This is a genomic window from Pandoraea pneumonica (genome assembly GCF_902459645.1).
In the GTDB taxonomy this organism is placed as follows: domain Bacteria; phylum Pseudomonadota; class Gammaproteobacteria; order Burkholderiales; family Burkholderiaceae; genus Pandoraea; species Pandoraea pneumonica.
The window spans coordinates 171,798-229,468 of the sequence record NZ_CABPSK010000002.1 but is presented as its reverse complement, the minus strand read 5'-3'; the positions used below and the strand labels follow the sequence as shown (position 1 = coordinate 229,468).

Sequence of the window (57,671 nt, the reverse complement as noted above, 5' to 3'; positions counted from 1 at the left end):
GTACGAAATTATTGCCGGCGAACGGCGCTTCCGTGCCGCGCGCATTGCCGGGTTGTCGGAAGTGCCCGTGCTCGTGCGCGACGTGCCCGATGAAGCCGCCGCCGCGATGGCGCTCATCGAGAATATTCAGCGCGAAGATTTGAATCCGCTGGAAGAGGCGCAGGGCATTCAGCGCTTGCTCGGTGAATTCAATTACACGCATGAACAAGCGGCCGAATCGCTCGGCCGTTCGCGCAGTGCCGTGTCGAACTTGCTGCGTTTGCTCAATCTCGCGCAGCCGGTGCAGACGATGTTGCTCGCGGGCGATCTCGATATGGGACACGCGCGTGCGCTGCTCTCCGTCGACGCCGCCACGCAAATCACGCTGGCCAATCAGGTGGTGAATAAGCGCCTGTCGGTGCGCGATACCGAGCGCATCGTGAACGCGTCGCTCAAGCCGCAAGGCGATGGCATTCGCCGCCGTTCGGCAGAAGAGGGCGGGCGCGATGTGACGCGTCTCGAAGAGGAGTTGTCGGATCTGCTCGCGTCGAACGTGAAGATCAAAGTCGGTCGCAAAGGCGCAGGCGCACTCACGATCGAATTCGGCAGCCTCGACGCACTCGACGGCATTCTTGCGCGCATTCGTGCTGAATAATATCGGTGTCCTGATTGTTCTCACATGACCAATGAGGCGCAGCATTCGTCCGAAGTGTCGCACGTGACGCGTGTGACGCGCTCATTGGCCAAGTTGTTCGAGCGAGTGCGCAGCGATCGCGTACTCGTCATTCTGCTGATTGCGTTCGTCGCGTTGCAGATAATGCGTCCGGCGAGTGTCGGCGCATTGTTCGCGCGAATCGATCAGCACACCATCCTCACGCTCGCCGGCCTGCTCATGCTCACGCGGGCCATCGATCAGAGCGGCTTTCTCGACTGGCTCGCGCAACGCTTGTTGCGATGGTTTCGCACCGAGCGGCGTCTTGCCTTGTTGATGGTCGCATTTGCAGCGGCACTCTCGACGCTGCTCACCAACGACGTGGCGTTGTTCGCCGTGGTGCCGCTTGCGCAATCGCTCGCACGCATTGCGCCGGTGCGCATCGAGCGCCTGATTATCTTTCTCGCGCTGGCGGTGAATGCCGGGTCGAGTCTGACGCCACTCGGCAACCCTCAGAACCTCTTTCTCTGGCAGCACAGCGGGCTGGGCTTCGGCGGCTATGTCGCGATGATGACGCCGATCACCGTGGCGCTCATGGCGCTGCTGCTGGCCGTGTGCGCCTTTGCATTCGATTCGCGCCCGCTGCATTTTCAACGACGGGGGCCGTCGCACGATGTGCGCTGGCCGTTGCTATGGATAGCCCTCGCGTTGTTCGTCGGTTTCGTGGCGCTGGCCGATCACGGGCTTGCGACGTGGGCCTGCGCTGGGGTGGTCGCGGTCTTGCTTGTTGCGCGCCGGAACGCCGTGCTCGGCATCGACTGGCTGCTGCTCGCCATCTTCGTGTTGATGTTTGTGGTGTTGCGCGGCGTGGCGGAAATGCCGGAAGTGCGCACCGCGCTCGGGCATGTGGACTTCTCCAGCACACTCGGCGCCTATCTCGGCGCGGCGGTGTTGTCACAATTCATCAGTAATGTGCCCGCAGCGATTCTGCTCGCGGAATACAGCCAGAACTGGCCTGCACTCGCGCACGGTGTGGCAGTCGGAGGCTTCGGCCTGGCGGTGGGGTCGTTGGCCAACCTGATTGCATTGCGCATGGCGAAATCGCGCAAGATCTGGTGGCACTTTCATTGGGTTTCGATTCCGTTTTACCTGGTGGCACTGGGACTGGGGTTCGCTGCACTGAAATGGGTCTGAACGCCCCCCGAACGACACGTAGATGTCGTGATTGCGCGGCCTTCCGGACGAATGCCGCGCTGCACCATGAGGAAATACGCACTCCGTGAGAGTTGGCGCCAAATCGAAGCATGCACTGCACAGTTTCGGCGAATTTGTTGCGTGTTTCAATTGACTGGCGTTCGTAATCTCCCGTAAAATCTCGCGGGTTTAACTGCTTGAAGAGCCCATTCGTTTTGCACGAGTCGGGCGGGGAGGTACGAGATGGCCGATGAAATACGGTCGAACTTGGAACCGAAACCGCAAGCGCCGGCGCATGCAACAGATGATGTTTGGGACGACGAGCAGGAGCAAGAAACAATCGTTCCGCTCACGCGTGCGCAGGCCGAGCGCCTGTTCGGTCCCGATGTGGGGCGCGCATCCCGTGTGACTCCATTCAGAGTGGTGGGTGCCCAGGTACTGTTGTCGCTCGCGGCGACACTGGCTTGGTGGGTACTCTCGACATCGCCCCAAGAGGCCGCGGTGTCCGCTTGGCTGGGCGGAATGATGGGTTGGTTGCCGGGCGCCTTGTTTGCGCTGCGGCTAAGAATTTCAGGTGATCGTCTCTCTGTCGGTTCGTTGGTGATGGGAGAGGCGGTCAAGGTAGCAACGACGATTGCGTTGTTGGTGGCCATAGCGTTCGGTTATCCGGGAGTTCACTGGGTAGCGTTGCTGGTCACCTTCGTGCTGACGCTAAAGGCCTATTGGCTGGCGATGGCATTCAAGTAGCGGTCAATTCCGCTCACGCGTCGCGCGCTGCCGTGTGCGGATTTTCATAATTGGGTGTTTGATCGCTATGTCAGTAGAAGCCGGTAGCCACGCTCCGAACCCGTCGGAGTACATTTCGCACCACCTGCAAAACCTCGCGAGCTCGACGCAGACGAATATCGTCGATTTCTCGATCATCAACTGGGACACCATGTTCTGGTCGATCGCGATGGGCGCGCTGGGCTGCTTCCTGCTGTGGATGGCTGCCCGTAAGGCCACCTCGGGTGTGCCGGGCCGTTTCCAAGCTGCGGTCGAAATGCTCGTCGAAATGGTTGAAGACCAGTCGAAGAGCATCGTGCATGGCAACCGTGCCTTCATCGCCCCGCTCGCGCTGACCGTGTTTGTCTGGGTCGCGCTCATGAACTCGCTGGACTTGCTGCCCGTCGACCTGCCGTCGAAGGTGATCGGCTGGGTCGGCCTCGGTTCGATCATTACCCACCATCGTATTGTCCCGACGGCCGATTTGAACGGCACGCTCGGTATCGCCGTTGGCGTGCTCATCCTGATGCTGTACTACAGCTTCAAGATCAAGGGCGCGGGCGGCTTCATGCATGAGCTGTTCACGGCACCGTTCGGCAACCACTTCCTGCTGTGGATCCCGAACCTGCTGCTCAACCTCATCGAATTCTGTGCCAAGACCGTGTCGCTCGGTATGCGACTGTTCGGCAATATGTACGCCGGTGAACTGGTGTTCCTGCTGATCGCGCTGTTGGGTGGTATCTGGAGTTTTGGCGCAGATGCGTCGGTGCTGGGTTTTGTCGGTCATGTCATCGCCGGCACCGCATGGGCGATTTTCCACATCCTGATCGTGTTGCTCCAAGCGTTCATCATGATGATGCTCACGCTGGTGTATATCGGCCAGGCGCACGACCATCACTGATCGGTTGTTGCGGTTGTTACGTGTTTCCCAGTTTTTCGGTTTTTCAAATTTAAAGTTTCAAGTCTCTAACCAATAGGAGTAATCATGCAAGCTTTCATCGCTAACATCCAGGGTCTGACCGCCATCGGTATCGGTATCATCATCGGTCTGGGTGCCATCGGCGCCTGTCTGGGTATCGCGTTGATGGGCGGTAAGTACATCGAAGCATGCGCACGTCAGCCGGAACTGATGAACCCGCTGCAAACGAAGATGTTCCTGCTGGCTGGCCTGATCGACGCCGCATTCCTGATCGGCGTGGGCGTTGCCATGCTGTTCGCATTCGCGAACCCGCTGCTGTCGAAGCTCGCTTAAGTTTCTTTCGGATGGTCGCGCACTGATCCGCGCGACCCACTGGACATGAACGGCGCGCCCAAGCCAGCTGGCACAATGGGGCGCGCTGTTTTGCCAATCGACTCGCAACACCGAAAGGGAACACCGTGAACATCAACGCAACTCTGTTCGCGCAAACCGTCGTGTTTCTGATCCTGGCATGGTTCACGATGAAGTTCGTGTGGCCGCCGCTGATCAAGGCTATCGACGAACGCGCGAAGAAAATCGCTGACGGTCTGGCTGCTGCCGATAAGGGCAAGGCCGAACTCGAAGCCGCCAACAAGCGCTCCACGCAAGCGCTCGCGGATGCCCGCGACGAAGGCGCGAAGCGTATTGCCGACGCCGAGAAGCGCGCGCTGGCCGTGGCCGAAGAGATCAAGCAGCAAGCGCAAGCCGAAGCTGCCCGTATCATCGCCAACGCCAAAGCCGAAGCCGATAACCAGGCCGTCAAGGTCCGTGAATCGCTGCGCGAAGAAGTTGCCGGTCTGGCCGTTAAGGGCGCCGAGCAAATCCTGAAGCGTGAAGTTGACGCTAAGGCCCACGCCGACCTGCTGAACCAACTCAAGGCAGAGCTCTGATCATGGCCGAACTCGCAACCATCGCTCGTCCGTACGCTGAGGCGTTGTTCCGCGTGGCCAAGGCCGGTGACCTGAATCGCTGGTCGGAGCTGGTGCGCGAACTGGCGCAAGTGGCAGCGCTTCCCGAAGTGGCCAATCTGGCCGACGATCCCAAGGTTACGCCGGCGCAAGTCGTCGACGTGCTGACGGCTGCCGTGAAATCGACCGACGCCGAAGTGCGCAACTTCGTCGCCGCTGTGGTCGAAAACGGTCGTCTGGCTGCCATGCCGGAAGTCGCCGAGCAGTTCGAAGCGTTGAAGAACGCTGCCGCCGGTTCGGCGGATGCCACGATCGAAAGCGCCTTCCCGCTCGAAGGTGAGCAACTGACCTCGCTGGTCAAGGGCCTCGAGCACAAGTTCGGCCGCAAGCTCAACCCGAGCGTGACGGTAGATCCGTCGCTGATCGGTGGCGTGCGTGTGGTGGTTGGCGACGAGGTGCTGGACACTTCGGTGCGCGCCCGCCTGGCGGCCATGCGGACGTCGCTGACGGCCTGACGGCCGGCGCGAATCGCCTGCGACGGCAAGAATTGAATATCAGGAGCACATATGCAACTCAATCCCTCTGAAATCAGCGAACTGATCAAGAGCCGGATTCAAGGTCTCGAGAGCGGCGCCGAAGTCCGTAACGAAGGCACCGTGATTTCGGTGACTGACGGTATCTGCCGCATTCATGGCCTGTCGGACGTGATGCAAGGTGAAATGCTCGAATTCCCGGGCAACACCTTCGGTCTGGCACTGAACCTCGAGCGCGACTCTGTCGGCGCCGTGATTCTGGGTGAATACGAGCACATCTCGGAAGGCGACACCGTCAAGTGCACGGGCCGCATTCTGGAAGTGCCGGTCGGTCCGGAACTGAAAGGCCGCGTCGTTGACGCGCTGGGCGTGCCTATCGATGGCAAGGGCCCGATCAATGCCAAGATGACCGACGCAATCGAAAAGATTGCCCCGGGCGTGATTTGGCGTAAGTCGGTGTCGCAGCCGCTGCAAACGGGTACCAAGGCTATCGACGCCATGGTGCCGATCGGCCGTGGCCAGCGTGAGCTGATCATTGGTGACCGTCAGACGGGTAAGACCGCTGTGGCCATCGACACGATCATTTCGCAAAAGGGCAAGGGCGTGACCTGCGTCTACGTCGCGATCGGCCAGAAGGCTTCGTCGATCATGAACGTGGTGCGCAAGCTCGAAGAGATGGGCGCGATGGAATACACCATCATCGTGACCGCCACCGCTTCGGACTCGGCCGCTATGCAGTTCATCGCACCGTACGCCGGTTGCACGATGGGCGAATACTTCCGCGACCGCGGCGAAGACGCGCTGATCATTTATGACGACTTGACCAAGCAAGCTTGGGCCTACCGTCAGATCTCGCTGCTGCTGCGCCGCCCGCCGGGCCGTGAAGCTTACCCGGGTGACGTGTTCTATCTGCACTCGCGTCTGCTCGAGCGTGCCGCTCGCGTCTCGGAAGAGTACGTCGAGAAGTTCACGAACGGCGCGATCAAGGGCCAAAGCGGCTCGCTGACCGCACTGCCGATCATTGAAACGCAAGCCGGTGACGTGACCGCATTCGTTCCGACGAACGTGATTTCGATTACCGACGGCCAGATCTTCCTGGAAACCGACCTCTTCAACGCAGGTATCCGTCCGGCAATTAACGCCGGTATTTCGGTGTCGCGCGTTGGTGGTGCTGCTCAGACGAAGGTTGTCAAGAAGCTGTCGGGCGGTATCCGTACCGACTTGGCTCAGTACCGTGAGCTGGCTGCGTTCGCGCAGTTCGCTTCGGACCTGGACGAAGCCACCCGCAAGCAACTGGAGCGCGGTCGCCGCGTGACGGAACTGCTCAAGCAGCCGCAGTATCAGCCGCTGCAAGTGTGGGAACTGGCCGTGTCGCTGTTCGCCGCCAACAACGGTTATCTGGACGATCTCGAAATCGCTCAGGTCCTGCCGTTCGAAAAGGGTCTGCGCGAAGTTCTGAAGACCAGCCACGGCGCGCTCATCGGCCGTATCGAAGAGACCAAAGATCTCTCGAAGGACGACGAAGCCGCCCTGCACGCTGCGATCAAGGACTTCAAGAAGACCGGCGCTTACTAATCCGGTTGAATCGGTAACTATTCAACGGACCCGGGAAGGCGCGATGTTCAGGCAACAGCGGACGTCGCGCCGAGACAAGGAGTAAGCAATGGCTGGAATGAAGGAAATTCGCGGCAAGATCAAGAGCGTGCAAAACACGCGCAAGATCACCAAGGCCATGGAAATGGTGGCCGCGTCGAAGATGCGCAAGGCGCAGGAACGCATGCGTCATGCCCGGCCGTACGCTGAGAAGGTACGCCAGATCGCCGCGCATATGGGCCAGGCGAATCCGGAATACCACCACCCGTTCATGGTGAAGCATGCGGACGCGAAAGCGGCCGGCATCATCGTGGTGACGACGGACAAGGGCCTGTGCGGCGGCTTGAACACCAACGTGCTGCGTGCCGTGGTGAGCAAGATGAAGGAAATCGAAGCGCAAGGCCTGAAGATCGAAGCGACCGCTATCGGCGGTAAGGGCTTCGGCTTCATGAACCGTATCGGCGCGAAGGTGGTCTCGCATGTCGTGCAACTGGGCGACACCCCGCACCTCGACAAGTTGATCGGCGCCGTGAAGGTGCAGCTCGACGCGTACGCCGAAGGCAAGCTCGATGCCGTGTACCTGGCTTACAACCGCTTCGTGAACACGATGAAGCAGGAAGCCGTGGTCGAACAACTGCTGCCGCTGCCCGAGAAGCTGGAAGGCCAATCGGAAGAAGCGAGCGCAGTGCCGGCTCAGCATTCGTGGGACTACATCTACGAACCGGATGCAAAGACGGTGGTGGATGCCCTGCTGGTGCGCTACGTCGAAGCGGTCGTGTATCAGGCAGTCGCAGAGAACATGGCGTCGGAGCAGTCCGCCCGTATGGTGGCCATGAAGGCCGCATCGGACAACGCGAAGACCGTGATCGGTGAATTGCAGATGGTCTACAACAAGGGCCGTCAAGCTTCGATCACGAAGGAACTGTCCGAAATCGTGGGTGGCGCCGCCGCTGTTTAAGCGATGGCACGGGCCGATGCGCCGCAAGGCGAAATGAATTTGAGTATCTAAAGGAAAAGCGATGAGTACTGCTTTGATTGAAGGCAAAATCGTACAGTGCATCGGCGCCGTGATCGACGTGGAGTTCCCGCGCGATAGCATGCCGAAGATCTACGACGCGCTCATTATGGACGGTTCGGAACTGACGCTCGAAGTTCAGCAGCAGCTGGGCGATGGCGTGGTTCGTACCATCTGTTTGGGTTCCGCCGAAGGCCTGCGCCGCGGCATGATGGTGAAGAACAGCGGTCTGCCGATCACGGTGCCCGTTGGTAAGCCGACGCTGGGCCGCATCATGGACGTGCTTGGCCGTCCGATCGACGAAGCCGGTCCGATTGCACAAGACCACACGCGTTCGATTCACCAGAAGGCTCCGGCATTCGACGAGCTGTCGCCGTCGACGGAACTGCTCGAAACCGGTATCAAGGTTATCGACTTGATCTGCCCGTTCGCCAAGGGCGGTAAGGTGGGTCTGTTCGGTGGCGCCGGTGTGGGCAAGACCGTGAACATGATGGAACTCATCAATAACATCGCCAAGGAACACGGCGGTTATTCGGTGTTTGCCGGCGTGGGCGAGCGTACCCGTGAAGGGAACGACTTCTACCACGAAATGAAGGACTCGAACGTTCTGGACAAGGTCGCGCTGGTGTACGGCCAGATGAACGAGCCGCCGGGCAACCGTCTGCGCGTCGCGCTGACCGGTCTGACGATGGCAGAGCACTTCCGTGACGAAGGTCTCGACGTGCTGTTCTTCGTGGACAACATCTACCGTTTCACGCTGGCCGGTACCGAAGTGTCGGCACTGCTCGGCCGTATGCCGTCGGCCGTGGGCTATCAGCCGACGCTGGCTGAAGAAATGGGTAAGTTGCAAGAGCGTATTACGTCGACCAAGAAGGGCTCGATCACGTCGGTGCAAGCCGTCTACGTGCCTGCCGATGACTTGACCGACCCGTCGCCGGCAACCACCTTCGGTCACTTGGACGCTACCGTCGTGCTGTCGCGTGACATCGCCTCGCTGGGTATCTACCCGGCAGTCGATCCGCTCGACTCGACCTCGCGTCAGATCGACCCGAACGTGATTGGCGAAGAGCACTACACGGTGACCCGCCGCGTGCAATCGACGCTCCAGCGCTACAAGGAATTGCGCGACATTATCGCGATTCTGGGCATGGACGAACTGTCGCCGGACGACAAGCTGGCAGTGGCACGCGCTCGTAAGATTCAGCGTTTCCTGTCGCAGCCGTTCCACGTGGCAGAAGTGTTCACGGGCTCGCCGGGTAAGTACGTTCCGCTCAAGGAAACGATCCGCGGCTTCAAGATGATCGTCGACGGCGAATGCGACCACCTGCCCGAGCAGGCGTTCTACATGGTCGGCACGATCGACGAAGCGTTCGAAAAAGCCAAGAAGATGCAGTAAACGGTTGAGTGCCGGGCGTTGGCGAGGGTCTCTCACGAGGCGCGCGCCACACCGGCAGGTGACTGTCGAACGGCGGGGTAGCGGGGCGAGGGCGGTAACGACCGCGCTCATGCTCCTGCCGCTTCATCACACTCAACGGGAGCGATTATGGCAACCATTCACGTAGACGTCGTCAGCGCAGAAGAGCAGATCTTCTCGGGTCGTGCGCGCTTTGTGGCGCTGCCGGGCGAAGCCGGCGAGCTGGGCATTTTGCCCGGCCACACGCCGCTGATCACGCGCATCAAGCCGGGTGCCGTGCGCATCGAGGACGAAGCAGGCAACGAGGACTTCGTCTTCGTGGCAGGCGGCATTCTCGAAGTGCAACCGGACACGGTGACCGTGCTCGCCGACACCGCTATCCGCGGTAAAGACCTGGACGAGGCGAAAGCCGCCGAAGCCAAGCGTCGCGCGGAAGAAGCACTTGCGAACAAAGACTCGAACATCGAGTACGCGAAAGCCCAAGCCGAACTGGCCGAAGCGATCGCCCAACTCGCTGCGATCAGCAAGCTGCGCAAGGCAAAGCTGTAAATTGGCGTTGTCGTCGTGCCGACCGTAATGTCGGTGTGACGAACGATGCAGAAAGCTCCATGCATGAAAGTGCGTGGAGCTTTTGTTTTTTCAATCCATCGCACTTTCTCAGGGCCATCCCCACTCGTTACGTCACTCGATTTACGTTAACGTAAACGTCAACGCAGCGTGACGCGCTATTGTTGTAAAGACCAGCCAACGGTAGTGCCGGGCGCGACAGCATTTCGCTATTTCAGCATGGCTTCAGTATCAGGAGACAAAAGCATGGAAAGCCGGGAAGTTGCAGGCGTAGTCCCACGTAACGGGTTGTCGTATGTGAAGGGCGACACGACGGTGCCGCTCTCATCGCTCACAGTGTTCGGTCTGCTCGCCGAGACCGCTTCGACGTTTCCTGAGCGTCAGGCGGTGGTGTTCCGCGAGCAGGCAGTCGATTGGACGTGGCGCGAATTCATCGCGCACGTCGACACCTTCGCTGCCGGGCTGATTGCGCTGGGACTGAAGAAGGGCGATCGCGTCGGCATCTGGTCGCCGAATCGCGTCGAATGGCTCGTCACGCAGTTTGCGACCGCGCGCGTGGGTCTCGTGCTCGTGAACATCAACCCGGCCTATCGGCTGGCAGAACTCGAATACGCGATCAACAAAGTCGGCTGCAAAGCGCTGGTCGCCGCCGAGTCGTTCAAGTCGTCGCGTTACCTCGACATGCTGAACGTGCTCGCCCCCGAGCTGGCACACAGCAAACCGGGCCTGCTGAAGTCCGAGAAGTTGCCCACGCTCACCACGATCATTCGCATGGGCACGGGCATCACGCCGGGGATGATGAACTTCAGCGACGTCGTGACGCTTGGTGCCGACGCGAGCCTCGACAAATTGCGCGCCATCTCCGACGCGCTCGATTGCCACGACGCGATCAACATCCAGTTCACCAGCGGCACCACCGGCAACCCGAAGGGCGCGACGCTCACGCACCACAACATCGTGAATAACGCGCGCTTCATCGCGATGGCGATGAAGTTCTCCGAGCACGACAGCCTGTGCATTCCGGTGCCGTTCTATCACTGCTTCGGCATGGTGCTCGCGGTGTTGGCGTGCGTGTCGACGGGCGCGACGATGGTCTTCCCGGGCGAGGCGTTCGATCCGAAGGCGACCATGGCGGCCGTGTCGGAAGAAAGCTGTACGGCGCTGCACGGCGTGCCGACGATGTTCATTGCGCAGCTCGATCACCCAGACTTCGGCAATTACCATTTCGACACGCTGCGCACCGGTATCATGGCGGGCTCGCCGTGTCCGATCGAAACGATGAAGCGCGTGATCAGCCAGATGCACATGGGCCAAGTGACGATCGCTTACGGCATGACGGAAACCAGCCCGGTGTCGTTCCAGACCACGACGACCGACCCGCTGGAAAAGCGCGTGAGCACCGTGGGCCGCGTTCAGCCGCACCTCGAAGTCAAGCTGGTGGATGCCGCAGGCGAGATCGTGCCGGTGGGCGAAAAGGGCGAGTTGTGCACGAAGGGCTACTCCGTGATGCAGGGCTATTGGGATGACGAGCCGCGCACGCGCGACGCGATCCGCGACGGCTGGATGCACACCGGCGATCTCGCCACCATCGACGAGGACGGCTACTGCAACATCGTCGGCCGGGTGAAGGACATGCTCATTCGCGGCGGCGAGAACATTTACCCGCGCGAGATCGAGGAGTTCTTGTTCCGACATCCGAAGATTCAGGCGGTGCAAGTGTTCGGCGTGCCCGATCCGAAGTACGGCGAGGAAGTCTGCGCGTGGATCGTGCTCAAGCCGGGGCAGAGCGCCACGGAAGACGATATCCGCGAGTTCTGCAAGGATCAGATCGCCCACTACAAGGTGCCGCGGTATATCCGTTTCGTCGACGACATGCCGATGACTGTCACGGGCAAGGTGCAAAAATTCATCATGCGCGAACAAATGGTCGAGTCGCTCGGACTTAGCGAGGAAAAAACGGCCTGACAGGCCCACTCCCGACGGGCACCTGGACAATCACGTATGATTCGGGATTACCCTAGGTGCCCGCCATGCCCACCAACTACCTCCGTACCGTCTTCGTTCTCGGCATTCTGTCGGCTATCGGCTCGTTGTCGATCGACATGTATCTGCCGGCGTTGCCTGCCATTGCGCGGGAACTGAACACGACGGACGCGGCGGCACAGTTCACGCTGGCATCGTTCTTCATCGGGCTGGGCCTCGGGCAGTTGCTACACGGGCCGCTGGCTGACCGGTTCGGCCGCAAACGCCCGCTCTACGCTGGGCTCGCGCTCTATACGCTCGCATCGGCGGGCTGTGCTCTCTCTCCCAATATCGAAACGCTGATCGTTTGCCGCTTCATTCAAGCGGTGGGCGGCTGTGCCTGTTTCGTGATCGCCCGTGCGATGGCGCGCGACCTGTTCGACACGAACACCGTCGCCCGTGTGCTATCGCGCATGACGCTCATCATGGGCGCCGCGCCCATCCTCGCGCCGCTCGTCGGCGGTCAGGTACTGATGTTCGTCGGCTGGCGCTGGATTTTCTGGGGCCTGACGGTCTTCGGCGCTATCTGCTTTGCCATGTCCGTGTATTGGTTGCCCGAGACCCGCCACGCGGCCAAACAGGCCCGTCACTGGCTCGCGACGGCTTGGCATAACTACGGCGTGCTCGTCCGTGACCGCGAGTTCATGGGCAACGCGCTGGCCGGTGGCGTGGCACAGGCGGGCATGTTCGCGTACATCACGGGGTCGCCGTTCGTCTTCATCAATCTCTACGGGGTCGACCCGGCGAACTACGGGTGGCTGTTCGGCCTGAACGCCTGCGGCATCATCTTCGGCTCACAGATCAACGCGCACTTGCTGCGCAAACGCCGTCCGGCCGATGTGTTGCGCCGTACCAACAATCTGGTCGCAATCCTTGGGTTGGTGCTGCTGGCCGTCGCGGGTCTGAAGCTCGGTGGGCTGATGGGCTTGATGGTGCCGCTCTTCGCTTATGTGGCCAGCCTTGGCTTCTCGCAGCCGAACGCTGTGGCTGAAGCGCTCAACCGCCAGCACCAACGGGCGGGTGCAGCCTCGGCTTTGTTGGGCGCGTTGCAGTTCCTCGCAGCGGCAAGCGCTGGTGCGGCAGTGGGGATGTTGCATGCCCGCTCGGCAGTGCCGATGGCGGCCGTGATCGCCGTGTGCGGCGTGCTGTCGTGGTGTTTCCACACCGTCTTGATTCGCCGCGCAGGTCCGGCGGCGCTGCCGCCCGCACCGGGCAAGGCATGACTTCGGGCGCGCATGTCGGCGCCTGATCGGTGCTGATTCGCCCACATCGGGCGCGAGCGTTGCCTCGCGTTAGGGAACTTTGCCCGAGCTTTCCTTCCAAACCTGGGATTCGGAAAGTGTTACTACACCTGTAACACTTTGTAATTGCACTGTTCCGGCGTGAAACCGGTCGGCAAAGTACGATCCAGCCGCTTTGCAAAAGCCCCCCAAAATTTTTGCAAAAGATGGCTAAAGTTCGGCGCGCCAGTGCCGAAATACAGATGAGTAGTAGAGCGCAGCTTCGTGACATGCCTGTGAAGCCGCGTCTTTTCACACCCGATCATTCCCCCCGAATGCATCGCAGGGGCAGCTCGCGCCCCGCCTGTAGGAAAAACTCCTACAAAAAACTTCCGCTTTTCTTGCCCCTTCATGTAGTTTTTCTCCGATTTCTTTATCTTTCGCCTTTATCCACAATGCGAGGGAAATTGCAGTAGTACCGCCAGATCATCCATTGCGCCGGGGGGCCGCATGCGAAACAGCGAAACACTGAATGAGATTCGTGAGTTGAATCTCTCCTACCTCGTACTGGCCCAGCGCCTGATTCGCGAGGACCGTGCCGCGGCGATGTTCCGCCTTGGCATCAGCGACCAACTTGCCGACGTGCTCGGCAGTCTCACCTTGGCACAACTCGTCAAATTCGCGGGGTCGAACCAGCTTCTGTGCCGATTTCGCTTTGACGACCACGTAATCCTCTCGACCCTGACGCACGGTGCGAAGGACGTGGGTATGCAGCAGTCGCACGCATCGATTCTGCTCGCGGGGCAACCCGTCGAGCAGATCGGCTAAGTACGCGATGTAATTCGCGCGCTGCCCGGGGGTAGCGCGCCGCGTCACCTGCCAGGAAGCCTGCATATGCGTACCAAAAGCGTCGTCCTCGAGGCCCGTGAAATTCAGCTGGCCATCGAACTGATCGAACTCGGCGCCCGACTCCAGTTGCTGGAGGCGGAAACGAGCCTTAGCCGCGATCGCCTTATCAAGCTCTACAAAGAGCTCAAGGGGGCCTCGCCGCCCAAGGGCATGCTGCCGTTCTCGACCGACTGGTTCGTGACCTGGCTGCCGAACATCCACTCGTCGCTTTTCCACAACATCTACCGGCACCTCGTGCATCACGGCGGCTGCCAGGGCATCGAGGCCATCGTCAAGGCCTACCGTCTCTATCTCGAGCACGTCGAACTGCACGGCTGGGAAGCGGTGCTCGGGTTTACCCGTGCCTGGACGCTGGTCCGTTTCTTCGACAGCAAGATGCTGCAAATGACGCCGTGCACGCGCTGCGGCGGCCATTTCGTCACGCATGCACACGAACCGCACGGTCAGTATGTTTGCGGACTTTGCGCGCCGCCGTCGCGTGCCGGTAAGACACGGAAAGCAAAACACGCACACGCCGCCGATCTGGCACCGGCCGACGCCGTTGCCCCGGCAGCCTTGCCTGGTCCGGATGGCACGGACATTTCGCCGCTCGCTGCATAACCCGCGTCATCGTCACGAGGTCGCACCCCCTACAGTTTCCCTGCGTGTCTGCCGTTAAGCCCTCTGAACAGGAAGGACATTTTTCCGTAGACGTATTTTTGCGAGAGGTATCCGGCAGTGCTTGTCGTCATTGGTTACATCATCGTTCTTGCCTCGGTCTTTGGCGGTTTCGTCATCGGCGGAGGTCACTTGGGCGCGCTGTTTCAGCCGACCGAGCTGCTGATCATCGGTGGCGCGGGCGTCGGCTCGTTTGTGGTGGGCAACAACAGCAAGGCGATCAAGGCGACGATGAAGGCGCTGCCGATGCTGTTCAAAGGCTCGAAATACACCAAAGAGCTCTACATGGAGCTCATGGCGCTGCTGTACGTGCTGCTGGCCAAGGCACGTAAAGACGGCATGCTCGCCATCGAAGGAGATGTGGAAGACCCGGCGTCGAGCCCGGTGTTCTCGCAATACCCGCGCATTCTGGGCGAGCCGCGCATCATGGAATTCCTCACCGACTATCTGCGCCTGATGGTCAGCGGCAACATGAACGCGTTCGAAATCGAGAACCTGATGGATCACGAAATCGAAACGTACCGCCACGAAGGCGAAGTGCCGGCCCACTGCCTGCAAAAGACCGGCGACGCGATGCCGGCCTTCGGCATTGTGGCGGCCGTGATGGGCGTGGTGCACACCATGGCGTCGGCCGACCAGCCACCGGCCGTGCTGGGCGCGCTGATTGCACAGGCCCTCGTGGGCACCTTCCTCGGCATTTTGCTGGCGTACGGCTTCATCTCGCCGCTCGCGCAGCTCATCGAGCACCGCATCAACGAGTCGGTCAAGCTGTACGAGTGCATCAAGGTCACGCTGCTGGCGAGCCTGAATGGTTACGCACCGGCCTTGTCGGTGGAGTTTGGCCGCAAGGTGCTGTACTCCACGGTGCGTCCGTCGTTCGCCGAGCTCGAAGAGCACGTGCGTCAGGTCAAGGCACGTTGACGGGCGGCAGCAATGAGCGAGAAAGAAGAGCGGCCCATTATCGTCAAGCGCCGCAAAGCCGGCGGGCACGGCCACCATGGCGGTGCGTGGAAGATTGCTTACGCCGACTTTATGACGGCCATGATGGCGTTCTTCCTGCTGATGTGGCTGCTCAGTTCCGTGAGCAGCAAGGAATTGACGGGCATCGCCGAGTATTTCCGCACGCCGCTCAAAGTGGCCCTCACGGGCGGGCGTAACGCGGCGGACAACAGCGGCGTAATTCCCGGCGGCGGCACCGACACGACGCGCACCGACGGTCAGAAGTCGCGTGGCGATCAGGTCAAGTCGCGCCAAGCCACGACGACCGAGCTCGCCGAGCGCGCCGATGCACAGCGTTTGCGCGAACTCAAGGCGCGCATCGAGAAGGCGATCGAGAATAACCCGACGCTCAAGCAATTCCGCAAACAGTTGCTGATCGACGTGACGACCGAAGGCCTGCGCATTCAGATCGTCGACGATCAGAACCGGCCGATGTTCGCCAACGCGAGCGCGCAGGTGCAGCCGTATATGCGTGACATCCTGCGCGAGATCGGTAAGTCGCTCAACGACGTACCTAACCGCATCAGCTTGTCGGGTCACACCGACGCGACGTTGTACGCGCAGGGCGACAAGAGCTATAGCAACTGGGAGCTGTCGGCCGACCGTGCGAACGCCTCGCGCCGCGAGTTGATCGCGGGCGGACTTGATGGCGAGAAGGTGTTGCGCGTGGTGGGGCTGTCCTCGACGGTGCCGCTCGATCGCGACGACGCTTACAACCCGATTAACCGCCGCATCAGCATCATCGTGCTCAATCGCCGTGCCGAAGCCAGCGTGAAGCACGAGGCCGATCAGCCGACGGTCGATGCAACGAATGCGCGCGGCGGTGTCGACGCGCTGAACGCTGCGATCAACGGTGGCACGCTGCCCCCGGGCGTTCCGTCCCCGCCGGCACCGCCCGCGGCCCCGGCTGTTCCCGGCGCTGCCGGGACCGCAGCCAGATAACCGATAAGAAGAGGAGACGCATGCAGGCATCACGCAACACGATTCTCGCGGTCGACGATTCCGCGTCGATGCGTCAGATTCTGGCAGCCACGCTCGATGAAGCCGGCTACGCCGTGACCACGGCACGCGATGGGCAAGAGGCGTTGGCCCTGGCATCGAGCGCGACTTTCGATCTGGTGCTGACCGATCAGCACATGCCCGGCATGGACGGGCTGTCGCTCATTCGTGCACTGCGTGAGCTCGATGCGTTTGCACAAACACCGATTCTGGTGCTCACCACAGAAGTCGATGGCGCATACAAGACGGCGGCCCGTGACGCCGGGGCAAGCGGCTGGCTGATCAAGCCGGTCGACCCCGAGGCACTGGTCGACGTGGTGGGCTCGCTCGTCGGCGCGGGCGCATGAAGATGATGGCGTCGACGGCACAACCAAGTTAGGACGAGGCACACCGGTGGATATCACCCAGTTCTACCAGACCTTTTTCGATGAAGCGGAAGAGTTGCTCGCAGAGATGGAGCACCTCCTGCTGGCGCTCGACGTGAGCGCACCGGACAACGAGCAGCTCAACGCGATTTTTCGCGCCGCGCACTCGATCAAGGGCGGCGCCGCGACGTTCGGCTTCACCGCGCTCACCGAGACCACTCACCTGCTGGAAAACCTGCTCGATCGCGCGCGTCGCGGCGAGTTGCAGTTGCGCACCGAGATGGTCGACACCTTCCTGGAAACCAAAGACGTGTTGCATCAACAGTTGAATGCCTACCGCGCCTCCAGTGAACCCGATGTCGAGGCGATGACGCGCATCTGCGCGGTGCTCCAGCGCCTGGCGGCAGAAGAAAGCGGCGAAGCCCCGCCTGCTGCACCGGTAGCGCCCGCTGCATCAGCACCCGTGGCCGCTGCCGCTACGCCGGTCGCCGCACCGGAAGCCGCACCCGATGCCAGCGGCGCGCCGACGAGCCCGGTTGCGCCGGGGCAGACGCGTCTGAAGGTCACGCTCACGGGCGTGAGCGAGAAAGACCAGACGCTGCTCGCCGAAGAGCTAGGCAATCTGGGGCACGTGGCCGGACGCCATTCCGCTGACAACGCCTTGCATCTGTGGCTCGACACGACGTGCGGCGCCGACGACATTCTCGCCGTGTGCTGCTTCGTGATCGAACCGTCGCAGATCGACGTGCAAGATGCCGCCGCTGCCGCCGCGGCCGCGAGTGCACCGGCTCCGGTGGTTGCTGCGCCTGTCGCCCAACCCGCCGCACAGCCTGCCGTCGAACTCTTCGAGCCGATCCCCGTCGCGGCGGCTGCCCCGGCCCAGATCGAAGTCCCGGCTGCGCCTGTCGCCCCGCCTGCCGCCGAACAGATCGTCGTGCCGCCCGCCCCGGTCGCCCATGCAGGCGCTGGCAATGGTGGCAACGGCACGCATCCGCCCGAAAAGCGCGCAGCGGCACCTGCTGCTGGCGGCGCTGCCGGGCACGAAAACAGCTCGATTCGCGTCGGCGTCGAGAAGGTCGACCAGTTGATCAACCTGGTGGGCGAACTGGTGATTACGCAGGCCATGCTTGCGCAAACCGCCAGCAGCCTCGACCCGATGCTGCACGACCGCCTCTTCAACGGCATGGGCCAGTTGGAGCGCAACGCACGCGACCTGCAAGAAGCCGTGATGTCCATCCGCATGATGCCGATGGACTACGTGTTCTCCCGCTTCCCCCGCCTGGTGCGCGACCTTGCGACCAAGCTCGGCAAGCAGATCGAACTGGTCACGTTCGGTCAGGCGACCGAACTCGACAAGAGCCTGATCGAGCGCATCATCGATCCGCTCACGCACTTGGTGCGTAACAGCCTCGACCACGGTATCGAAACGTCGGAAGCGCGTCTTGCTTCGGGCAAAGATCCGGTCGGCCAACTGGTGCTCTCCGCAGCGCATCAGGGCGGCAACATCGTGATCGAAGTGAGCGACGACGGTGCCGGTCTGCGTCGCGAGAAGATTCTCGCCAAGGCGCAGCAGCAGGGCATGAACGTGTCCGATTCGATGCCGGACGAGGAAGTTTGGCAGCTGATTTTCGCGCCGGGCTTCTCGACCGCCGAAGCCGTGACCGACGTGTCGGGCCGTGGCGTGGGCATGGACGTGGTCAAGCGAAACATTCAGCAGATGGGCGGCCACGTGGAGATTCTGTCCACGCGCGGCAAGGGCACCACCATCCGCATCGTGCTGCCGCTCACGCTGGCCATTCTCGACGGCATGTCCGTCAAGGTCGGCACCGAGATCTTCATCCTGCCGCTGAACTTCGTGATGGAGTCGCTGCAACCGCGCCGCGACGACATTCGCGCGGTGACCGGCGAGGGACAAGTCGTGCTGGTGCGCGGCGAGTATCTGCCGCTCGTGGAGTTGTATCGCGCGTTCGACGTGCCTGAGGCGCGCTTCGACCCGACGCAGGGAATCATCGTGATTCTGCAAGCCGAAGGCCGTCGCTTTGCGTTGCTCGTCGACGAGCTGGTGGGCCAGCAGCAGGTCGTGGTGAAGAACCTCGAAACCAATTACCGCCGTATTCACGGTATTTCTGCCGCCACCATCATGGGTGACGGCAGTGTGGCTTTGATCGTGGACGTGGCGGCGCTTCAGCGCGGCCAGCGTTCGGCGTCGGCCACCATCTTCAACTGAAGTCGGAGAGTCGTCAGATGGAAAAGCTTTCGCAAGAGCATGCCATGTCGCGCCAGGGCGGCGCCATGCAGACCGAGGGCGACGGCCAGGAATTTCTGGTCTTCACGCTCGGTGAAGAGGAATACGGCATCGACATCCTGAAGGTGCAGGAAATTCGCGGCTACGACGCCGTCACGCGCATTGCCAACGCGCCCGACTTCATCAAGGGCGTGATCAACCTGCGCGGCATCATCGTGCCGATCGTCGACATGCGCATCAAATTCCGTCTGGGCCGCGTCGAGTACGACACGCAGACGGTGGTGATCATTCTGAACGTTGCTGGCCGCGTGGTCGGCATGGTGGTGGACGGCGTGTCCGACGTGCTGACCCTCGCACGCGGCGAAATCAAGCCGGCCCCCGAGTTCGGCGCTCAACTGGCTACCGAATACATCACGGGTCTGGGCACGGTCGAAGGCCGCATGCTGATCCTGATGGACATCGAGAAGCTGGTGACCAGCGACGACATGGCGCTCATCGAGCGTCTGGCGAGCTAAACGAAAGAACGGCAAGAGACGGGCAGAGACACCCGCGGCGATACCCACAGACATAACCCACTCACCCGAAGTCTACGGAGACCGAGCACGTGCGCGATAACCAGCCCGTCACCCAAAACGAATTCGTCATCGGCGAGCATCAGTACCTGATCTCTCGAACGGATCTGAAGGGGCGGATCACGTATGCGAACCCCGCCTTCGTCGAGGTGAGCGGTTATTCGCGTGACGAATTGCTGGGCGCGCCGCATAACATCGTGCGTCATCCCGACATGCCGCCCGAAGCCTTCGGCGACCTGTGGGAGACGATCAAGCGCGGCGACACGTGGACGGGGCTGGTGAAGAACCGCCGCAAGAACGGCGACTTCTACTGGGTGCTGGCAACGGTCACGCCGACGCTCGAGAACGACGCTGTCGTGGGCTACACGTCGGTGCGCGTGCGCCCGGCGGCCGGTGCGACGGCGCAAGCCGAGGCGATCTACGCGCGCTTCCGTAACGGCCAAGCGGGCAACCTGCGCATTCGCGGCGGCATGGTCGAACGGGGTGGCATTGCTGCACTCGTGCGCAAGGTCCGCATCGACACGCTGCGTGCGCGCCTGACCGGCATCATCGTGCTCGGCGCCATTCTGCTCGCGGCTGTGGGCGGTCTGGGCCTGTGGGGCATGTCGAGCAGCAACGCCAAGCTGCTTCAGGTGTATCAGAACGGCATGGTGCCGGTGGGCACCCTCGGCACGATCGGGCAGAAGCTCGACCGCGACGTGTTGCTCGTGGCCGAAGCCATCGGCAACCCGAACCTCGACGCCATGAAGCGTGCGGGCGACGAGATTGCCGCGAGCCTCGACGACATCAATCGCCAGTGGGCGAGCTACATGAAGTCGGTCGATCCGGCCACGCAGGCGCAGGCCGAACGCTTTAACGTGATTCGCCAGCGCTTCACGACCGACGGTTTGCAACAGACCGTCGAAATGCTCAAGGTCGGCTCGGCGGAAGGTGCGCAGCAAACGTATCTCGAAAAGGTGAAACCGGCCTACGGCCCGATGCGCGACGAACTGAACGTGCTCACGCGTCTGGAACTCACGCAGGCCACCGAGTTGTACCAACAGGGCCAGCGCGAACACACCATCGTGCGCACGCTCACGGCGGTGGCCGTCATCGGCGGCATCATCGTGCTGTTCGTGCTCGGCAGCATTTTGCGCCGCGCGATCAACCATCCGCTGCGCGTGGCGCTGTCGATGTCCAAGCAGATTGCGGCGGGCGACCTGACCGGCAAGGCCGAAGGCACCGGGCGCGACGAGATCGGTCAGTTGCTGTTCGGCCTGACGGTCATGAAGAACAGCTTGCTGTCGATCGTCTCCGACGTGCGCGAAGGCATCGAGTCGATCAACGTGGCGTCGCGCGAGATTGCCGCAGGCAACACTGACTTGTCGGCGCGCACGGAACAACAAGCCGCCTCGCTCGAACAGACGGCGTCGTCGATGGAAGAGCTCACGGCGACGGTGAAACAAAACGCGGACAACGCCAAGCAGGCGAGCGCGCTGGCCGTCAACGCTTCGGAAATTGCCGCGCGCGGCGGTCAGGTGGTCGGCAATGTGGTCGACACGATGCAGGGCATCTCGTCGAGCTCGCACAAGATCGTCGACATCATCAGCGTGATCGAAGGCATCGCTTTCCAAACCAACATCCTTGCGCTGAACGCTGCCGTGGAAGCGGCACGTGCCGGCGAACAGGGCCGTGGGTTTGCGGTGGTCGCGGGCGAAGTGCGCACGCTGGCACAGCGCAGCGCGTCGGCGGCAAAAGAAATCAAAGTGCTTATCGAAGATTCGGTGGGCCGTGTCGAAAACGGTTCGGCGCTGGTCTCCCAAGCCGGTAAGACGATGGATGAGATCGTGCAGGCCGTGCAGCGCGTGACCGACATCATGGGCGAAATTTCGGCGGCGTCCGCCGAACAGTCGAGCGGCATCGAGCAGGTCAATCGCGCGGTGTCGCAGATGGACGAAGTCACGCAACAGAACGCGGCGCTGGTGGAAGAAGCGGCCGCTGCGGCGGGCTCGCTCGAAGAGCAGGCGCATCGTCTGCGCGACGCCGTTTCGGTATTCCGCGTTGGTGACGCCTTCAAGGCGGGCGACGCGCGTAGCGCAGCGCTCACACGCGCCGCCGCGCCCGCCGTTCGCCAAGCCTCAGCGACGGTGGCTGTGGCCACGTCTGCCAGCGCGCCGAAAGCTTCAGCAGGTACCGCAGGCAGCGCCGTGGGTGCCGCAACCGCTCGCGCAAGCGCCGGTGGCGGCGCTGCGCGCACGGCTACGCGCCGTCCGCAAACAGCGGCGGCACCGGCACCTGCTGCCACTAGCGCACAAGAAGACGCGCAGGTCTTGCAACTGGCGGCGCGTCGCGGCAAGGCCGCACCGGGGGCAGCGCCCGCCGGGGGCACGAGCGATGCGGGCGATTGGGAAGAATTTTGAACGTTTCGGTGATTGGGATGGGTACGCCGGCGTCAAGCCGGTCTTCACGGGGTAGAGGTCGTTATGTTTAAAAATGTCACCATCCGGGCGCGGCTGACGCTGGCGCTTGGACTCTTTATGGTGCTGCTGGTCGTCGGCGCCGCTGTGGGGCTGTTGTCCCTGCGGCAAAGCAATGCGTCGTTGCAAGAGGTGTACACGAACGACATGGCGTCGTCGCGTGCCCTTGCGCAGACCACGATCGCCACGCTCTCCGCCCGCGTGACGCTGGCGCGCATCGAGTTCATCGCCGATCCGAGTGAGATCAAGACGGCCATCGACGGCGTGCGCAACAACCTCAAGAAGGCCGACGATGCGTGGGCTGCCTACGCCGCGCTGCCGATGAGCGACGGGGAAAAGCCGCTGGCCGACGCGGCGCTCGCGTCCCGCAGCAAGGTCGTCAACGAAGGCATACTGCCCGCGCTGAAGGCTATCGAATCGGGCGATATTCCCGACTTCCATGCCAAGACCGTGATGGACGTGCCGCGCTTGTTCGGCGACTACACCAAGGCGATGACGACGCTGGCTGACCTTCAAGTCAAAAATGCCGCCGATCGTTACGAATATGCGCAGAACCGCTACACGCTGGTGATGTGGATGGTCGGTATCGGCCTGCTCGTGGGTCTGGTCGTTGGCCTGATTACGCAGATTACGCTCACGCGCGCCATCGTCGGCCCGATCGACGACGCCATCAAGCACTTCGAGAAGATCGCCGGGGGCGACCTCACCCAACGCATCGAAGTGTGGAACGACACCGAAACCGGGCGTCTGTTCAAGGGCGTGAAGCATATGCAGGACAGCCTCGTGCGCACCGTCGCCGAAGTACGTTCAGGCACCGAGTCGATCACCTCGGCCGCGCAGCAGATCGCCGCAGGCAATACCGACCTGTCGGCCCGTACCGAACAGCAAGCCGCTTCGCTGGAAGAAACCGCCTCGTCGATGGAGCAGCTCACCGCCACCGTCAAGCAGAACGCCGATAACGCGCGTCAGGCGAGCCAACTCGCGGTGAACGCGTCGGATATCGCCGCACGCGGCGGCGACGTCGTGGGCAAGGTGGTCGGCACGATGCAGGGCATCTCCACGAGCTCCAGCAAGATCGTCGACATCATTAGCGTGATCGATGGCATTGCGTTCCAGACGAACATCCTTGCACTGAACGCCGCGGTGGAAGCCGCCCGTGCGGGCGAACAAGGCCGCGGCTTCGCCGTGGTCGCAGGCGAAGTGCGCACGCTGGCACAGCGCAGCGCCGCAGCCGCCAAGGAAATCAAGGAACTGATCGAAGACTCGGCCCATAAGGTGCAGGACGGTTCGGCGCTGGTCGAGCAGGCTGGCCAGACGATGGAAGAGATCGTGCAAGCAGTGAAGCGCGTGACCGACATCATGGGCGAGATTTCGGCGGCGTCTGCCGAGCAGTCGGGCGGTATCGAGCAGGTCAACCGCGCCGTCACGCAGATGGACGAAGTCACGCAACAGAACGCGGCGCTCGTGGAAGAAGCAGCTGCGGCGGCTGGCTCGCTCGAAGAGCAGGCCAACCGTCTGAAGTCGGTCGTCTCGGTGTTCCGTCTGGAAGCCGGTCAGTCAGCGGCTCATGCAGCGGTGGCTCACGCCGCCCCGGCATTGGCGGCCATCCCGGTATCGGCCGCAACGGCACCGCGCGCTGCGGCACGTCCGCCGGTCAAGAAGGCAGCGGCTCCGGCCCCGAAGGCTGCACCGGCACCGGCTGCGGCACCGCTGCGCCGTCCGGCGCCCGCCGCTGCTCCGGCAGCACGTACGGGCACCGACGATGCGAACGGCGATTGGGAAACTTTCTGATTGGCGAAGCCGCATCGAAAAAGCAGAGACATCGCAGTACCGCAACATCCGCAACACGTGCAACACGCGCAGCAACTATAGGAACGGTGCACGCGCCGGCCCGGAGACAGCAGTTTTGCCTCTGGGGTGGCGTGTGTCGGTAAGTGGCAACAATGGGTAAGACAAAAGCCGCCAAGCGTGCGGGACACAATGTCCGCGCGACGGTGAGCCGGTAGTGGAGGGTCACATCATGAAGCAGTTGAGTCTCAAGGCAAAACTCTGGTCCGCGCTCGCGCTGATGTGGCTGGGTCTGTTATTTCTCGGCGGCTGGGCCGCCTGGCATGAACGCGGCACCATGTTGGCCGAGCGGCGTGCCGCAGTGCAGGACATCGTGACCACGGCCGACGGCATCGTGCGCGACTACGCGGCGCAGGCCGCCGCAGGCAAGATCACCGATGCCGAAGCCCGGCAGCAGGCGATGGCCCGGCTGAAGGTGATGCGCTACGGCGAAGGCAACAACGGTTACGTCGTCATCTTCGACACCAAGCCGACTGTGCTCATGCATCCGACGCTCGCCGATCTGGTGAACAAGGACGTCTCCACCTATAAGGATTCGAACGGCAAGCTCCTCTACGTCGAAATGGCCAACGTGGCCAAAGGCAAGGGGGCGGGCTTCGTCGATTACTACGGACGGGTCGCTGGCAGCGACAAGCGCATGGCCAAGCTCTCGTTCGTGAAGTATTTCGCGCCGTGGGACTGGGGCATGATGAGCGGCGTGTACGTGCAAGACGTCGACGACGCCTTCTTTGCGACGCTGCTGCGCTTCGGTGTGGCGTTGCTGCTTATCGGCGGCATCGTGACAGCCGCCATGATCGCGATCATCCGCAACGTGCAGCGCAGCCTCGGCGGCGAGCCGGAATATGCGGCGGAGATCGCCCAGCGCATCGCAAGTGGCGATTTGCAAAGCCATGTGCATGTGGCCGCCGGTGACAACACCAGCCTGCTGTTCGCCATGCAGCGCATGCAGCACACGCTGGCCGAGACCATCGGACAAATCCGTCAGGGCACCGAGTCGATCACCACGGCCGCGCAACAGATCGCGGCGGGCAATACCGACTTGTCGGCCCGCACCGAGCAGCAAGCCGCGTCGCTGGAAGAAACCGCTTCGTCGATGGAGCAGCTCACCGCCACCGTTCGTCAGAACGCCGATAACGCACGTCAGGCGAGCCAGCTTGCTGTGAACGCTTCCGAAATCGCCTCGCGCGGCGGGCAGGTGGCCGGGCAGGTCGGCACCACGATGGAAGGCATTTCCGCGAGCTCCAGCAAGATCGTCGACATCATCAGTGTGATCGACGGCATCGCGTTCCAGACCAATATTCTTGCCCTGAACGCCGCAGTGGAAGCCGCCCGCGCCGGTGAACAAGGCCGCGGCTTCGCCGTGGTCGCTGGGGAAGTGCGTACGCTGGCGCAACGCAGCGCCTCGGCCGCTAAGGAAATCAAGGCACTGATCGAAGAGTCGTCGCGCCGTGTGTCGGACGGGACTGCGCTGGTGGCGCAGGCGGGCCAGACGATGGAAGAGATCGTGCAGGCCGTGAAACGCGTGACCGACATCATGGGCGAAATTTCGGCCGCGTCGGCCGAGCAGTCGAGCGGTATCGAACAGGTCAACCGCGCCGTGACGCAGATGGACGAAGTCACGCAACAGAATGCGGCGCTCGTGGAAGAGGCGGCGGCTGCCGCCGGCGCATTGGAATCGCAAGCGCACGAACTGCGCGCGGCGGTTTCGGTGTTCCAGACGAGCGCAACGAGCAGCGCGAGCGTGCACGCGATGAGCGCTACGCGCCGCGACAGCGCGCCGCAACCGTTCGCTCGCGCGGCATAAGGCGAGCCACTGACGCCGGTGACACTCCATGACTGATTCGCGCACCACCTCGCATCTGACGCGTCGCAATGCCCCCGGCAACGAGGGCGGCGATAGCCGCAGCACGGAATTTGCCCGTGCTAGCGGGGCGGCGCTCTCGGGCGAGCGCGACTTCGCGTTCTCGCTGGCCGACTTCAGCCGAATCCGCAATCTGATTTATCAACGCGCGGGCATCGCACTGGCCGAACACAAGCGTGAGATGGTCTACAGCCGCATCGCCCGGCGTTTGCGTGCGCTGGGCATGACGAGCTTCACCGAATACCTCGACATGCTCGAGGCCGACACCGGCGACAGCGAGTGGGAGTCGTTCACCAACGCGCTCACCACCAACCTCACGTCGTTCTTCCGCGAATCGCATCACTTCCCGCTGCTCGCCGACTTCATCCGCAACCGCGCCAAGCCGATCTCGATCTGGTGCTGCGCGGCGTCGACCGGCGAAGAGCCGTATTCGATCGCGATGACGTTGGTCGATACGCTGGGCTCGCGACCGAACGCCAGCGTGCTGGCAACCGACGTCGACACGCAGGTGCTGGCGCGCGCTTCGGCGGCGGTGTACAGCGGCGAGCAAACGGGCAAGCTTTCGCAAGAGCAGTTGCGCCGTCACTTCCTGCGCGGCACCGGGGCCAACTCGGGCAAGATCAAAGTGCGGCCGGAATTGCAGCAACTGGTCACGTTCGCACCGCTCAATCTGCTTGCGCCGTCGTGGCAGATTGGCGGGCCGTTCGACGTCATCTTCTGTCGCAACGTGATGATCTATTTCGACAAGGCGACGCAGGCGCGCATTCTCGAGCGTTTCGTGCCGTTGCTCAAACCGGACGGGCTGCTCTTCGCCGGGCACTCCGAGAACTTCACGTATGTGAGCCGGGCGTTCCGTTTGCGCGGGCAGACGGTGTACGAGCTGGCGGGTACCGGAGCGAAGGGAGCCTGACATGGCGCAGCCGCTGGCCGAAGCCCTCGCGACGAATCACTATTTCGACAACGCGTTCAACACGCGCGCCGTCAAATTGCTGCCGTCGGAATACTTCGTCACGACCGAAGACATCATGCTCGTGACGGTGCTGGGCTCGTGCGTTGCCGCGTGCGTGCGCGACAACGTAACGGGCATCGGCGGCATGAATCACTTCATGCTGCCGGACGACGGCGAGAGCGACCGCGACCGGCTGCTCTCGGCGTCGATGCGCTACGGCGCGTACGCGATGGAAATGCTCATCAACGAGCTGATCAAACTGGGGGCACGCCGCGAGCGGCTCGAAGCCAAAGTGTTTGGCGGCGGCGCTGTGCTCGCGGGCATGACCACATTGAACATCGGGGATCGCAACGCGAACTTTGTGTTGCGCTATCTCGAGACCGAGCAGATTCGCGTGACCGCGCAGGATCTGCTCGGACCGCATCCGCGCAAGGTGTGCTTTTTGCCGCGCACCGGCCGGGTGATGGTCAAGAAGCTGGGCGATCGCGGAGATCCGGCGATTGCGCAGCGTGAACAGGCGTATGCGCAGCGACTGCGCACACGCGAAGTACGGGGCTCCGTAGAACTCTTTGCGCCACCGGCCAGAACCGCCAAGCCTCGGCCGGGGCCTGACAACCGAAAAATGGAGGAGGCTTGAGCGAACCTATCAAAGTCCTGTGCGTGGACGATTCCGCACTCGTGCGCAGCCTGATGACCGAGATCATCAATGCGCAACCGGACATGACTGTCGTGGCGACCGCACCCGACCCGCTGGTCGCGCGCGATCTGATCAAGCAGCACAACCCTGACGTGCTCACGCTCGACGTCGAAATGCCGCGCATGGACGGGCTCGATTTCCTCGAGAAGCTCATGCGTCTGCGTCCGATGCCGGTGCTCATGGTGTCGTCGCTGACCGAGCGCGGCTCGGAAGTCACACTGCGCGCGCTGGAATTGGGCGCGGTCGACTTCGTGACCAAGCCGCGTCTGGGCATTCGCGACGGCATGCTTGAGTACGGCGAGATGATTGCCGACAAGATTCGCGGCGCGGCGCGGGCTCGCGTACGCAGCGCACCGCCCAAGAGCGCCGTGCCGGCACCGGTCGAAGCGGCGCCGTTGCTGCGCAACCCGCTCGTGTCGACCGAAAAGCTGATCATCATCGGCGCGTCGACCGGCGGCACCGAAGCGATTCGCGAAGTGCTCGTGCCGATGCCGCCCGATGCGCCTGCAATTCTGATTACGCAACACATGCCGGCCGGCTTTACCAAGTCGTTCGCGCAGCGCCTGAACGGGCTTTGCCGCATCACGGTGAAGGAAGCCGAACACGGCGAGCGTGTGCTGCCGGGTCACGCGTACATCGCGCCGGGCGGCGACACGCACTTGCAGCTCTCGCGCAGCGGGGCGAACTATGTGGCCGTGCTCGATCCGGCGCCGCCAGTGAATCGACATCGGCCGTCGGTCGATGTATTGTTTCGCTCCGCAGCGGTACACGCCGGGCGCAATGCGATCGGGGTGATCCTCACGGGGATGGGCCGCGACGGTGCGGCGGGCCTGGTGGAGATGCGCCGGGCTGGCGCGCACACGTTTGCGCAGGACGAAGCGAGCTGCATCGTGTTCGGCATGCCGCGTGAAGCCATTGCGATGGGCGGGGCCGAAGAGGTGGTGCCCCTGTCGGAGATGGCACGCAAAGTGCTGCATCAAGTCGCGAAATTTGGCGAACGCACGCAACGAGTATAGTAGGGCGCTTCGCGCAGTATGCTTCGCATGGTTTGCGGGCATTCAGGGCACTGGAATGCTGCGCGCAAGGCCCCATGAAATGGCGCCGGGCCCCTAAGGGGCGCCGGCCGAATTGGAGTGATGATGGTAGACAAGAACATGAAGTTTCTGGTCGTCGACGATTTCCCGACGATGCGCCGGATTGTGCGAAACCTGCTCAAGGAGCTGGGTTTCTCGAACGTCGACGAGGCCGAAGACGGTGCGGCGGCGCTCGCCAAGCTGCGCGGCGGCAGTTTCGAATTCGTGGTCTCGGACTGGAACATGCCGAACATGGACGGCCTGACGATGCTCCAGCAGATTCGCGCCGATCCGAACCTCTCGAAGCTGCCGGTGCTGATGGTGACCGCCGAAGCCAAGAAGGAAAACATTATCGCCGCCGCCCAAGCCGGTGCGAGCGGGTACGTGGTCAAGCCGTTCACGGCCGCGACGCTCGATGAGAAGCTGGGCAAGATCTTCGAGAAAATGGAAAAAACGGGGGCCTGAGCGTGACCCACGAGGCGAGCACTGAATGGCCGGTCGAGCCCAACGGGGCCGCGCCGGCAGGAGACCCGGCCGAGCGCATGCTCATGCGCATCGGGCAATTGACGCGCATGCTGCGCGACAACCTGCGCGAACTCGGCCTGGACAAACAACTCGAGCAAGCCGCCGAGGCGATTCCGGATGCGCGCGACCGTCTGAACTACGTCGCGACCATGACGGAACAAGCCGCCGTGCGCGCGCTCACCGCGATTGAGCTGGCCAAGCCGATTCAAGACCGTCTCGAAGCCGACGCCAACGCGCTCGACGCGCGCTGGGCCAAGTGGTTCGACCAGCCGCTCGAACTCGAAGACGCGCGCAAGCTGGTCACCGAGACGCGCGGCTATCTGCGCCGGGTGCCCGAAGACACCCGCGAGACCAATGCCCATCTGATGGAAATCATGATGGCGCAGGACTTTCAGGATCTGACCGGGCAGGTCATCAAGAAGATCATGGAAGTGGTGCAGGAGATCGAGAAGCATCTGCTCCAGACGCTGCTCGATAACATGCCGCCGGAAAAGCGCAAGGAAGCGGAAGACTCTCTGCTCAACGGTCCGCAGATCAAAAAAGAAGGCCGCACGGACATCGTGTCCGATCAAGGACAGGTCGACGACCTGCTCGCCAGCCTCGGGTTCTGAAATACCGCCCATTCCCGCCTCTATTCCCCCCTTTGTGTCTTGACGGTTACGGACATAATCGGTCGGGATAGGGTGGGTCTGTCCGCCCGACGTGGATAGGGCATGGCTGAGGAAAGCGATCTCGAAAAATCGGAACCCGCGTCTCCCCGGCGTCTTGAAAAGGCGCGCGAGGAGGGGCAGGTTGCGCGTTCGCGCGAGCTATCCACCTTTGCCTTGCTGGCTGCGGGCGTCGCCGGGATGTGGATGACCGCCGACCGCATCTCGCAAGGCTTCGCCCAACTGATGCGCCACGGCATGCAGTTCGAGCCGGGCACCGCGCTCGACACCCATCGCATGCTGGCCAATGCCGCGCACTCGGGCGCCGACGCCCTCATGGTCATCGCCCCGCTGCTCGGCCTGCTCGTGCTGGCCGCACTGGCCGCGCCCATGGCGCTGGGCGGCTGGCTCTTCACCACCAAATCGCTCGCCCCCAATTTCGGCCGTCTCAACCCGCTCAAAGGGCTGGGCCGCATGTTCTCCACCCAAGGGCTGGTCGAACTGATCAAGGCGATCGCCAAAACGCTACTCGTCGGCTCGGTGGCCTACTGGGCCATTGCCCGCGACCGCGACGCCGTGATGGGCCTGATGACCCAGTCGCCGCGCGTGGCGCTGCCGCACGTGGGCGAGATGATCGTGGTGTGCTGCGCGTTTATCGTGATGTCGCTGCTGCTGGTGGCGGCCATCGATATTCCCTTCCAGCTCTGGCAGCACTACAAGAAACTGCGCATGACCAAAGAGGAAGTGCGGCAGGAAAACAAGGAAACCGAGGGCGATCCGCACGTCAAGGCGCAAATCCGCCAGTTGCAGCGCCAGGCGGCGCGCCGGCGCATGATGCAGGACGTGCCCAAGGCCGACGTGATCGTCACCAACCCGACGCACTTTGCCGTCGCGCTGGAATACAAAGACAACATGCGCGCGCCGCGCGTGCTCGCCAAGGGCACCGATCTGGTCGCACAGCGCATCCGTGAAATGGGCGTGGAGCATCGCATCCCGATTCTCGAAGCCCCGCCGTTGGCCCGTGCGCTGCACAAGCACGTGGAAATCGGTCATGAAATCCCGGCCACGCTCTATACGGCAGTGGCCGAAGTGCTCGCGTGGGTCTTCCAGCTTCGCCGCTGGCGTAACGAGGGGGGCGCAGAGCCGCGTACCCCGTCGGATCTGCCGGTCCCGGCTGAACTCGACGCGCCACCGCGCGCCGGAGCATAACGAATGAACCTCAACCCTCGCGCGAACCAGTTTCTGCGCTCGTCGCAAACGTTGCTAGGCGGCAACCTGAAGTCGCTCGCCGCGCCGGTATTGATCGTCATGATTCTGGGCATGATGATCCTTCCGTTGCCGCCGTTCATCCTGGATCTGCTCTTTACGTTCAACATCGCGCTGGCGGTGATGGTGTTGCTGGTCAGCATGTACACCCAGAAGCCGCTCGACTTTGCGGCGTTCCCGAGCGTGCTGCTGTTCTCCACGCTGCTGCGCCTGTCGCTGAACGTGGCGTCCACCCGCGTGGTGCTGCTCGAAGGTCACACCGGGCCCGACGCGGCCGGTAAAGTGATCGAGGCGTTCGGCCACTTCCTGGTGGGCGGCAACTACGCCGTGGGTATCGTGGTGTTCATCATCTTGGTGGTCATCAACTTCATGGTGATTACCAAGGGCGCGGGCCGTATCGCCGAAGTGGGCGCACGTTTTACCTTGGACGCCATGCCGGGTAAGCAGATGGCCATCGACGCCGACCTGAACGCCGGCCTGATCGGGGAAGACGAAGCCCGCAAGCGCCGCACGGTGATCGCGCAAGAAGCCGACTTTTACGGCTCGATGGACGGTGCTTCGAAGTTTGTGCGCGGCGATGCCGTGGCGGGCTTGATGATCATGGTCATCAACATCGTCGGCGGGTTGATCGTGGGTGTGGCCCAGCACGGGCTGGACATCGGCACGGCAGCCAAGAACTACACGCTGCTGACGATCGGTGACGGTCTGGTCGCACAGATTCCGGCGCTGGTGATCTCGACCGCCGCCGGTGTGGTCGTCTCGCGTGTGGCGACTGACGAAGACATCGGTCAGCAGGTCGTCTCGCAGCTGTTCAACAATCCGCGCGTGCTGGGTATTACCGCCGCGATTCTCGGGTTGATGGGCTTGATTCCGGGCATGCCGCACTTCGCCTTCCTGGTGCTGGCGATCGGTCTGGGCGCACTGGCCCGCTGGCAGTTCCAGCGCACCGAGCGCGCCAAGCAAGAGTCGACGCGCCCCACGCCGGTCGCGACCTCCGCACCGGCCGAAGTGGCCGAAGCCTCGTGGGACGACGTGGCACTGGTCGATCCGCTGGGGCTGGAAGTGGGTTACCGCCTGATTCCGCTGGTCGACCGCAATCAGGACGGCGAACTGCTCAAGCGTATCAAGGGCATCCGCAAGAAATTCGCACAGGAAATCGGCTTCCTCGCGCCGGTGGTGCACATTCGCGACAATCTGGAACTGCGCCCCAATCAGTACCGCATTACGCTCAAGGGCGTGATCATCGGCGAAGGCGAAGCGTACCCGGGCCAACTGCTCGCAATCGATCCGGGGCAGGTGAGTGCGCCGCTGCAAGGCACGCCCACGCGCGATCCGGCGTTCGGTTTGCCCGCCACGTGGATCGACGTGGGGCAGCGCGATCAGGCACAGGCTTACGGTTACACGGTGGTCGATGCCGGTACGGTCGTCGCCACGCACTTGAATCACCTGATCAACGGCCATGCGCACGAATTGCTCGGCCGTCAGGAAGTGCAGCAGCTTATCGAGCGCATCGGCAAAGACGCGCCGAAGCTCATCGAAGACCTGGTGCCGAAGACGGTCACGCTCAACGTGCTGCAAAAGGTGTTGCAGAACTTGCTCGAAGAGCAGGTGCCGATTCGCGACATGCGCACCATCATCGATGCCATCTCCGAGCATGGTGCGCGGGTGCAAGACCCGCACGAACTCACGGCGCTGGTGCGCCTGTCGCTGGGCCGGGCGATCACGCAGAGCGTGTTCCCGGGCAACGGCGACCTCGAAGTGGTGGGGCTGGACGCCAATCTCGAACGCATTCTGACGCAGGCGTTGTCTGCTGGCGGCGGCACCGGTCTGGAGCCGGGCCTCGCCGACACGCTGCTGCGCGAAACACAGGCCGCCGTGACGCGTCAGGAGCGTCAGGGGCTGCCACCTGTCTTGCTGGTTCAACATCCGCTGCGTTCGCTGCTCTCGCGCTTCTTGCGCCGCAGCCTGCCGCAGCTCAAGGTTCTGTCGTATGCGGAAGTGCCTGACACACGCAACGTGAAAATGACGGCACTCATCGGAGGTCAAGCGTGAAGATTCGTAAATTCTTTGCGGGCACGTGCCGCGACGCACTGCGCCAGATTCGCGAGGAAATCGGACCCGATGCGGTCGTGTTGTCCAACCGCTCGGTCGCCAACGGCGTAGAAATTGTGGCGCTCGCGGAAGAGGATCTGGACGCACTCGCGGGCGGCGACCTGCCCACCCATCGGCCACGCCCACGTCCGGCGCAGCCCGCACAGCCAGTGGCGGCGACGCCTGCCGCGTCTGCTGCGTCTGTTTCGGCGGCGACTTCCGCACAAGACGCCGCAGCGGCCAGCGCGTTCGCGCAGAGCATGATGGGCGAGCTCCAGTCCATGCGTGGCTTGCTCGAAGAGCAGGTGGCGGGGCTGGTGTGGAACGACAAACAGCGCCGCTCCCCGGCACAGGGCGAGATTCTGCGCACGCTGCTGGCCGCCGGGTTCTCGGCGCAACTGGGCCGCGCGTTGCTCGAACATTTGCCGGAAGGCAGCGACCGCGATGCCGGGCTCGACTGGGTGAAGAATGCGCTCAAGCGCAACTTGCCCGTCATGCCCAACGAAGACGAATTGATGGATCGCGGCGGCGTGTATGCGCTGATGGGCCCGACCGGCGTGGGCAAGACCACGACGACGGCGAAGCTCGCGGCGCGTTGCGTGATGCGTCACGGAGCCGAGAAGCTCGCCCTGCTCACGACCGACAGCTATCGTATCGGCGGCCATGAGCAACTGCGCATCTACGGCAAGATTCTCGGCGTGACGGTGCATGCGGTGAAGGACGCGACCGATCTGCGTCTGGCGCTGACCGAACTGCGCAACAAGCACATGGTGCTGATCGACACGGTGGGGATGAGCCAGCGCGACCGCACGGTGCCGGAGCAGGTGGCGATGTTGTGCGGGGCGGAAACGCCGGTGCAGCGTCTGCTGCTGCTCAACGCGACGAGCCATGGCGATACGCTCAACGAAGTGGTGCACGCGTACCGCAGCGCGAGCGCGGAAGGCGGCGGCGATCTGGCCGGGTGTATTCTGACGAAGCTCGACGAGACGACGAACCTCGGTTCGGTGCTCGATACGGTGATTCGTCACCGTCTGCCGGTGCATTACGTGTCGACGGGGCAGCGCGTGCCGGAGAATCTGCATGTGGCGGATCGGCAGTTCCTGATCGATACGGCGTTGTCGGCACCGGTGACCGGTTCGCCGTTCGTGCCGTCGGAGGAAGATTTGCCGGCGGTGGTGCGCGGTGTCGATCCAAATTACAGCGGGCTGTTCGCGCCCGCCCAACCTTCAGGCGAGGCCTGCTTTGGTTAAACTCGTGCTCGATCAAGCCGAAGGACTGCGCCGGTTGGTGGCGCGCCACACCACGCGCGTCGTCGCCGTGGTGGGCAGTGCGCCTGAAGCCGGTCAGACGAGTGTTGCCCTCAATCTGGCCAGCGCGCTGGCCCATCACGGTCAGGATGTGGTGCTGGCCGACGAGAGCGGTCATGCCGCTCCGGCCATGGGCTTACCGCTGCGTGGCGACATTCACGACGTATTGGCTGGACGCGTTTCGCCCGATGCGGTGCGGGTGAGCACGCGCGATAACTTCGTGCTGGTGCCGGTGGCGCATCGTCATCCCGAGCGAATCGACCCGGTGCGGGCGATGCCGTTGCTGACCGTGGGCGACCCGGATGTGGTGGTGATCGATTGCACGCATGCGGGGGCGTTGTTGAGTCCGTTGGCGGCGCACGCGCATGACGTGTTGGTGGTGCTGGGGTGTGAACCGGCGTCGATCACGGGGGCGTACTCGTGGATCAAGCAGGCGCATTTCGAATATGCATTGGCGCAGTTCCGGGTGTTGGTGAACCGCGCCGAGGATGTGGAAGCGCGAGTGGTGTGCCGTAATCTGGCCACGACCGCGAGCCGGTATCTGGCGGTGTCGCTGGAGCTGGCGGGGCATGTGCCGACGGATCGGCAGGTACTGCGTGCGCGCCAATTGACGCGCACGGTGGTCGATGCGTTCCCGATGGCACCGGCGGCGGTGGCCTATCGTCAATTGGCGGCGCAGGTGATGCATTGGCCGTTGGCTGCGCGCGAGACGGTGGCTGCGGGCATGGCCGATGTGGGCGAGATGGCGCATGGCGTGGGCGTGTTGCCTGCGCACAGCGCCTGAGCCGCACGGCACGCGTCGAGAGGAAGCGGAGGGAAACATGTATACCGCGCGCGGGAAGGTCGACACGAACGACACGCTGACCCAATACGCGCCGTTGGTGCGCCGGCTGGCACTGCAATTGATGGCGAAGCTGCCGGCGAGCGTCGAGCTCGAGGATTTGATTCAGGCTGGCATGCTGGGGCTGCTCGATGCGGCGAACCGGTATCAAGAGACGCAGGGCGCGCAGTTCGAGACCTATGCGAGCCAGCGGATTCGCGGCGCGATGCTCGATGAATTGCGCGAGCTGGATTGGGCGTCACGCGGCATTCGCAAGACGGCGCGTCAGATCGAACAGGCGGTGCAGCGACTGGAGCAGCGGCTGGGGCGGGGTCCGTCCGAGAGCGAGATTGCGGGCGAGATGTCGATCGGGCTGACTGAGTATCAGCAGATGTTGCAGGATGTGCACGGCTGTCAGCTGATCTATTACGAAGATTTCGAGTCGGCGGACGAAGAGCCGTTTATCGACCGCATTTGTGCAGACCCGGGTGCAGATCCGCTCACGATGCTGCTCGACGAGGGTTTGCGTCATGGCGTGGTCGATGCCATCGACCGGCTACCCGATCGCGAGAAGTTGCTGATGAGCCTGTACTACGAGCAGGGACTGAACCTGCGCGAAATCGGTGCGGTGCTCGAAGTCAGCGAGTCGCGCGTGTGCCAACTGCACAGTCAGGCAATTTCACGCTTGCGCGCGACGCTGCGCGATAAGGCTTGGACGTCGGCGGGTTAAGGCGCTTCTTCGTTCGGAATTAGAAAGCCCTCAGGTGCGAGAGCGTCTGAGGGCTTTTTGCTGCCACGCCAGACGGCGCGCTGAGCGGTATTCGGAAGGTAGTGGCCGAAGTGCTGGCCGAGATGCAGATGAGTGGTGAGGCCGTTACGCCGTCACACTCCCACCGCTAGAGCGTGGCGTGGTGCGGCCGTCGGGGCCGTATAGGGGGGCGTTCTGTTCCGGGCCGTACAGCACGTTCAGTGCCTGTTGCGTGTACGTCAGACGGGTGCGGATGAGTACGCCGTTTGTGTCGTTGGCGCGCTTGGCTTCCGCCGCGGCCGCCAGCAGGGCTTGCCACGCAGCGCCCAGATTCGCGTCGCTCGCGGCTGCTGCCGTAGCACCGGATTCATCCGGCGTAAAACCCAAGGCTTGCAACTGCGAATCGCGCTCGCGGCCGAGTGCCGCGAGATCGCTCACCGCGCGCGTCTTGCGCTCGGTCAGCTCGGGCAACGCGTCGAGCGTGCCGCTCACCAATGCCTGCTGTTCCTCGTCGAGCAACGCCGTGAACGCACTGATGGCGTTCGTCTCGGCGGTGAGGGCGTTCAGCAGGGCTTCGGTTGTCATGACTTCGATTGCGTAGAGAGCAGATCGCGTGCGGTCGAAATGAGGCCGTCCGCAATTTTGCTCGGATCGATGGTGAGTCGCCCTTCCGCGATCGCTTGCTTGATCTCGGACACCTTGGCGACGTCGATATCGGCCGAACCCGTCTGCGCGAGCGCGGCTTGCAACGCGCGCATCTCCGACGACAACGGGCTCGTGCTTACGTTCGCATCGCTGCCGGCCACAGGCGTAGCCGCGCCGTCGGCGCTCGCAGTGCCGACGCTCGTCCGATCAGTCGCCGCGCCCTTCGCCGGGCCGACACCGTTCAACGGATTGGCGGGTGGTTCGATTTTCATGTGCTTTCCCCAGAAACCTGCCTGTGTAACGGCATTATCCGCCATAACTTTAGGCAAGTAACATCCTGTTACCAGTTCAAGTGCCCGGGTGAATTCAGCAAATTCTTGGTAAGAGTGAATACTTACTTACAGCGCAACTTCGACCTCGATGTTGCCTTGTTTGTTGCTCTTGACGGTGCCGCTGATGACCTGGCCGGCCCGCGTGCGCACCTGCACCGGGTCGCCCGCGCTGGCGCGCGAGAGCGCCTGGCCCTCGGTACTCACTTCGAAGCCCGCGCCGCGCGTCACCACGCGCACGGTCTGGCCCTGCTGCACGGCAATGGCGCTGCGCAGCAAGTCGGAGCGGATCGGCAGGCCCGACGTAATTCGGTTCACGGCCACGGTGCCGACAATCTGCCCGGCGTCGGTGGCCACGGTGCGCGGCAGCAGGGTCAGGTCGCCCTGACGCGGCGACAGATCGTTCGGGCCGATGGTCTCGCCCGGGTTGATCTGGCGGGCCGCCACGAAATAGGTCGCGGTGATGCTCACGCGTGCTTGCAGATACAGCGTCCACGGACGCTCACCCGCACAACGCACGCCCACGGTCGTCGAGCCCCACAGGCGCGCACCGGGCGGCAGGAACGGTTCGAGCGCACCGCAAGCGGGCATGCGCTCGGAGACAGCGTCCCCGACGGTGATCTTCACTTGCCCGGGCAAGCCGGTCGTTTGCTCGCGCAGGAACCGCTCGGCGGTCTGCCGCACGACTTCGGTGTTCTGGAATTGGGAATTGACGGGTTGCGCCGTCGCTACCGGCTGCGGCGCGGCACCTTGTCCGGAGGCGATGCCAGCGTTGGCGCCGTTCATGCCGTTTGCATTCGCCGGATACCCGGCATTGGCATTGACCGTTGCGACTGGACGCGCATTCGTCGGCACGTTCGTCGCTACACCACCCGCCGCCGCATTGTTGCCGGGGATGACGATAGCGCCGGGGCCAAGGGTGTCGCCGAGATTTTGGGCAGAAGGGTCTGTCGCGATGCCAGGGTTGGCCGCGTAGGCCGAAGGGGCCAGAGCGAAGGCACCGGCGAGCGCCAGCACCGAAGCCAACAGGCCGGAGCGCAGAACGGCCGCGCGCCTGCCACCCCGCAGCGCCACTTGCGCGCGGAAGGCCAAGGCGGAACTGCCGCCGAACTTGCCAGCCATGCTCACTCTCCTTCGCGTCGCGGCACGCTTGCGCGCTCGCCACACGGTTCAACCATCCGGGACATCGCGTCCCTCGTCAGAAGCCGACAGCACCGGGCAGTGTTCCTGTGCCTGGGGGGCGAACCCCGCCCGATGCCGTCAGGAAGCCATTCTAGAGACGTCCGGCGCCGGGCCATGGGCCGAAATGGCGGTCAATACCCTTGCTATTCCTCCGATTGAACATCGGGGGTGAGGCATACGATGCGAAGCATGCCAAAAGGTCCGTACTTTTTTCGGACCCGGCAGGGCATCCCGTCTGCGCGCAGACGACTTAGTCAGCAGTACCGGGCATCAAGGCAAGCATCGAGCGAGGCGAGATCATGGACAAACTGGACGCGGCAATGCGGTTCAATCAGCAGGCATTAGCCATGCGCGCCTATCGTCAGGAAGTCATTTCCTCGAACATCGCCAATGCCGACACCCCGGGCTACAAAGCGCGCGACGTCGATTTCAACAACGCGTTGAATCAGGCAGTTGAGCGCGGCGCCCAGCAGCAACTGGCCACCGAGTCGAGCGTGTCGCTCTCGCGCACCTCCTCGCGCCATATCGCCGCGCGCGCCAGCACGCCGGCCCCGGCCCTGGGCGGCCCCGATTTGCTTTACCGCGTGCCGTATCAGCAAAGCGTGGACGGCAACACCGTCGAGCTCGACGCCGAACGGGTGAACTTCGCCGACAACGCCGTGCATTACCAAACGGGCCTCACGGTCCTCTCCAGCCAGATCAAGACGATGCTGGCGGCCATCACGAGTCAAGGGTAAGCGCCATGCCACTCATGAGCATTTTCGATGTCGCCGGCTCGGCCATGACGGCCCAGTCGCAGCGCATGAACGTCACCGCCAGCAACCTGGCCAACGCCGAGTCGGTGACCGGCCCGGACGGCCAGCCCTACCGCGCCAAGCAGGTGGTGTTTCAGGTCAACCCGGTAACGGGCTCGGAAGTCGGTGGCGTGAAAGTGGCCGGGGTGGTCGAAGACCCGTCGCCGCTCAAGACCGTCTACGACCCGAAGAACCCGGCGGCCAACGCCCAGGGCTACGTCACGATGCCCAACGTCAATCCGGTGGAGGAGATGGTCAACATGATCTCCGCCTCCCGCTCCTATCAGGCCAACGTCGAGGCGCTCAACACCGCCAAGACGCTGATGCTCAAAACCCTCACGGTCGGCCAATAAGCAGCCGCGCGGAGACCAGAAATGGCAAGTATCAATACATCGAACGCGTCGAATTTCTCGCAGAACTTCCTCGATTCGATCAACGGCACCGCCAACAGCAGCAGTTCTAGCTCCAAATCGTCGGCCGGCAGCGCAGACGATTTGCAGAACAGCTTCCTGAAGTTGCTCGTCGCTCAGATGAACAATCAGGATCCGCTCAACCCGATGGACAACTCGCAGGTGACCTCGCAGCTCGCGCAGATCAGCACGGTCTCGGGCATCACCCAGTTGAACACCACGCTCTCGTCGGTGACCTCGCAGCTCAACTCGACGCAGAGCCTGCAAGCCGCCGCGCTGGTCGGCAAGGGCGTGCTGATCCCGGGCACCAACATCGGCGTGGGCAGCACCACGGCAACCGACGGCACCGTGACGAAGACGGCCACGCCGTTCGGCTTCGAGCTGCCGAGCGACGCCGACACCGTCACGATCCAGATCAAGGACAGCACCGGCAAGGTGGTGCGCACGGTCAATGCGGGCGCCCTCGATGCGGGCGTGCAAGCCCTGACGTGGGACGCCAAGGACGACGCGGGCAACGCGGTGGCCGACGGCAAGTACACGCTGGCGGTCACGGCTTCGGCCAACGGCAAGGCGATGACGCCGACGCTGCTCTCGTACGCACAGGTGCAAAGCGTGGTGGCCAGCACCACCGGCGCGCCGCTGCTCAACGTGGGCACGGGCTCGAACATCAAGCTCTCCGACGTGCGCGAGATTTTGTAAGACCCGAATACGTATCAAGCGACATAACAAGCGAAGTCAGTCTTTAACCGTTTTATCGCGACCGATAGCGTCGTCAACCGAATTTCAGGAGTATCACCATGGCCTTTTCGACCGGACTGAGCGGCCTGAACGCCGCCTCCAAGGACCTGGACGTCATCGGCAACAACGTTGCCAACGCGGCGACCGTCGGCTTCAAGCAAGGTCAGGCGCAGTTCGCCGACATCTACGCCAGCTCGCTGTTCGGCGCCGGCAACAACACGGTCGGTATCGGCACGCGCGTGTCGAACATCGCGCAGCAGTTCACGCAGGGCGACATCACCGTCACGAACCGTCAGCTCGACCTGGCGATCTCGGGTAACGGCTTCTTCCGCGTCTCGAACGGCGGCACCATCGCCTACACGCGTAACGGCCAGTTCTCGCTCGATAAGAACGGGTACATCGTCGACGCCAACGGCGATCAGTTGACCGGCTACCTGTCCGGCCCGAACGGCATCATCAACAGCGTCTCGCCGGTCCCGCTGCAAATCCCGACGGGCGATCTGGCCCCGACGGCCACGACCACGATCACCGGTCAGTTCAACCTCGACTCGCGCAGCGCCGTGAACACCACGACGTTCTCGATCACCGATCCGAACTCGTACACGAACGGCACGTCGCTCAAGGTCTACGACTCGCTGGGCAATTCCCACGACGTGAACCTGTACTTCAAGAAGTCGGCCGTCGATCCGGTCACGAACAACGCCACGTGGCAGGTCTACGCCTCGGTCGACGGCACCACGCAAATCGGCACGGGCCCGGTCGCCACGCTCACGTTCAACTCGGCCGGTAGCCTCACGGGGCAAACCGACTCGACGGGCGCCGCTGTCACCGGCCCGATCACGCTGCCGACGATTGCGTACGGCAACGGCGCCTCGGCCGGCAACATCACGATGAACCTGTCGGGCACGACGCAGTACGGCAACACCTACACGCCCAACACGCTCACGCAGAACGGCTACACGTCGGGCCGCCTGACGGGCTTCACGTTCAACGCAGACGGCACGATCGTCGGCACGTACTCGAACACGCAGTCGATGGTGCTCGGTCAAGTGGCGCTGGCCAACTTCAACAACGTGCAAGGCCTGATCCCGATGGGCAACAACCTCTGGCAAGAGTCGGCCGCCTCGGGTATCCCCATCGTCGGCGTGCCGGGCGGTACGAACATGGGCAAGCTGCAAGCCGGTGCCGTCGAAGCCTCGAACGTCGACTTGACCGCCGAACTGGTCCACATGATCACCGCGCAGCGTAACTACCAAGCCAACGCGCAGACGATCAAGACGGAAGACCAGTTGATGCAAACGATGGTCAACCTGTAAGCGGAGCGGCGCGCATGCGTAACTTGCAGAAGGGGCGTCGATGGATCGTCTGATCTATATCGCCATGGCTGGCGCGAAACAGGCGATGGAGCAGCAATCGACCACCGCCAACAATCTGGCCAACGTCTCGACGCCGGGCTTCCGGGCCCAGCTCGCGTCGTTCCGTCAAGTGCCGGTGCGTGCCGAAGACGGCGCAGCCGGTACGCGCACCTTCGTCACGACCTCGACGCCGGGCACCGATTTCACGCCCGGCGCGATGCAGCAAACGGGGCGCGCGCTCGACGTCGCCATTCAGGGGCAAGGCTGGCTGGCCGTGCGCGATGCGCAGGGCCGCGAAGCCTATACCCGTGGCGGCAACCTCGAAATGACGGCCGACGGCCAGCTCACGCTGCACGGTCTGCCGGTCATGACCGATGCCGGTCCGGCCGCCGTGCCGCCGGGTGCTGCGGTGACGATTGGCACCGACGGTACGATTTCGGCGCTGGGGCAGGGCGATCCGCCCAACTCGATCGCCGTGATGGGGCAGTTGAAGCTGGTCAATCCGCCGGAAGGCAATCTGGTGCGTGGCGACGACGGCTTGTTCCGTACGGGCAACAACGCGCCGGTGCAGGTCGACCCGAACGTCGTCGTCGTGGCGGGTTCGATTGAAAACAGCAACGTGAACCCGGTCAGTGGCCTGGTGAACATGATTTCGCAGTCGCGTGCGTTTGAGATGCAGATGAAGATGCTGCAAACGGCCGACACCAACGAACAATCCGCCAACCAGCTGCTGAACTTCAGCTAACGGGCCGACGGCGCGCCGCACAAGGCGTGCCACGACCGACCACGGGGAGAAACACCAAATGATCCGTTCGCTCTACATCGCTGCCACCGGCATGAACGCCCAGCAGACGAACATGGACGTGATTTCGAACAACCTCGCCAACACCAGCACGAACGGCTTCAAGAAGGGCCGCGCGGTGTTCGAGGACTTGCTGTACCAGACCATTCGCCAGCCCGGCGCGCAGTCGTCGCAGCAAACGCTGCTGCCTTCGGGCCTGCAACTGGGTACCGGCGTGCGTCCGGCCGCGACCGAGCGCATCTTCACGCAGGGCAACCTGACCTCGACGAGCAACGCGAAGGACGTGGCCATCAACGGCGACGGCTTCTTCCAGGTGCTGATGCCGGACGGCACGACCGCCTACACGCGCGACGGCTCGTTCCAAGTCGACAACAACGGTCAATTGGTGACGTCGTCGGGCTACCCGATTCAACCGGCGATCACGATTCCGGCCAATGCCCTGTCGCTGACCATCGCGCGCGACGGTACGGTGTCGGTGACGCAGCCGGGCAGCACGGCCAACGTGCAGATCGGGACGTTCCAGCTCGCCACGTTCATCAACAACGCTGGCCTGCAAAGCATGGGCGAGAACCTGTACGCCGAGACGGCCGCCTCGGGCGCGCCGAACGTGGCGCAGCCGGGCACCAACGGCGCGGGCGTGCTCAATCAGAACTACGTCGAAACGTCGAACGTGAACGTGGTGGAAGAACTGGTGAACATGATTCAGGCGCAGCGTGCCTACGAAATCAACTCGAAGGCCGTGACCGCGTCCGATCAGATGCTCCAGCGTCTGACGCAGATGTAAGTGGCGGCTGCCGTTATTGTTGCCGCCAGTTTAGTGTTCAGGAAAGCAGACATGTCAGCTCAATCGACCGTCCCGCAACGTAGCGCAGGCCTCGCGCGGATGCTTGCGCTCGCGGCCGCCGCTACGTTGAGCGGTCTGGCGGGCTGCGCCTACGTGCCGCAAGAGCCGGTGGTGCAAGGCCCGACCACCACGCGCCCGCCGCCCCCGCCGATGGCGGCCGATCCGGAAGGCTCGATCTATCGTCCGATCTATTCGAACCGGCCGCTCTTCGAAGACCGCCGCCCGCGTAACGTGGGCGACATTCTCACGATCACGATCAACGAGAACACGGCCGCGAGCAAGAACTCGGCGGCCAACACCACGCGCGCCGGTAGCGGCTCGCTCACGCTCAACCAGATGCCGGGTGTGGTGGGCGGGGTGTTCAACAACCAGAGTCTCGATGCCACCGGCGCGAACAAGTTCGACGCCAAGGGCGCGGCCAACGCCAACAACGTGTTCTCCGGTCAGATCACCGTGACCGTGATGGAAGTGCTCGGCAACGGCAACCTTGCGGTGGCCGGCGAGAAGCAGATCGCGATCAATCAGGGCACGGAGTACATCAAGTTTTCGGGCGTCGTCAGCCCGCAGACGATTTCGGGCGCGAATACCGTGCCTTCGACGCAGGTGGCCGATGCGCGCATCGAATACCGTGGTAAGGGCTACATCAACGAAGCCGAAACCATGGGCTGGCTCCAGCGCTTCTTCCTTAACGTTTCGCCGTTCTGATGTCGATCATGCCGTCCCTGTCGCGCCACGCGCCCACTTCCCGCCAGTCGCTTCGCCGCCGCCCGAACGCTCGTGCGCTCGCAAGCGCGCTGGTCGTCGCGGGCGCTGCCGGTTTCGCGTTGCTGGCCCCCGGTGCGGCCCATGCCGAACGTCTCAAGGAACTGGCGTCGATTCAGGGCGTGCGCGATAACCAGTTGATCGGTTACGGTCTCGTGGCCGGTCTCGACAACTCGGGCGACCAGACCACGCAGACGCCGTTCACCGTGCAGAGCATGACGAACATGCTCTCGCAGCTCGGTATTACGGTGGCGCCCGGTACCAACATGCAGTTGAAGAACGTCGCGGCGGTGATGGTCACGGCCACGCTCCCGGCGTTCACGCGCCCCGGCCAGCCGATCGACGTCGTCGTCTCGTCGATGGGTAACGCCAAGAGCCTGCGCGGCGGCACGCTGCTCATGACCCCGCTCAAAGGGCCGGACGGTCAGGTCTACGCGCTCGCGCAGGGCAACCTGCTCGTGGGCGGCGCCGGTGCGTCGGCCAATGGGTCGAGCGTGACGGTCAACCAGCTGGCTTCGGGCCGCATTCCGAATGGCGCCATCGTCGAGCGCAGTGTGCCGACCGCCATGGGCGGTCAGCCGGGCACGCTGCAAATGGAATTGAACACCACCGACTTCTCCACCGCCCAGCGGGTCGTCGACGCCGTGAACCGCCGCTTCGGCTACAGCACTGCGCAGGCGCTCGATGGCCGCGTGATTTTGCTGCGCACGCCGACCGATCCGTCGGCCCGCGTGCAGTTTCTCGCGCAGTTGGAGAGCATCGAAGTGAAGCCCGACAACTCGGCAGCGCGCGTGATTATCAACGCCCGCACCGGGTCGGTCGTGATGAACCAGAACGTGACGATCCAGCAGTGCGCCGTGGCCCACGGCAACCTGTCGGTGGTGATCGACACGCAGAACAACGTGAGCCAGCCGGCGCCGTTCTCGGGCGGACAGACGGTGGTGGCCCCGAATTCGCAAATCTCCGTCCAACAGGAGAACAACGCGCTCAAGCTGATCAAGGCGGGCGCCAACCTCGCCGACGTGGTCAAGGCGCTGAACTCGCTTGGCGCGAGCCCGGCGGACCTGATGTCGATTTTGCAGGCCATGAAGGCCTCGGGCGCCCTGCGCGCCGACCTGGAGATCATCTGATATGGCGGACGGCAACCGACTCGCTGGCAAGAACCTGCCCGACCTGACGCAGCGCGCCACGTACGACATGCAGGGCCTCACCGCCCTGCGCGCCGCCGCTCATCAGCAGACGCCGCAGGCTACGCAGCAGGCTGCCAAGCAGTTCGAGACCGTCTTCACGCAGATGATGATGAAGAGCATGCGCGACGCCACGATGTCCGGCGGCCTGCTCGGCAGCGATCAGGAAAAGATGTTCAACGGCATGCTCGACGATCAGCTTGCCCAGCAACTCTCCGCGCACAAGGGCATTGGTCTGGCCGATTTGATGCTAAAGCAATTGGCGCAGACCGGCACGACGCTGCCGCCCGCCGCCATGGGCCGTCAGCAGTCGTTGCAAGGCCGTGCCTATAACGCGGCGGATGCCATCGGCGTGGCCGACGGCGCCCCGGCGGTGGCCGGTGAATTCGTCGACCGCATGGCGAGCGCGGCGCAAAACGCCAGCGCTCAGAGCGGTATCCCGGCGCGGTTCATGCTGAGCCAGGCGGCGCTGGAGTCGGGCTGGGGCAAGCGCGAAATTCGCCGTGCCGACGGCAGCACGAGCCACAACGTGTTCGGCATCAAGGCGGGGAAGAACTGGACCGGCCCGACGGTGGAAGTCGCCACCACGGAGTACGTGAACGGCCAGCCGCGCCGCGTCATGGCCAAGTTCCGGGCCTACGGCTCGTACGACGAGGCGTTTGCCGATTACGCCAAGCTGATCTCGAACAACCCCCGTTACGCCTCGGTCGTGGCCAGCGCCAACGACGCGGCGAGCTTTGCCAACAACCTGCAACGCGCTGGCTACGCCACCGACCCGCAGTACGCCAGCAAGCTGATGAAGATCATGAAGCACTTCGCCTGAGGCGAGGTGTCTGCCTAAAAAGTAGGCAAGAAATCAGGCAAAACCAGCCAGGCCTCAATATTGCCGCCAGGCTGCCGTAAACACATCGGTAACGGTGCGCGAACGGGCTGGACCCGTGGGGCGCGCCTCCAACTCAAGCCGCGAGATCATGAGCCTAATCAATATTGGCATGAGCGGGCTGAACGCCTCACAGTTCGCCCTGAACACCACCGGTAACAACATCTCCAACTCGGGGACGACCGGCTACAACCGTCAGGTGGTCAATTACAACCAGGCGGCCAGCCAGTTCACGGGCGTGGGCTACCTCGGCTCGGGCGTGCTGGTGAGCGACGTCTCGCGGGTGTACGACCAGTTTCTGGCCGGGCAGGTCAATCAGGCCCAGACGCAGTACAGCCAGCTCAATACCTATTACCAGCAGATCTCGCAGATCAACAACGCGCTGGGTAGCTCCACGACCGGCCTGTCGGCCTCGATGTCCACGTTCTTCACGAACTTGCAGACCATCGTGACCGCGCCGAACAACTCGGCCACGCGCGCGACGGTCATCTCGTCGGCGCAGACGCTCACGAGCATGTTCCAGTCGCTCGCGGGTACGCTCTCGTCGCTGCGCACCGCCGTGAACGGCAACCTCACGCAGTCGACCGACCAGATCAACACCTACGCCAAGCAGATCGCCACGCTCAACGACGCGATTCTGCAAGCGCAGGGCAATGGTGGCGGCGCCACGCCGAACGACCTGCTCGACCAGCGCGATCAGGCCGTGGCGAATCTGAACGCCATTGTGCAGACGAGCGTCGTGAAGAACTCCGACGGCTCGTACAACGTGTTCGTGGGTAACGGCCAGTCGCTGGTGATGGGCAATTCGGCTTACCAGATGACCACGGTGCCGTCGGCCAACGACCCGTCGCAACTGACCATCGCCTACGTCTCGCCCAACGGCACCAAGGTGCCGATTCCGGAATCGTCGATCACGGGCGGCTCGCTGGCCGGTCTGCTCTCGTTCCGTAGCGGCGCGCTCACGCAGGCGCAGAACTCGCTGGGCCAGATCGCGATGTCGCTGGCCGGCACGTTCAACGCGCAGAACCAACTCGGTCTGGATCTGTACGGCCAGATGGGCGGCAACTTCTTTACCATGCCGAGCCCGACGGTCATCGCCAATACCAAGAATTCCGGCGGGGCAACGCTCAACGCCGCGATCACCGATGCGTCGAAAATCACGACGAGCGACTACACGGTGAGCTTCGACGGTACGAATTACACGATGACGCGCCTGACCGATGGCGCGAAGTGGACGGCACCGCCCCCGGCAACCCCGGGCACGGCGCTTAGCTTCCAAGACAGCAGCGGTGCTGCCTTTGCTGACGGCTTTAGCGTCACGCCTGGCGGCATGGTCGCGGGCGACAGCTTCACCATTCAGCCGACGCGCAACGCCGCACAGAACATCGGCGTGGCCATCACCGACCCGGGCAAGATCGCGCTCGCAGCGCCTGTCATCGCTTCGGCGGGCAGCAGCAACGGCGGCTCGCTCAAGGTCGATCAGGGCTCGGTCGACGCCAGCTATCTGTCGAACGTGCTGACCGGCCCGGTGAACTTTACGTTTAGCAAGAACGCGACGACCGGCGCACTCACGCTCGTGGCACCGTCGCCGATGACGGTGACGGTCAACGGTGTGACGACCTCGTATGCGGCGGGCGACACCGTCCCTTACGACGCGACCAACGGCGCCAAGATCGTGATGGGCGGCGTGACCGTGAACCTGAGCGGTACCCCGGCCGACGGCGACAAGTTCACCATCGCCCCGAACACCTCGGGCGCAGTGACGGACAACCGTAACGGTCTGGCGCTCTCGGCGCTGCAAAACGACAAGACCAAGGTGGGCGGCTCGCAGAGCTACGCCACGGCCTACGCGAATCTGGTGTCGTACGTCGGTTCGACCACGAACACGTACAAGTCGACCAGCGCCGCGCAACAAACGCTGCTGACGCAGGCGCAGTACGCCCAGCAGTCGAATTCCGGTGTGAGCCTCGACGAAGAGGCGGCGAACCTGATCAAGTATCAACAGCTCTATCAGGCCAACTCCAAGGTCATTCAGACTGCGTCGTCGTTGTTCGACACGATCCTGCAAATGGTCAACTAAGGGCAGGAGACAACATCATGCGAATTAGCACCAACATGATTTACGATCAGGGCCTGCGCTCGATGAGCCAGAACACCTCTGATCTGCTCAATACGCAGCAACAGCTCTCGTCGGGCATGCGCGTGACCACGCCGAGCGACGATCCGATTGCGTCGGCACAGGCCGTGGCCGTGTCGCAAGACAACGACATGAATTCGCAGTATTCGGCGAACCGCGCTGCGGCGACGACGCAACTGCAACTCGAAGACTCGACGTTCGGCAGCATCATCAACACGCTGCAACACGTGATGTCGCAGGTCGTGACGGCCGGTAACCCGTCGCTCAACGACAGCGACCGCGCCACGATCGCGACCGACCTCCAGTCGAGCTTCCAGCAACTGCTCTCGCTTGCGAACACGACCGATGCCAACGGTCAGTATCTGTTCTCGGGCTTTCAGGGCAACTCGGCGGCCTACGTCACGTCGGCCACGGGCGCGTCGTACCAGGGCGACGCGGGTGTGCGCTACGTGCAGGTCAGCCCGAACCGTCAAATCGCGATCAACGACATCGGTTCGAGCATTTTCCAGAGCATTCAGCCGGGCACGGCGAGCGCCCTGATTAGCGGCAATAGCAGCAATCAAGGCTCGGCCGTGTACAAGCCGGTGTCCACGACCGACGTGACCAACCCGGGCGCGACCCACCAGTATCAGATCACCTTCGCGGTCGACAGCACGACCACGCCGCCCACGACGACGTACACCGTCAAGGATCAGACCGATACGACGGCGGCCGACGTGACCGGGACGTACACGGCCGGTCAGCCGATCACATTCGGCGGCAAGTCGGTGACGTTCACGGGCGACCCGGCCAACGGCGACAACTATTCGGTGGCACCGGCGAACAAGGCCAGCACCAACGTGTTCGACAACCTGCAAGCGTTGATCAACACGCTCAAGACGCCGCTCAGCAGCGCCGGTCAGGCCGGGCAGTCCAACCTGTCGAACGCGCTGACCACGTTCAGCGAGATGTTCAGCAACACGTACGACAACGTCACGACGGTGCGCACGACGGTGGGTTCGCGCATGAACGAACTCACCTCGCTGAACAACATCGGCGACAGCAACTCGCTGAACTATCAGTCGCAACTGGCCGACCTGCTGCAAGTCGACTGGAATTCGTCGGCGACCAAGTTTGCGCAGTTGCAAGCCGCGTTGCAGGCGTCGCAGCAAAGCTTCCTGCAAACGCAGAAGCTCTCGCTGTTCAGCTTGCTGTAAGCGACAAGCAGGACCGGCGGCGCGAGCGCGCCGTCGCATGACAAGACGGGCCACCGGCACTGCCGCGCGGCCCGTTTTGCTTTTCGGGGATCGGGAACGAGTTTGCCGGTCAGGCCTTGGGGACGAACGCTGCCGTGGCGCGAATCATCATGTCGATGCCGATCGAGAGGAAGTGATCCATCACCGGCGCGATGCGCGGCATCATCAGTTCGAGCACGAACAAGCCGACGGCCAGCGTGAGCGGAAAACCCACGGCGAAGATGTTCAACTGCGGCGCAGCGCGGTTGAGAATGCCCAGCGCCAGGTTACAGATGAGCAGGGCGGCCACGAGCGGCAGCGAGAGCATCAGCGCCAGCGTGAACAGTTGACCGCCAAGCATGGCGAGATATTGCCAACCGAGCGCGGAGATCGGCGTGCCCGAGATCGGCAGCACCGTGAAACTCTGCACGAGCGTGGCAAACATCACCAGATGGCCGTTGGTGGCGAGAAACACCAGCATTGCCACCACGTTGAGCAACATGCCGAGCACCGCCGTGCTGCCGTCGCTGTTCGGGTTGAGCAGCGTGGCGAACGACAGACCCATCTGCAAGCCGACGAAATCGCCCGCCATGCTGATGGCCGAGAACACGATCTGCATGCACCAGCCGAGCGCCGCGCCGATCATGATCTGCTGCGTCATGATCCACAGCCCTTCCCACGAAAACGGCGAGACGGCGGGCATCGGGCCGATGATCGGCGCTAGCGCCAAGGCGACAATGCCTGCCAACCCGATCTTGACCGTCGACGGCACCGCCGAGTCGCTCAGGAGCGGGGCGCTCATCATGAGCGCGAGCAGGCGCACGAACGGAAACAGGAACGTCGCGATGACGCCCGAGAGCTGTTCGTAGGTAAAGCTGATCAAGGGAGAGGGTGCGGTTGCATCAAGCGGCCCGTCTTAGCTGACGAGGCCGGGGATGCCGGTGAGCAACTGCTTCATGTAGTCGACCATCAAGTTGAGCATCCACGGTCCGGCCACCACCAGCGTGACGAACACGGCGAGCAGCTTCGGGATGAACGACAGCGTCATTTCGTTGATCTGCGTTGCGGCCTGAAACAGGCTCACGAGCAAACCGGAGACGAGGGCGACGAGCAGCAGCGGGCCAGCCAGCAGCAAGGTGACTTGCATGGCCTGGTGGGCCAGTGCCATGACGGTTTCCGGAGTCATTTCGCGTGCCCTCCGCTACATGTTGAAGCTCTGGGCCAGCGAGCCCAGCAGCAGTTGCCAGCCATCGACCACCACGAACAGCATCAGCTTGAACGGCAGCGATACCGTGGAGGGCGAGACCATCATCATCCCCATGGCCATCAGCACGCTCGCGACCACCAAGTCGATGATCAGGAACGGAATGAAGATGGTGAAGCCGATCTGGAACGCCGTCTTCAACTCGCTCGTGGCGAAGGCGGGCACGAGAATGCGCATCGGCACATCTTCCGGGCCGTTCATCGGCGGGGTCTTGGCGAGCTTGGCGAAGAGCGCGAGATCGGCTTCACGCGTTTGCTTGAGCATGAACGCGTGGAACGGCTTGGCCCCGGTGTCGATGGCCTGCTCGAAGCTGATCTTGTTGGCGGCGAAGGGCTGATAGGCGTCGGTGTAGGCTTTGTCGAACACCGGCGACATCACGAAGAACGTCAGGAACAGCGCCAGCCCGATGAGAATCTGGTTGGGCGGCGAGGTAGTCACGCCGATCGCATGGCGCAGCAGCGAGAGCACGATGATGATGCGCGTGAAGGCGGTCATCATCAGCAACATCGCGGGCAGGAAGCCCAGCGACGTGAGCAGCAGCATCGTCTGCACGGACAGCGAATACGTTTGTCCGCCGCCCGGTGCGGGCGTTGTCGTCAGCGCAGGCAGCGTGGCTTGCGCAATGGCCGTACCCGGCACGGCAGTGCAGAGCAATGCCAGCCCGAGCGCCAAGCCCAGTTTCCACTCGGCGGGCAGCCAGGCACGAGACATCAGGAATCCTTTTTCATCGATTCGCGCAGCTTTTGCGCAAAGGCTTGCGCGGCGCGGTTGGCCTGCGCGCCCGCATGCGGGGCGCTCGGCGTGGCGGGCAGATCGGCGACGCGCTGCGCGTCGATCGTGTGCAAGGCGCGAACCTGACCCGGGGCAACCCCCAGCACCACCCAGTCGCCAGCCACTTCCACCACGACCACGCGTTCGCGCTGGCCCACGGCGGCGCTGCCGACGATGCGCACGTTGCCACCGCCCAGCGGACGTTGCAGACCGAAGCGTTTCGCGAGCCACGCCAATCCGAAGAGCAGCGCGAGGACGAAGACGAGGCCCAGCCCGGTTTGCACGATGCCCGCACCGCCCAGACTCGGCACGGCAGCGGCCTGCGAGGCTGCGCCTTCAGCGCGAGCCACGCCCGCCATAAACATTGCCGGGATCGGGAGTAGGGCGAGACGCGTACGCAGCGCGAGTTGGGGGAGCAGGCCAGACCGGCGGATGCGGCCGGCAAGATGTGCCGGCCTCGCGGTCACTGCCTGTGCCATGGCGCGCCACACGGGCATGCCGTGGACTTTCGTTGCAATCATCGGTTGAGCTTACGGATGCGTTCGGATGGCGTGATGATATCAGTCAGGCGAATGCCGAACTTGTCGTTGACCACGACCACTTCGCCTTGGGCGATGAGGCATCCGTTGACGAGCACATCCATCGGCTCACCGGCCATGCCGTCGAGCTCCACCACCGAACCCTGCGCCAGTTGCAGCAGGTTTTTGATGGCGATCTTCGTGCGGCCCAACTCCACGGTCATCTGCACCGGGATGTCGAGAATCAGATCGATGTCGTTGTGCGTGGCACTTGCCGGGTTACCGGCGGTGGCCGCGAGCGGCTGGAACACGGGCGAGGCGGCAGGTGCCGCAGCGGCGGGTGCCGGCTCGGCAGCTGTCTGCTCCGCCATGGCACTGGCCCACTCGTCCGCCATGGCCTGGGCGTCGTCACCGGGCGTTTGAGGGGTATCGCTCATCACTCGTTGTCCTTCGTGTAATCGCTATGCGAATGGTTGATCATCTGGTTCACGCGCAAAGCGTATTGACCGTTGAAGACGCCGTAATTGCAATGCATCACCGGCACGCCGTCGACCTTGGCTTCGAGCAGTTCGGGCACGTCGAGCGGAATCACGTCGCCCACGCGCATGTTGAGCAACTGCGAGAGCGTCATGTCGATGTTCGCGAGGTTTGTCACGATTTCCACATCGGCGGCCTGCACCTGCTGCGAGAGCAAACGCACCCAGCGCTTGTCGACTTCGAGCGTCTCGCCTTGCAGCGGGCTCGAGAGCTGATCGCGCAGCGGCTCGATCATCGAGTACGGCATGCAGATGTGGAATTCGCCGCCGACCGAGCCGAACTCGATGTCGAACGTCGTGGTGACCACCACCTCGTTGGGCGTGGCGACGTTGGCGAACTGCGTGTGCATTTCGGCGCGCACATATTCGAATTCGACCGGATGCACCGGCTTCCACGACGCGCCGTAGTTCTCGAACACCAGATCGAGCAGGCGCGCGATGATGCGCTGTTCGGTCTGCGTGAAGTCGCGCCCTTCGACGCGGGTATGGAAGCGGCCGTCCCCGCCGAACAGGTTGTCCACCACGAGGAACACGAGGTTCGGATCGAACACGAACAGGGCCGTGCCGCGCAGCGGTTTGATGTGGACCAGGTTGAGGTTGGTCGGGACGGGCAGGTTACGGATGAACTCGCTGTACTTCTGCACGCGCACGGGGCTGACCGAAATCTCGGCGCTGCGACGCATGAAGTTGAACAGCGCGATACGGAACAGGCGCGAGAAGCGGTCGTTGATGATCTCGAGCGTGGGCATGCGCCCGCGCACGATGCGCTCTTGCGTCGCGATGTTGTATGGCCGAATGCCGGAATGATCTTCCGACTCCGACCGGTCATCCTGTTCGCCGGTGACACCCTTCAGAAGGGCATCGACTTCTTCCTGCGACAGGAACTCCTCATGCGCCATGAATCACTCACTGAATTACAAACGCGGTGAACAGCACTTCGCCCACGGCCTGTTGCGGCATGTTGGCCGCAAACGGTTGCGCGACCAGCGTCCGAATTTCACTTGCCAAACGGCGCTTGCCGTCGATCGTGGCCAGGTCTTGCGGCTGCTTGGACGACAGCAGCAACAACACGCGGCTACGCACTTCGGGCATGTGCTGCGTGATGCGGGCCTGCGTCTCGGCGTCTGCCACCTTGAGCGAGAGACCGATGTGCAGGTAACGCTCGCCGTCCTCGCCCGACAGGTTCACCGTGAACGGGTCCATGCCCACGAACACGGGCGGCGGGGGCGGCGGCGGCGCTTTTGCCGTTTCGCTGCGTCCGGTCAGCAGATACACCGCAGTCGCCGCGCCTGCGGCGGCCATCAGTGCCACCGCGACGATCAACAGAATCCATTTGCGCATACCTCCCCCCGAGGGAGCGGCCGCTTGCGTGGGTGCGGGATTTGCCATGTATTCGCCTGCTATTGGGTAATGATTGTCGGCCAACCCGCCACCGGGTGATCGGCCGAAAAGAAGGGACAATCGCGTCTAACTCGCGTCTTTGTCTTAACGGCAGAAAAACCCGTGTGCTTTAGGGCGATGCGGCGTTGCGTCGCGCGAAGCTTGCGCCTCGCGCGTGCCGCTTATCCATATCTGGTGCGGGTTGCAGCCCGGTTTGGAGGGTCTCGTCGACGCTAGAGGGAATATCAGGCAAACGTATCGACGAGGCCATTGGACGCGCGCACCGGCACGGTCACGGTCGTCGCGGTCAGCCCGCTGTCATCCGTCTGACCGAAACCCGGCGTGCCGCGCCCGTTGCCATTGCCGTTCCCGCCGCCGTTACCGTTCGCGCCCTGCTGGGCGAACGCTTGTTGCTGCGAGCTATCGGCGCTCACCGACGCATTGCCCAGGGCAATGCCGTTGTTCGCCAGACTTTCGCGCAATTGCGGCAGCGCGGCCTGCACCGCGTCGCGCACGGCGGCGTGTTGCGAGACGAACATCGCCTGCGCCGAATCGTTCGCCACGTTCAGCACCACGTGCAGCGGGCCGAGGTCGGGCGGATTCAGGCTCAATTGGGCCGTCTGTGCGTGCGCGGAAGAGAGCCACACGACCTGTTGCGAGAGTTGGTTGTTCCAGTCTTGCGTGCCGACGCGGGCGTTGAGTGCCAGCGTTGCGTGCAGACCGGCTTGTGCCAGTTGCGGTTGCGCGTCGACTGCCGTCGTCGTGGCCTGTGCGGCCTGTGCCGCCGCTTGATTGGCGACGGTGGCGGCTTGGGCTGCGGCGTCGCGGCTGCCTTGCGTCGCGGCCATCGCATCGGCCAGACGCTGCGCTTGACCGTCGGCGCTGACGACCGGCTGCGGGGCTGCCTTGGCGTCGGTAGCCGCAGGCTGCGCGTTGCCAGCGGCCTGCGTGGTGGTGGCGTTCTTCGCCAGTGCGTCGAGCGACAAACCGCCGGTCTTGGCAGGCGTTGCCGTTGCTGCGGTTGCCGTGGTGTTGGTACCGGTGCCAGCATTGGCGTTGGCCGGTGCCTTGGTATCCGCGCCAGCCGTCCCGACGGCCGGTTGCCCCGTCAACTGCGCCGCGCCGCTGGCTTGCAACGCGCCGGTCACGGCGGCAGCGATGGCAGCGCCGGTGCCCGGCTTGCCGTCGGTTGCGCTATCCGCAGTGGTGGCGGTGGTCGCCGGGAGTGTCGCGGGCGGCGTGAGCGGCGTGCCGTTCATGGCGGCGAGTGCAACCGCGAGTGCCGCAGCGGCGGCCGGATCGACCGGGGCAGGTGTGCTGGCCTGAGCCGTGTGGTCGGCGTCGCTATCGTCGTCGTCCGTCGATTTGGACGGTTGCGCAGGCTTGGTCGAGGCGTTCGTCTGACCGGTTTGTCCCGACTTTCCGGTCTGTCCGGCTTGTCCGGTTTGTGCCGAAGCGTCGTTGGTGTTGCCAGATGAGCGCGTCGAGTTATTCGACGACTGCGTTTGCGACTGCGACGTGTTGTTGGCGTTGTTGCTCGTCGGCGTCGGCACAGACTGACGCGATTGCTGCTGCGAGAGCACCGTCGAGAACGGCAGCGCCCCGGCGTTGTCGCTGTTAGCGCTGTTGTCGGCGCCTGCGCGGTTAGCCGCGTTGGCGGCTTGCGCGGCAGCGGCCGCGGCGGAATCAGGCAGGAAGCTCAGAATCGACATGATGGGCTCCTTCAGAGCGGTGACTCGGCACGGCGGCGCAGGCTGCGCGCGGCGTACTCGTCGTTTTCCTTCTGCTCGCGGCGCGCGACGCGCAACGACGTGCGTGCCTGCTCGCGCGTGGCGAGCGTGCCGAAGGAATTCAGGCGGCGCTGCTGGGCTTGCCATTCACGGCGGGCCGCAGCGAGGCGTTCTTCGGCTTGTTCGAGCAACATGACTTGTTGTCCGATGGCCGTGTCGAGCGTATCGATGAATTGCTGGAAGTTGCGCCAATCGCATCCCGCCATGCCCTGAATCGTCGCCGTCTGCATGCGCGTGCGGTACTCGTGACGGTACTGGCGCAGGGCTTCCAACTGGCGTTCGACTTCGGCGCGCTGCTTTTGGCGCTCGCCGAGCAGGCGCGCGGCTTCGTCCACGTCCTTCTGGGCCAGTTCGATCAGGAGTTTCAGGGGCAGGGTGGAATTCATGGCCACACCTCCGATTAGCGGAACAGGCCGTGCATCATCTGCACGGCATCCGAATAGCCGGCCCGCTCGCGCATTCCTTGTTGCAGGAAGCCTTCGAGACGGGGATAGAGCTCGATCGCCTGATCGAGCATCGGATCGCTACCCGGTGCGTACGCGCCCACATTGATGAGGTCGCGGTTGCGCTGGTAGCGAGACAGCATTTGTTTGAAGCGGCGCACCGTATCGAACTGCGGGTCGTCGATGAGCGAGGCCATCGCACGGCTGATCGATTGTTCGATGTCGATGGCCGGGTAGTGCCCGGACTCCGCCAACTGACGCGAGAGCACGATGTGCCCGTCGAGAATGGCGCGTGCCGAGTCGGCAATCGGATCTTGCTGGTCGTCGCCTTCGGTCAGCACGGTGTAGAACGCCGTGATCGACCCGCCGCCATCGGGGCCATTGCCCGCGCGCTCGACGAGCGCTGGCAGTTTGGCAAACACCGAGGGCGGATACCCCTTCGTCGCGGGCGGCTCGCCGATGGCCAGCGCGATCTCGCGTTGTGCCATGGCGTAGCGGGTGAGCGAGTCCATGATCAGCAGCACGTCTTTGCCCTGATCGCGGAAGTATTCGGCAAGCGTCGTGGCGTAGGCCGCGCCTTGCAGGCGCAGCAGCGGCGAGACGTCGGCAGGGGCCGCCACGACGACTGAGCGTGCGAGACCGTCCGGGCCGAGGATGTTTTCGATGAAGTCTTTGACTTCGCGGCCACGCTCGCCGATCAGGCCCACGACGATGACTTCGGCCTGCGTGAAGCGGGCCATCATGCCCAGCAACACGCTCTTCCCCACGCCCGAGCCCGCGAACAGGCCCATGCGCTGGCCGCGACCGACGGTGAGCAAGGCGTTGATGGCGCGCACGCCAACATCGAGTACGGATTCGATCGGGGCCCGTCCGAGCGGATTGATCGGCACGGAAGCGAGCGAGGCGCTGTCGGTGAGGCCCAGCGGGCCGATGTCGTCGAGCGGACGGCCAGCGGCGTCGACCACGCGGCCGAGCAGCGCTTCGCCCACGGGCAGACGCTTGCCGTTGTGGCGCTGGCTGGGCAACGGGCCGTCAGCGGCCGGTTCCATCGGGAAGACGCGTGCGCCGGGCAGCAGGCCCGCGACTTCGGTCTGCGGCATCAAAAACAGGCGATCGCCGCCGAAACCCACGACTTCCGCTTCGGCGGTGGCGGGTTCGCGCGAGGCGTCGTGCACCGGCAGTTCGATCAGGCATCCGGCACCGACGGGCAGGCGCAGCCCGACGGCCTCGAGCACCAGCCCAGCGGCGCGGGTCAAGCGCCCGCAGCGGCGTGTCGGTTCGATGGCGTGGACGTGCGCGATGCGCTCGCGCAGGGTGTTTTGCCAGCGGCGCAGGTGCGCGTCGCGCGCGATCTCGCGAGCGCCGAGCGCGTGGGTTGTGCTGGTTGCGTGCGCGGCGGAGCCATCGACAGTGTCGGAAGCGGCGGCATGCGCGTCAGGCGTCGTATCGTCGGCGGTCGTGTCCGGCGCTTCATCGTGATCGTCGGGTTGCAATGCACCGGCTTGCACGCCGGTGCCGATCTCATCCCACAGCCGCACGCTGGGCGTCGTGTTGTCGTTGGCGGGCGCGTTCGATGCTCCCGACGATTCCAACGATTCCAACGATTCAGACGCCGCAGACGCTTCGTCACGCGTGTCTTCGGTGCTGGGCAGCACCGGTGCGTGTGCGGTGAGCGGGGTGAGTTCGGCGTTCACCATGGCAAGTCCTTGCCCAGTGCGGCCATCACGCGCTCCCAACGGGTAGCGACGGTGGCATCGACTTCGCCGCTGGCCGCTTCGGCCTTGCAGCCGCCGCGCTCGATGGCCGGGTCGGCGCGCACGGTCCAACCGGCGGCTT

58 protein-coding genes (2 of these 58 cut by a window edge) are annotated in these 57,671 nt (G+C 63.4%); 44 read left to right on the top strand and 14 right to left on the bottom strand.

The annotated features are described in order from the left end of the window. The 33 genes from PPN31114_RS10160 to PPN31114_RS10000 all read left to right on the top strand — a co-directional run. A protein-coding gene (locus PPN31114_RS10160) for a ParB/RepB/Spo0J family partition protein (RefSeq protein WP_150679407.1) crosses the window boundary here: on the top strand, positions 1–634 show its 3' portion. Its footprint begins 272 nt before the window's first position; only the last 634 of its 906 coding nucleotides appear in the window; its start codon lies off the left edge, out of view; its stop codon occupies positions 632–634. A gap of 24 nt (positions 635–658) precedes the next feature. Beyond that, positions 659–1,825, top strand: a complete 1,167-nt coding sequence (locus PPN31114_RS10155) for an SLC13 family permease (RefSeq protein WP_150679406.1) — start codon at positions 659–661, stop codon at positions 1,823–1,825. A gap of 243 nt (positions 1,826–2,068) precedes the next feature. Next, positions 2,069–2,572 (top strand): ATP synthase subunit I, encoded by a 504-nt coding sequence (locus PPN31114_RS10150; RefSeq protein ID WP_150679405.1) that lies wholly within the window; start codon positions 2,069–2,071, stop codon positions 2,570–2,572. 67 nt (positions 2,573–2,639) lie between these two features. Further along, positions 2,640–3,491, top strand: coding sequence for a F0F1 ATP synthase subunit A (gene atpB, locus PPN31114_RS10145; RefSeq protein WP_150679404.1), 852 nt, complete (start codon positions 2,640–2,642; stop codon positions 3,489–3,491). Positions 3,492–3,575: 84 nt separating this feature from the next. Next, positions 3,576–3,842: a F0F1 ATP synthase subunit C gene (atpE, locus tag PPN31114_RS10140; protein WP_010807762.1), complete on the top strand. Its 267-nt coding sequence runs from the start codon at positions 3,576–3,578 to the stop codon at positions 3,840–3,842. 125 nt (positions 3,843–3,967) lie between these two features. Continuing rightward, the gene (locus PPN31114_RS10135; protein WP_150679403.1) at positions 3,968–4,438 is read left to right on the top strand and encodes a F0F1 ATP synthase subunit B; all 471 of its coding nucleotides are present in this window, start codon (positions 3,968–3,970) and stop codon (positions 4,436–4,438) included. 2 nt (positions 4,439–4,440) lie between these two features. Further along, positions 4,441–4,971: a F0F1 ATP synthase subunit delta gene (locus tag PPN31114_RS10130; RefSeq protein WP_150679402.1), complete on the top strand. Its 531-nt coding sequence runs from the start codon at positions 4,441–4,443 to the stop codon at positions 4,969–4,971. 51 nt (positions 4,972–5,022) lie between these two features. Beyond that, positions 5,023–6,564: a F0F1 ATP synthase subunit alpha gene (gene atpA, locus PPN31114_RS10125; RefSeq protein WP_150679401.1), complete on the top strand. Its 1,542-nt coding sequence runs from the start codon at positions 5,023–5,025 to the stop codon at positions 6,562–6,564. A gap of 88 nt (positions 6,565–6,652) precedes the next feature. Continuing rightward, complete coding sequence (gene atpG / locus PPN31114_RS10120) at positions 6,653–7,540, top strand: F0F1 ATP synthase subunit gamma (protein WP_150679400.1); 888 nt, start codon at positions 6,653–6,655, stop codon at positions 7,538–7,540. 61 nt (positions 7,541–7,601) lie between these two features. Continuing rightward, on the top strand, positions 7,602–8,993 hold the full coding sequence (atpD, locus tag PPN31114_RS10115; RefSeq protein ID WP_150679399.1) for a F0F1 ATP synthase subunit beta: 1,392 nt from the start codon (positions 7,602–7,604) through the stop codon (positions 8,991–8,993). Positions 8,994–9,140: 147 nt separating this feature from the next. After that, positions 9,141–9,560, top strand: coding sequence for a F0F1 ATP synthase subunit epsilon (locus PPN31114_RS10110; protein WP_150679398.1), 420 nt, complete (start codon positions 9,141–9,143; stop codon positions 9,558–9,560). Positions 9,561–9,824: 264 nt separating this feature from the next. Next, positions 9,825–11,543 carry an AMP-binding protein gene (locus PPN31114_RS10105; protein ID WP_150679397.1) on the top strand — a complete coding sequence of 573 codons (1,719 nt, stop codon included), beginning with the start codon at positions 9,825–9,827 and terminating at the stop codon, positions 11,541–11,543. Positions 11,544–11,608: 65 nt separating this feature from the next. Beyond that, positions 11,609–12,823, top strand: a complete 1,215-nt coding sequence (locus PPN31114_RS10100) for a Bcr/CflA family multidrug efflux MFS transporter (RefSeq protein ID WP_150679396.1) — start codon at positions 11,609–11,611, stop codon at positions 12,821–12,823. 507 nt (positions 12,824–13,330) lie between these two features. Next, positions 13,331–13,648, top strand: a complete 318-nt coding sequence (gene flhD, locus PPN31114_RS10095) for a flagellar transcriptional regulator FlhD (protein ID WP_010807753.1) — start codon at positions 13,331–13,333, stop codon at positions 13,646–13,648. 66 nt (positions 13,649–13,714) lie between these two features. Beyond that, the gene (flhC, locus tag PPN31114_RS10090; RefSeq protein ID WP_150679395.1) at positions 13,715–14,329 is read left to right on the top strand and encodes a flagellar transcriptional regulator FlhC; all 615 of its coding nucleotides are present in this window, start codon (positions 13,715–13,717) and stop codon (positions 14,327–14,329) included. Positions 14,330–14,446: 117 nt separating this feature from the next. Continuing rightward, positions 14,447–15,307, top strand: a complete 861-nt coding sequence (motA, locus tag PPN31114_RS10085) for a flagellar motor stator protein MotA (protein ID WP_023598342.1) — start codon at positions 14,447–14,449, stop codon at positions 15,305–15,307. Positions 15,308–15,319: 12 nt separating this feature from the next. Then, positions 15,320–16,327, top strand: a complete 1,008-nt coding sequence (motB, locus tag PPN31114_RS10080) for a flagellar motor protein MotB (protein ID WP_150679394.1) — start codon at positions 15,320–15,322, stop codon at positions 16,325–16,327. A gap of 20 nt (positions 16,328–16,347) precedes the next feature. Next, positions 16,348–16,731: a response regulator gene (locus PPN31114_RS10075; RefSeq protein ID WP_150679393.1), complete on the top strand. Its 384-nt coding sequence runs from the start codon at positions 16,348–16,350 to the stop codon at positions 16,729–16,731. Between the two features lie 46 nt (positions 16,732–16,777). Then, positions 16,778–18,976 (top strand): chemotaxis protein CheA, encoded by a 2,199-nt coding sequence (gene cheA, locus PPN31114_RS10070; RefSeq protein WP_150679392.1) that lies wholly within the window; start codon positions 16,778–16,780, stop codon positions 18,974–18,976. Positions 18,977–18,993: 17 nt separating this feature from the next. Beyond that, entirely contained in the window at positions 18,994–19,509 is a 516-nt protein-coding gene (locus PPN31114_RS10065) for a chemotaxis protein CheW (protein ID WP_150679391.1), read from the top strand. 89 nt (positions 19,510–19,598) lie between these two features. Beyond that, positions 19,599–21,965, top strand: a complete 2,367-nt coding sequence (locus tag PPN31114_RS26540) for a methyl-accepting chemotaxis protein (protein WP_150679390.1) — start codon at positions 19,599–19,601, stop codon at positions 21,963–21,965. A 63-nt stretch (positions 21,966–22,028) separates the two neighbouring features. Further along, positions 22,029–23,813, top strand: coding sequence for a methyl-accepting chemotaxis protein (locus tag PPN31114_RS10055; protein WP_150679389.1), 1,785 nt, complete (start codon positions 22,029–22,031; stop codon positions 23,811–23,813). Between the two features lie 229 nt (positions 23,814–24,042). Beyond that, positions 24,043–25,674 carry a methyl-accepting chemotaxis protein gene (locus PPN31114_RS10050; protein WP_150679388.1) on the top strand — a complete coding sequence of 544 codons (1,632 nt, stop codon included), beginning with the start codon at positions 24,043–24,045 and terminating at the stop codon, positions 25,672–25,674. Between the two features lie 28 nt (positions 25,675–25,702). Continuing rightward, on the top strand, positions 25,703–26,641 hold the full coding sequence (locus PPN31114_RS10045) for a CheR family methyltransferase (RefSeq protein ID WP_150679387.1): 939 nt from the start codon (positions 25,703–25,705) through the stop codon (positions 26,639–26,641). A gap of 1 nt (position 26,642) precedes the next feature. Further along, positions 26,643–27,317, top strand: a complete 675-nt coding sequence (cheD, locus tag PPN31114_RS10040) for a chemoreceptor glutamine deamidase CheD (protein WP_150679386.1) — start codon at positions 26,643–26,645, stop codon at positions 27,315–27,317. Continuing rightward, entirely contained in the window at positions 27,314–28,393 is a 1,080-nt protein-coding gene (locus tag PPN31114_RS10035) for a protein-glutamate methylesterase/protein-glutamine glutaminase (RefSeq protein WP_150679385.1), read from the top strand. The genes cheD and PPN31114_RS10035 overlap by 4 nt, the downstream gene beginning before the upstream one ends. A gap of 123 nt (positions 28,394–28,516) precedes the next feature. Further along, on the top strand, positions 28,517–28,915 hold the full coding sequence (gene cheY, locus PPN31114_RS10030; RefSeq protein ID WP_042113604.1) for a chemotaxis response regulator CheY: 399 nt from the start codon (positions 28,517–28,519) through the stop codon (positions 28,913–28,915). Beyond that, positions 28,912–29,586 carry a protein phosphatase CheZ gene (gene cheZ, locus PPN31114_RS10025; RefSeq protein WP_281350975.1) on the top strand — a complete coding sequence of 225 codons (675 nt, stop codon included), beginning with the start codon at positions 28,912–28,914 and terminating at the stop codon, positions 29,584–29,586. Before cheY ends, cheZ begins: the two co-directional genes overlap by 4 nt. A 102-nt stretch (positions 29,587–29,688) precedes the next feature. After that, on the top strand, positions 29,689–30,831 hold the full coding sequence (gene flhB / locus PPN31114_RS10020) for a flagellar biosynthesis protein FlhB (RefSeq protein WP_150679383.1): 1,143 nt from the start codon (positions 29,689–29,691) through the stop codon (positions 30,829–30,831). A 3-nt stretch (positions 30,832–30,834) separates the two neighbouring features. Then, positions 30,835–32,940 (top strand): flagellar biosynthesis protein FlhA, encoded by a 2,106-nt coding sequence (gene flhA / locus PPN31114_RS10015; RefSeq protein ID WP_150679382.1) that lies wholly within the window; start codon positions 30,835–30,837, stop codon positions 32,938–32,940. Beyond that, positions 32,937–34,229, top strand: coding sequence for a flagellar biosynthesis GTPase FlhF (gene flhF, locus PPN31114_RS10010; RefSeq protein ID WP_150679381.1), 1,293 nt, complete (start codon positions 32,937–32,939; stop codon positions 34,227–34,229). The genes flhA and flhF overlap by 4 nt, the downstream gene beginning before the upstream one ends. Next, positions 34,222–35,070, top strand: a complete 849-nt coding sequence (locus PPN31114_RS10005) for a MinD/ParA family ATP-binding protein (RefSeq protein ID WP_150679380.1) — start codon at positions 34,222–34,224, stop codon at positions 35,068–35,070. Before flhF ends, PPN31114_RS10005 begins: the two co-directional genes overlap by 8 nt. Positions 35,071–35,107: 37 nt before the next feature. Next, entirely contained in the window at positions 35,108–35,836 is a 729-nt protein-coding gene (locus PPN31114_RS10000) for an RNA polymerase sigma factor FliA (protein ID WP_150679379.1), read from the top strand. A 144-nt stretch (positions 35,837–35,980) separates the two neighbouring features. Here PPN31114_RS10000 and PPN31114_RS09995 read toward each other — a convergent pair whose 3' ends face one another. The 3 genes from PPN31114_RS09995 to flgA all read right to left on the bottom strand — a co-directional run bounded on the left by PPN31114_RS09995 (position 35,981) and on the right by flgA (position 37,950). Beyond that, positions 35,981–36,439, bottom strand: a complete 459-nt coding sequence (locus tag PPN31114_RS09995; RefSeq protein WP_150679378.1) for a flagella synthesis protein FlgN — start codon at positions 36,437–36,439, stop codon at positions 35,981–35,983. Next, complete coding sequence (flgM, locus tag PPN31114_RS09990) at positions 36,436–36,771, bottom strand: flagellar biosynthesis anti-sigma factor FlgM (protein ID WP_150679377.1); 336 nt, start codon at positions 36,769–36,771, stop codon at positions 36,436–36,438. Before flgM ends, PPN31114_RS09995 begins: the two co-directional genes overlap by 4 nt. Before the next feature lie 126 nt (positions 36,772–36,897). After that, positions 36,898–37,950 (bottom strand): flagellar basal body P-ring formation chaperone FlgA, encoded by a 1,053-nt coding sequence (gene flgA, locus PPN31114_RS09985; RefSeq protein WP_150679376.1) that lies wholly within the window; start codon positions 37,948–37,950, stop codon positions 36,898–36,900. Between the two features lie 356 nt (positions 37,951–38,306). Between flgA and flgB the strand changes: the two genes are divergently transcribed. The 11 genes from flgB to flgL all read left to right on the top strand — a co-directional run bounded on the left by flgB (position 38,307) and on the right by flgL (position 49,115). After that, a complete protein-coding gene (gene flgB, locus PPN31114_RS09980; protein ID WP_150679375.1) occupies positions 38,307–38,747 on the top strand; it encodes a flagellar basal body rod protein FlgB in 441 nt (146 codons plus the stop codon). 5 nt (positions 38,748–38,752) lie between these two features. After that, on the top strand, positions 38,753–39,157 hold the full coding sequence (gene flgC / locus PPN31114_RS09975; protein ID WP_150679374.1) for a flagellar basal body rod protein FlgC: 405 nt from the start codon (positions 38,753–38,755) through the stop codon (positions 39,155–39,157). 21 nt (positions 39,158–39,178) lie between these two features. Beyond that, positions 39,179–39,913 carry a flagellar hook assembly protein FlgD gene (gene flgD / locus PPN31114_RS09970; RefSeq protein WP_150679373.1) on the top strand — a complete coding sequence of 245 codons (735 nt, stop codon included), beginning with the start codon at positions 39,179–39,181 and terminating at the stop codon, positions 39,911–39,913. A 98-nt stretch (positions 39,914–40,011) separates the two neighbouring features. Then, the gene (gene flgE / locus PPN31114_RS09965) at positions 40,012–41,268 is read left to right on the top strand and encodes a flagellar hook protein FlgE (RefSeq protein ID WP_150679372.1); all 1,257 of its coding nucleotides are present in this window, start codon (positions 40,012–40,014) and stop codon (positions 41,266–41,268) included. Between the two features lie 40 nt (positions 41,269–41,308). Continuing rightward, positions 41,309–42,052: a flagellar basal body rod protein FlgF gene (locus tag PPN31114_RS09960; protein WP_150679371.1), complete on the top strand. Its 744-nt coding sequence runs from the start codon at positions 41,309–41,311 to the stop codon at positions 42,050–42,052. A gap of 58 nt (positions 42,053–42,110) precedes the next feature. Next, positions 42,111–42,893, top strand: coding sequence for a flagellar basal-body rod protein FlgG (gene flgG / locus PPN31114_RS09955; RefSeq protein WP_150679370.1), 783 nt, complete (start codon positions 42,111–42,113; stop codon positions 42,891–42,893). Positions 42,894–42,944: 51 nt separating this feature from the next. Next, a complete protein-coding gene (locus PPN31114_RS09950) occupies positions 42,945–43,658 on the top strand; it encodes a flagellar basal body L-ring protein FlgH (RefSeq protein ID WP_150679369.1) in 714 nt (237 codons plus the stop codon). Next, complete coding sequence (locus tag PPN31114_RS09945) at positions 43,658–44,845, top strand: flagellar basal body P-ring protein FlgI (RefSeq protein WP_150679368.1); 1,188 nt, start codon at positions 43,658–43,660, stop codon at positions 44,843–44,845. Before PPN31114_RS09950 ends, PPN31114_RS09945 begins: the two co-directional genes overlap by 1 nt. Before the next feature lies 1 nt (position 44,846). Beyond that, positions 44,847–45,725, top strand: a complete 879-nt coding sequence (flgJ, locus tag PPN31114_RS09940; RefSeq protein ID WP_150679367.1) for a flagellar assembly peptidoglycan hydrolase FlgJ — start codon at positions 44,847–44,849, stop codon at positions 45,723–45,725. Between the two features lie 148 nt (positions 45,726–45,873). Then, positions 45,874–47,862, top strand: a complete 1,989-nt coding sequence (gene flgK / locus PPN31114_RS09935; RefSeq protein WP_150679366.1) for a flagellar hook-associated protein FlgK — start codon at positions 45,874–45,876, stop codon at positions 47,860–47,862. A gap of 17 nt (positions 47,863–47,879) precedes the next feature. Beyond that, positions 47,880–49,115, top strand: coding sequence for a flagellar hook-associated protein FlgL (gene flgL, locus PPN31114_RS09930; protein WP_150679365.1), 1,236 nt, complete (start codon positions 47,880–47,882; stop codon positions 49,113–49,115). A 109-nt stretch (positions 49,116–49,224) separates the two neighbouring features. Here the strand turns inward: flgL and fliR are convergent, their stop codons facing one another. The 11 genes from fliR to fliH all read right to left on the bottom strand — a co-directional run. Next, positions 49,225–50,016: a flagellar biosynthetic protein FliR gene (fliR, locus tag PPN31114_RS09925; RefSeq protein ID WP_150679364.1), complete on the bottom strand. Its 792-nt coding sequence runs from the start codon at positions 50,014–50,016 to the stop codon at positions 49,225–49,227. A gap of 33 nt (positions 50,017–50,049) precedes the next feature. Beyond that, complete coding sequence (gene fliQ / locus PPN31114_RS09920) at positions 50,050–50,319, bottom strand: flagellar biosynthesis protein FliQ (RefSeq protein ID WP_150679363.1); 270 nt, start codon at positions 50,317–50,319, stop codon at positions 50,050–50,052. A gap of 15 nt (positions 50,320–50,334) precedes the next feature. Continuing rightward, entirely contained in the window at positions 50,335–51,108 is a 774-nt protein-coding gene (fliP, locus tag PPN31114_RS09915; RefSeq protein ID WP_246182495.1) for a flagellar type III secretion system pore protein FliP, read from the bottom strand. After that, a complete protein-coding gene (fliO, locus tag PPN31114_RS09910; protein ID WP_246182494.1) occupies positions 51,108–51,665 on the bottom strand; it encodes a flagellar biosynthetic protein FliO in 558 nt (185 codons plus the stop codon). Before fliO ends, fliP begins: the two co-directional genes overlap by 1 nt. A gap of 20 nt (positions 51,666–51,685) precedes the next feature. Further along, positions 51,686–52,123, bottom strand: a complete 438-nt coding sequence (gene fliN / locus PPN31114_RS09905; RefSeq protein WP_150679362.1) for a flagellar motor switch protein FliN — start codon at positions 52,121–52,123, stop codon at positions 51,686–51,688. Next, a complete protein-coding gene (fliM, locus tag PPN31114_RS09900; protein ID WP_150679361.1) occupies positions 52,123–53,121 on the bottom strand; it encodes a flagellar motor switch protein FliM in 999 nt (332 codons plus the stop codon). Before fliM ends, fliN begins: the two co-directional genes overlap by 1 nt. Before the next feature lie 7 nt (positions 53,122–53,128). Continuing rightward, the gene (gene fliL / locus PPN31114_RS09895) at positions 53,129–53,611 is read right to left on the bottom strand and encodes a flagellar basal body-associated protein FliL (RefSeq protein WP_150679360.1); all 483 of its coding nucleotides are present in this window, start codon (positions 53,609–53,611) and stop codon (positions 53,129–53,131) included. 236 nt (positions 53,612–53,847) lie between these two features. Then, a complete protein-coding gene (locus PPN31114_RS09890) occupies positions 53,848–55,314 on the bottom strand; it encodes a flagellar hook-length control protein FliK (RefSeq protein ID WP_150679359.1) in 1,467 nt (488 codons plus the stop codon). Between the two features lie 11 nt (positions 55,315–55,325). Continuing rightward, positions 55,326–55,778, bottom strand: a complete 453-nt coding sequence (fliJ, locus tag PPN31114_RS09885; protein ID WP_150679358.1) for a flagellar export protein FliJ — start codon at positions 55,776–55,778, stop codon at positions 55,326–55,328. A 14-nt stretch (positions 55,779–55,792) separates the two neighbouring features. Then, positions 55,793–57,532, bottom strand: a complete 1,740-nt coding sequence (gene fliI, locus PPN31114_RS09880) for a flagellar protein export ATPase FliI (RefSeq protein WP_246182493.1) — start codon at positions 57,530–57,532, stop codon at positions 55,793–55,795. Further along, positions 57,526–57,671 carry the end of a flagellar assembly protein FliH gene (gene fliH, locus PPN31114_RS09875; RefSeq protein ID WP_150679357.1) on the bottom strand. 514 nt of this gene lie beyond the right edge of the window, so the window shows 146 of its 660 coding nt (coding positions 515–660); its start codon lies off the right edge, out of view; its stop codon occupies positions 57,526–57,528. The genes fliI and fliH overlap by 7 nt, the downstream gene beginning before the upstream one ends.

Coding starts and splice junctions, on each gene's coding strand:
- PPN31114_RS10155 (WP_150679406.1), top strand. CDS start 659: ATGACCAATGAGGCGCAGCATTCGTCCGAAGTGTCGCACGTGACGCGT.
- PPN31114_RS10150 (WP_150679405.1), top strand. CDS start 2,069: ATGGCCGATGAAATACGGTCGAACTTGGAACCGAAACCGCAAGCGCCG.
- atpB (WP_150679404.1), top strand. CDS start 2,640: ATGTCAGTAGAAGCCGGTAGCCACGCTCCGAACCCGTCGGAGTACATT.
- atpE (WP_010807762.1), top strand. CDS start 3,576: ATGCAAGCTTTCATCGCTAACATCCAGGGTCTGACCGCCATCGGTATC.
- PPN31114_RS10130 (WP_150679402.1), top strand. CDS start 4,441: ATGGCCGAACTCGCAACCATCGCTCGTCCGTACGCTGAGGCGTTGTTC.
- atpA (WP_150679401.1), top strand. CDS start 5,023: ATGCAACTCAATCCCTCTGAAATCAGCGAACTGATCAAGAGCCGGATT.
- atpG (WP_150679400.1), top strand. CDS start 6,653: ATGGCTGGAATGAAGGAAATTCGCGGCAAGATCAAGAGCGTGCAAAAC.
- atpD (WP_150679399.1), top strand. CDS start 7,602: ATGAGTACTGCTTTGATTGAAGGCAAAATCGTACAGTGCATCGGCGCC.
- PPN31114_RS10110 (WP_150679398.1), top strand. CDS start 9,141: ATGGCAACCATTCACGTAGACGTCGTCAGCGCAGAAGAGCAGATCTTC.
- PPN31114_RS10105 (WP_150679397.1), top strand. CDS start 9,825: ATGGAAAGCCGGGAAGTTGCAGGCGTAGTCCCACGTAACGGGTTGTCG.
- PPN31114_RS10100 (WP_150679396.1), top strand. CDS start 11,609: ATGCCCACCAACTACCTCCGTACCGTCTTCGTTCTCGGCATTCTGTCG.
- flhD (WP_010807753.1), top strand. CDS start 13,331: ATGCGAAACAGCGAAACACTGAATGAGATTCGTGAGTTGAATCTCTCC.
- flhC (WP_150679395.1), top strand. CDS start 13,715: ATGCGTACCAAAAGCGTCGTCCTCGAGGCCCGTGAAATTCAGCTGGCC.
- motB (WP_150679394.1), top strand. CDS start 15,320: ATGAGCGAGAAAGAAGAGCGGCCCATTATCGTCAAGCGCCGCAAAGCC.
- PPN31114_RS10075 (WP_150679393.1), top strand. CDS start 16,348: ATGCAGGCATCACGCAACACGATTCTCGCGGTCGACGATTCCGCGTCG.
- PPN31114_RS10065 (WP_150679391.1), top strand. CDS start 18,994: ATGGAAAAGCTTTCGCAAGAGCATGCCATGTCGCGCCAGGGCGGCGCC.
- PPN31114_RS10055 (WP_150679389.1), top strand. CDS start 22,029: ATGTTTAAAAATGTCACCATCCGGGCGCGGCTGACGCTGGCGCTTGGA.
- PPN31114_RS10050 (WP_150679388.1), top strand. CDS start 24,043: ATGAAGCAGTTGAGTCTCAAGGCAAAACTCTGGTCCGCGCTCGCGCTG.
- PPN31114_RS10045 (WP_150679387.1), top strand. CDS start 25,703: ATGACTGATTCGCGCACCACCTCGCATCTGACGCGTCGCAATGCCCCC.
- cheD (WP_150679386.1), top strand. CDS start 26,643: ATGGCGCAGCCGCTGGCCGAAGCCCTCGCGACGAATCACTATTTCGAC.
- cheY (WP_042113604.1), top strand. CDS start 28,517: ATGGTAGACAAGAACATGAAGTTTCTGGTCGTCGACGATTTCCCGACG.
- flhB (WP_150679383.1), top strand. CDS start 29,689: ATGGCTGAGGAAAGCGATCTCGAAAAATCGGAACCCGCGTCTCCCCGG.
- flhA (WP_150679382.1), top strand. CDS start 30,835: ATGAACCTCAACCCTCGCGCGAACCAGTTTCTGCGCTCGTCGCAAACG.
- PPN31114_RS10000 (WP_150679379.1), top strand. CDS start 35,108: ATGTATACCGCGCGCGGGAAGGTCGACACGAACGACACGCTGACCCAA.
- PPN31114_RS09995 (WP_150679378.1), bottom strand. CDS start 36,439: ATGACAACCGAAGCCCTGCTGAACGCCCTCACCGCCGAGACGAACGCC.
- flgM (WP_150679377.1), bottom strand. CDS start 36,771: ATGAAAATCGAACCACCCGCCAATCCGTTGAACGGTGTCGGCCCGGCG.
- flgA (WP_150679376.1), bottom strand. CDS start 37,950: ATGGCTGGCAAGTTCGGCGGCAGTTCCGCCTTGGCCTTCCGCGCGCAA.
- flgC (WP_150679374.1), top strand. CDS start 38,753: ATGCCACTCATGAGCATTTTCGATGTCGCCGGCTCGGCCATGACGGCC.
- flgD (WP_150679373.1), top strand. CDS start 39,179: ATGGCAAGTATCAATACATCGAACGCGTCGAATTTCTCGCAGAACTTC.
- flgE (WP_150679372.1), top strand. CDS start 40,012: ATGGCCTTTTCGACCGGACTGAGCGGCCTGAACGCCGCCTCCAAGGAC.
- PPN31114_RS09960 (WP_150679371.1), top strand. CDS start 41,309: ATGGATCGTCTGATCTATATCGCCATGGCTGGCGCGAAACAGGCGATG.
- flgG (WP_150679370.1), top strand. CDS start 42,111: ATGATCCGTTCGCTCTACATCGCTGCCACCGGCATGAACGCCCAGCAG.
- PPN31114_RS09950 (WP_150679369.1), top strand. CDS start 42,945: ATGTCAGCTCAATCGACCGTCCCGCAACGTAGCGCAGGCCTCGCGCGG.
- PPN31114_RS09945 (WP_150679368.1), top strand. CDS start 43,658: ATGTCGATCATGCCGTCCCTGTCGCGCCACGCGCCCACTTCCCGCCAG.
- flgJ (WP_150679367.1), top strand. CDS start 44,847: ATGGCGGACGGCAACCGACTCGCTGGCAAGAACCTGCCCGACCTGACG.
- flgK (WP_150679366.1), top strand. CDS start 45,874: ATGAGCCTAATCAATATTGGCATGAGCGGGCTGAACGCCTCACAGTTC.
- flgL (WP_150679365.1), top strand. CDS start 47,880: ATGCGAATTAGCACCAACATGATTTACGATCAGGGCCTGCGCTCGATG.
- fliQ (WP_150679363.1), bottom strand. CDS start 50,319: ATGACTCCGGAAACCGTCATGGCACTGGCCCACCAGGCCATGCAAGTC.
- fliP (WP_246182495.1), bottom strand. CDS start 51,108: ATGTCTCGTGCCTGGCTGCCCGCCGAGTGGAAACTGGGCTTGGCGCTC.
- fliO (WP_246182494.1), bottom strand. CDS start 51,665: ATGCCCGTGTGGCGCGCCATGGCACAGGCAGTGACCGCGAGGCCGGCA.
- fliN (WP_150679362.1), bottom strand. CDS start 52,123: ATGAGCGATACCCCTCAAACGCCCGGTGACGACGCCCAGGCCATGGCG.
- fliM (WP_150679361.1), bottom strand. CDS start 53,121: ATGGCGCATGAGGAGTTCCTGTCGCAGGAAGAAGTCGATGCCCTTCTG.
- fliL (WP_150679360.1), bottom strand. CDS start 53,611: ATGGCAAATCCCGCACCCACGCAAGCGGCCGCTCCCTCGGGGGGAGGT.
- PPN31114_RS09890 (WP_150679359.1), bottom strand. CDS start 55,314: ATGTCGATTCTGAGCTTCCTGCCTGATTCCGCCGCGGCCGCTGCCGCG.
- fliJ (WP_150679358.1), bottom strand. CDS start 55,778: ATGAATTCCACCCTGCCCCTGAAACTCCTGATCGAACTGGCCCAGAAG.
- fliI (WP_246182493.1), bottom strand. CDS start 57,532: ATGGTGAACGCCGAACTCACCCCGCTCACCGCACACGCACCGGTGCTG.